This window comes from Mycolicibacter heraklionensis, from assembly GCF_001021505.1.
Lineage (GTDB): Bacteria > Actinomycetota > Actinomycetes > Mycobacteriales > Mycobacteriaceae > Mycobacterium > Mycobacterium heraklionense.
The window spans coordinates 229,764-282,801 of record NZ_LDPO01000003.1 but is presented as its reverse complement, the minus strand read 5'-3'; the positions used below and the strand labels follow the sequence as shown (position 1 = coordinate 282,801).

At 65.9% G+C, this 53,038-nt stretch carries 49 protein-coding genes and 3 pseudogenes (1 of these 52 running past the window's edge); 20 read left to right on the top strand and 32 right to left on the bottom strand.

Annotated features, from left to right (window positions below):
• Positions 1-136 precede the first annotated feature (136 nt).
• The 3 genes from ABW16_RS06750 to ABW16_RS06740 form a co-directional block, all read right to left on the bottom strand.
• A complete protein-coding gene (locus ABW16_RS06750; RefSeq protein ID WP_047318361.1) occupies positions 137-1,009 on the bottom strand; it encodes a formylglycine-generating enzyme family protein in 873 nt (290 codons plus the stop codon).
• 4 nt (positions 1,010-1,013) lie between these two features.
• The gene (locus ABW16_RS06745; RefSeq protein ID WP_047318360.1) at positions 1,014-3,362 is read right to left on the bottom strand and encodes an arylsulfatase; all 2,349 of its coding nucleotides are present in this window, start codon (positions 3,360-3,362) and stop codon (positions 1,014-1,016) included.
• A gap of 67 nt (positions 3,363-3,429) precedes the next feature.
• Complete coding sequence (locus tag ABW16_RS06740; protein ID WP_047318359.1) at positions 3,430-4,344, bottom strand: LysR family transcriptional regulator; 915 nt, start codon at positions 4,342-4,344, stop codon at positions 3,430-3,432.
• A 456-nt stretch (positions 4,345-4,800) separates the two neighbouring features.
• On the opposite strand from ABW16_RS06740, the gene ABW16_RS06735 reads away from it, so the two are divergent.
• Positions 4,801-5,811 carry a hypothetical protein gene (locus tag ABW16_RS06735; protein ID WP_047318358.1) on the top strand — a complete coding sequence of 337 codons (1,011 nt, stop codon included), beginning with the start codon at positions 4,801-4,803 and terminating at the stop codon, positions 5,809-5,811.
• Positions 5,812-5,959: 148 nt separating this feature from the next.
• A complete protein-coding gene (eccE, locus tag ABW16_RS06730; protein WP_047318357.1) occupies positions 5,960-7,165 on the top strand; it encodes a type VII secretion protein EccE in 1,206 nt (401 codons plus the stop codon).
• A gap of 60 nt (positions 7,166-7,225) precedes the next feature.
• Here eccE and rpsQ read toward each other — a convergent pair whose 3' ends face one another.
• Genes rpsQ through rpsJ form a run of 11 tightly spaced genes read right to left on the bottom strand, consistent with a single transcriptional unit; the run spans position 7,226 to position 12,775 of the window.
• A complete protein-coding gene (rpsQ, locus tag ABW16_RS06725) occupies positions 7,226-7,543 on the bottom strand; it encodes a 30S ribosomal protein S17 (protein ID WP_047318356.1) in 318 nt (105 codons plus the stop codon).
• On the bottom strand, positions 7,543-7,785 hold the full coding sequence (rpmC, locus tag ABW16_RS06720) for a 50S ribosomal protein L29 (protein ID WP_047318355.1): 243 nt from the start codon (positions 7,783-7,785) through the stop codon (positions 7,543-7,545). The genes rpsQ and rpmC overlap by 1 nt, the downstream gene beginning before the upstream one ends.
• Positions 7,785-8,201: a 50S ribosomal protein L16 gene (gene rplP / locus ABW16_RS06715; RefSeq protein ID WP_024440409.1), complete on the bottom strand. Its 417-nt coding sequence runs from the start codon at positions 8,199-8,201 to the stop codon at positions 7,785-7,787. Before rplP ends, rpmC begins: the two co-directional genes overlap by 1 nt.
• 2 nt (positions 8,202-8,203) lie before the next feature.
• Complete coding sequence (rpsC, locus tag ABW16_RS06710) at positions 8,204-9,052, bottom strand: 30S ribosomal protein S3 (RefSeq protein ID WP_047318354.1); 849 nt, start codon at positions 9,050-9,052, stop codon at positions 8,204-8,206.
• Complete coding sequence (gene rplV / locus ABW16_RS06705) at positions 9,052-9,669, bottom strand: 50S ribosomal protein L22 (RefSeq protein ID WP_047318353.1); 618 nt, start codon at positions 9,667-9,669, stop codon at positions 9,052-9,054. Before rplV ends, rpsC begins: the two co-directional genes overlap by 1 nt.
• Positions 9,666-9,947: a 30S ribosomal protein S19 gene (gene rpsS, locus ABW16_RS06700; RefSeq protein WP_006245110.1), complete on the bottom strand. Its 282-nt coding sequence runs from the start codon at positions 9,945-9,947 to the stop codon at positions 9,666-9,668. The genes rplV and rpsS overlap by 4 nt, the downstream gene beginning before the upstream one ends.
• A gap of 17 nt (positions 9,948-9,964) precedes the next feature.
• Positions 9,965-10,801, bottom strand: coding sequence for a 50S ribosomal protein L2 (rplB, locus tag ABW16_RS06695; protein ID WP_024440413.1), 837 nt, complete (start codon positions 10,799-10,801; stop codon positions 9,965-9,967).
• Positions 10,802-10,828: 27 nt separating this feature from the next.
• Positions 10,829-11,131, bottom strand: a complete 303-nt coding sequence (gene rplW, locus ABW16_RS06690; RefSeq protein WP_047318352.1) for a 50S ribosomal protein L23 — start codon at positions 11,129-11,131, stop codon at positions 10,829-10,831.
• Positions 11,131-11,787, bottom strand: coding sequence for a 50S ribosomal protein L4 (gene rplD / locus ABW16_RS06685; protein ID WP_047318351.1), 657 nt, complete (start codon positions 11,785-11,787; stop codon positions 11,131-11,133). The genes rplW and rplD overlap by 1 nt, the downstream gene beginning before the upstream one ends.
• Positions 11,787-12,440 carry a 50S ribosomal protein L3 gene (gene rplC, locus ABW16_RS06680; RefSeq protein ID WP_047318350.1) on the bottom strand — a complete coding sequence of 218 codons (654 nt, stop codon included), beginning with the start codon at positions 12,438-12,440 and terminating at the stop codon, positions 11,787-11,789. Before rplC ends, rplD begins: the two co-directional genes overlap by 1 nt.
• A gap of 29 nt (positions 12,441-12,469) precedes the next feature.
• A complete protein-coding gene (gene rpsJ / locus ABW16_RS06675; RefSeq protein WP_003883485.1) occupies positions 12,470-12,775 on the bottom strand; it encodes a 30S ribosomal protein S10 in 306 nt (101 codons plus the stop codon).
• 462 nt (positions 12,776-13,237) lie between these two features.
• Here rpsJ and ABW16_RS06670 point away from each other — a divergent pair.
• Positions 13,238-13,423: pseudogene (locus tag ABW16_RS06670) on the top strand (DUF4442 domain-containing protein); the annotation flags it as partial.
• Positions 13,424-13,501: 78 nt separating this feature from the next.
• Here ABW16_RS06670 and ABW16_RS06665 read toward each other — a convergent pair.
• The 3 genes from ABW16_RS06665 to ABW16_RS06655 all read right to left on the bottom strand — a co-directional run bounded on the left by ABW16_RS06665 (position 13,502) and on the right by ABW16_RS06655 (position 15,767).
• On the bottom strand, positions 13,502-13,981 hold the full coding sequence (locus tag ABW16_RS06665; protein ID WP_046301585.1) for a hotdog fold domain-containing protein: 480 nt from the start codon (positions 13,979-13,981) through the stop codon (positions 13,502-13,504).
• A gap of 305 nt (positions 13,982-14,286) precedes the next feature.
• On the bottom strand, positions 14,287-15,258 hold the full coding sequence (locus ABW16_RS06660) for a hypothetical protein (protein ID WP_046301584.1): 972 nt from the start codon (positions 15,256-15,258) through the stop codon (positions 14,287-14,289).
• Positions 15,258-15,767: a DUF6932 family protein gene (locus ABW16_RS06655; RefSeq protein ID WP_047318349.1), complete on the bottom strand. Its 510-nt coding sequence runs from the start codon at positions 15,765-15,767 to the stop codon at positions 15,258-15,260. Before ABW16_RS06655 ends, ABW16_RS06660 begins: the two co-directional genes overlap by 1 nt.
• A 219-nt stretch (positions 15,768-15,986) precedes the next feature.
• On the opposite strand from ABW16_RS06655, the gene ABW16_RS06650 reads away from it, so the two are divergent.
• Positions 15,987-16,178, top strand: a complete 192-nt coding sequence (locus ABW16_RS06650; RefSeq protein WP_131721476.1) for a hypothetical protein — start codon at positions 15,987-15,989, stop codon at positions 16,176-16,178.
• Between the two features lie 47 nt (positions 16,179-16,225).
• On the opposite strand, the gene ABW16_RS06645 is transcribed toward ABW16_RS06650, so the two are convergent.
• Positions 16,226-16,495: a helix-turn-helix domain-containing protein gene (locus ABW16_RS06645; protein WP_046302447.1), complete on the bottom strand. Its 270-nt coding sequence runs from the start codon at positions 16,493-16,495 to the stop codon at positions 16,226-16,228.
• A 134-nt stretch (positions 16,496-16,629) separates the two neighbouring features.
• Here ABW16_RS06645 and ABW16_RS25305 point away from each other — a divergent pair, with 134 nt between their 5' ends.
• The 4 genes and pseudogenes from ABW16_RS25305 (at position 16,630) to istB (ending at position 22,014) form a co-directional block, all read left to right on the top strand.
• Positions 16,630-18,162 (top strand): hypothetical protein, encoded by a 1,533-nt coding sequence (locus ABW16_RS25305; protein ID WP_131721475.1) that lies wholly within the window; start codon positions 16,630-16,632, stop codon positions 18,160-18,162.
• 1,186 nt (positions 18,163-19,348) lie between these two features.
• Positions 19,349-19,455: pseudogene (locus ABW16_RS25295) on the top strand (Rv2640c family ArsR-like transcriptional regulator); the annotation flags it as partial.
• A 203-nt stretch (positions 19,456-19,658) separates the two neighbouring features.
• Positions 19,659-21,200 (top strand): IS21 family transposase, encoded by a 1,542-nt coding sequence (gene istA, locus ABW16_RS06630; protein WP_047318348.1) that lies wholly within the window; start codon positions 19,659-19,661, stop codon positions 21,198-21,200.
• Between the two features lie 58 nt (positions 21,201-21,258).
• Positions 21,259-22,014, top strand: coding sequence for an IS21-like element helper ATPase IstB (gene istB / locus ABW16_RS06625; RefSeq protein ID WP_046301961.1), 756 nt, complete (start codon positions 21,259-21,261; stop codon positions 22,012-22,014).
• A 997-nt stretch (positions 22,015-23,011) separates the two neighbouring features.
• On the opposite strand, the gene ABW16_RS06620 is transcribed toward istB, so the two are convergent.
• Positions 23,012-23,671, bottom strand: a complete 660-nt coding sequence (locus ABW16_RS06620; RefSeq protein ID WP_046301966.1) for a TetR/AcrR family transcriptional regulator — start codon at positions 23,669-23,671, stop codon at positions 23,012-23,014.
• Between the two features lie 114 nt (positions 23,672-23,785).
• Here ABW16_RS06620 and ABW16_RS06615 point away from each other — a divergent pair, with 114 nt between their 5' ends.
• The 5 genes from ABW16_RS06615 (at position 23,786) to ABW16_RS06595 (ending at position 31,039) form a co-directional block, all read left to right on the top strand.
• On the top strand, positions 23,786-24,334 hold the full coding sequence (locus ABW16_RS06615; protein ID WP_046301967.1) for a PaaI family thioesterase: 549 nt from the start codon (positions 23,786-23,788) through the stop codon (positions 24,332-24,334).
• A 90-nt stretch (positions 24,335-24,424) separates the two neighbouring features.
• Entirely contained in the window at positions 24,425-24,859 is a 435-nt protein-coding gene (locus ABW16_RS06610; RefSeq protein WP_046301962.1) for a DUF6188 family protein, read from the top strand.
• Between the two features lie 51 nt (positions 24,860-24,910).
• Complete coding sequence (locus ABW16_RS06605; RefSeq protein WP_046301963.1) at positions 24,911-28,003, top strand: MMPL/RND family transporter; 3,093 nt, start codon at positions 24,911-24,913, stop codon at positions 28,001-28,003.
• Between the two features lie 341 nt (positions 28,004-28,344).
• A complete protein-coding gene (locus tag ABW16_RS06600; RefSeq protein ID WP_046301964.1) occupies positions 28,345-28,938 on the top strand; it encodes a recombinase family protein in 594 nt (197 codons plus the stop codon).
• A gap of 1,264 nt (positions 28,939-30,202) precedes the next feature.
• Positions 30,203-31,039, top strand: coding sequence for a hypothetical protein (locus ABW16_RS06595; RefSeq protein WP_047318347.1), 837 nt, complete (start codon positions 30,203-30,205; stop codon positions 31,037-31,039).
• Between the two features lie 277 nt (positions 31,040-31,316).
• Here ABW16_RS06595 and ABW16_RS06590 read toward each other — a convergent pair whose 3' ends face one another.
• The 3 genes from ABW16_RS06590 to ABW16_RS06580 all read right to left on the bottom strand — a co-directional run bounded on the left by ABW16_RS06590 (position 31,317) and on the right by ABW16_RS06580 (position 36,684).
• Complete coding sequence (locus ABW16_RS06590; RefSeq protein ID WP_046302236.1) at positions 31,317-34,082, bottom strand: DNA primase family protein; 2,766 nt, start codon at positions 34,080-34,082, stop codon at positions 31,317-31,319.
• Positions 34,082-34,393 (bottom strand): helix-turn-helix transcriptional regulator, encoded by a 312-nt coding sequence (locus ABW16_RS06585; RefSeq protein ID WP_046302235.1) that lies wholly within the window; start codon positions 34,391-34,393, stop codon positions 34,082-34,084. The genes ABW16_RS06590 and ABW16_RS06585 overlap by 1 nt, the downstream gene beginning before the upstream one ends.
• Before the next feature lie 875 nt (positions 34,394-35,268).
• A complete protein-coding gene (locus ABW16_RS06580) occupies positions 35,269-36,684 on the bottom strand; it encodes a recombinase family protein (protein ID WP_131721474.1) in 1,416 nt (471 codons plus the stop codon).
• Between the two features lie 23 nt (positions 36,685-36,707).
• Here ABW16_RS06580 and ABW16_RS06575 point away from each other — a divergent pair.
• Positions 36,708-37,007: pseudogene (locus ABW16_RS06575) on the top strand (hotdog fold domain-containing protein); the annotation flags it as partial.
• A 35-nt stretch (positions 37,008-37,042) separates the two neighbouring features.
• Here ABW16_RS06575 and ABW16_RS06570 read toward each other — a convergent pair.
• Complete coding sequence (locus ABW16_RS06570; protein WP_047318346.1) at positions 37,043-38,695, bottom strand: carboxylesterase/lipase family protein; 1,653 nt, start codon at positions 38,693-38,695, stop codon at positions 37,043-37,045.
• Between the two features lie 113 nt (positions 38,696-38,808).
• On the opposite strand from ABW16_RS06570, the gene ABW16_RS06565 reads away from it, so the two are divergent.
• Positions 38,809-40,062, top strand: a complete 1,254-nt coding sequence (locus tag ABW16_RS06565) for a cytochrome P450 (RefSeq protein ID WP_047318345.1) — start codon at positions 38,809-38,811, stop codon at positions 40,060-40,062.
• On the opposite strand, the gene mftG is transcribed toward ABW16_RS06565, so the two are convergent.
• The 7 genes from mftG to mftA all read right to left on the bottom strand — a co-directional run bounded on the left by mftG (position 40,044) and on the right by mftA (position 46,621).
• A complete protein-coding gene (gene mftG, locus ABW16_RS06560; RefSeq protein ID WP_047318344.1) occupies positions 40,044-41,492 on the bottom strand; it encodes a mycofactocin dehydrogenase MftG in 1,449 nt (482 codons plus the stop codon). The genes ABW16_RS06565 and mftG overlap by 19 nt on opposite strands.
• 6 nt (positions 41,493-41,498) lie before the next feature.
• A complete protein-coding gene (gene mftF, locus ABW16_RS06555) occupies positions 41,499-42,911 on the bottom strand; it encodes a mycofactocin biosynthesis glycosyltransferase MftF (RefSeq protein WP_047318343.1) in 1,413 nt (470 codons plus the stop codon).
• Positions 42,908-43,654 (bottom strand): mycofactocin biosynthesis peptidyl-dipeptidase MftE, encoded by a 747-nt coding sequence (mftE, locus tag ABW16_RS06550; protein WP_047318342.1) that lies wholly within the window; start codon positions 43,652-43,654, stop codon positions 42,908-42,910. Before mftE ends, mftF begins: the two co-directional genes overlap by 4 nt.
• Positions 43,655-43,849: 195 nt before the next feature.
• Complete coding sequence (mftD, locus tag ABW16_RS06545) at positions 43,850-45,040, bottom strand: pre-mycofactocin synthase MftD (protein WP_047318341.1); 1,191 nt, start codon at positions 45,038-45,040, stop codon at positions 43,850-43,852.
• Between the two features lie 2 nt (positions 45,041-45,042).
• Positions 45,043-46,224, bottom strand: coding sequence for a mycofactocin radical SAM maturase (mftC, locus tag ABW16_RS06540; RefSeq protein ID WP_047318340.1), 1,182 nt, complete (start codon positions 46,222-46,224; stop codon positions 45,043-45,045).
• Complete coding sequence (gene mftB, locus ABW16_RS06535) at positions 46,221-46,526, bottom strand: mycofactocin biosynthesis chaperone MftB (RefSeq protein WP_047318339.1); 306 nt, start codon at positions 46,524-46,526, stop codon at positions 46,221-46,223. Before mftB ends, mftC begins: the two co-directional genes overlap by 4 nt.
• Before the next feature lie 2 nt (positions 46,527-46,528).
• Positions 46,529-46,621, bottom strand: a complete 93-nt coding sequence (gene mftA / locus ABW16_RS24245) for a mycofactocin precursor MftA (protein WP_082104109.1) — start codon at positions 46,619-46,621, stop codon at positions 46,529-46,531.
• A gap of 105 nt (positions 46,622-46,726) precedes the next feature.
• Here mftA and mftR point away from each other — a divergent pair, with 105 nt between their 5' ends.
• Positions 46,727-47,323, top strand: coding sequence for a mycofactocin system transcriptional regulator (gene mftR / locus ABW16_RS06530; RefSeq protein ID WP_047318338.1), 597 nt, complete (start codon positions 46,727-46,729; stop codon positions 47,321-47,323).
• Positions 47,324-47,495: 172 nt separating this feature from the next.
• On the top strand, positions 47,496-48,383 hold the full coding sequence (locus ABW16_RS06525; RefSeq protein WP_047318337.1) for a PDDEXK family nuclease: 888 nt from the start codon (positions 47,496-47,498) through the stop codon (positions 48,381-48,383).
• A 75-nt stretch (positions 48,384-48,458) separates the two neighbouring features.
• Here ABW16_RS06525 and ABW16_RS06520 read toward each other — a convergent pair whose 3' ends face one another.
• Positions 48,459-49,511 carry a TIGR03857 family LLM class F420-dependent oxidoreductase gene (locus ABW16_RS06520; protein ID WP_109519501.1) on the bottom strand — a complete coding sequence of 351 codons (1,053 nt, stop codon included), beginning with the start codon at positions 49,509-49,511 and terminating at the stop codon, positions 48,459-48,461.
• An 86-nt stretch (positions 49,512-49,597) separates the two neighbouring features.
• Between ABW16_RS06520 and ABW16_RS06515 the strand changes: the two genes are divergently transcribed.
• The 3 genes from ABW16_RS06515 to ABW16_RS06505 are packed head-to-tail and all read left to right on the top strand — an operon-like array spanning position 49,598 to position 52,841.
• Positions 49,598-50,590, top strand: coding sequence for an aromatic ring-hydroxylating oxygenase subunit alpha (locus tag ABW16_RS06515; protein WP_047318335.1), 993 nt, complete (start codon positions 49,598-49,600; stop codon positions 50,588-50,590).
• On the top strand, positions 50,587-51,204 hold the full coding sequence (locus ABW16_RS06510; protein WP_047318334.1) for a cysteine hydrolase family protein: 618 nt from the start codon (positions 50,587-50,589) through the stop codon (positions 51,202-51,204). The genes ABW16_RS06515 and ABW16_RS06510 overlap by 4 nt, the downstream gene beginning before the upstream one ends.
• Positions 51,192-52,841: an acyl-CoA synthetase gene (locus ABW16_RS06505; RefSeq protein ID WP_047318333.1), complete on the top strand. Its 1,650-nt coding sequence runs from the start codon at positions 51,192-51,194 to the stop codon at positions 52,839-52,841. Before ABW16_RS06510 ends, ABW16_RS06505 begins: the two co-directional genes overlap by 13 nt.
• Positions 52,842-52,848: 7 nt before the next feature.
• Here ABW16_RS06505 and ABW16_RS06500 read toward each other — a convergent pair whose 3' ends face one another.
• Positions 52,849-53,038, bottom strand: partial view of an aldehyde dehydrogenase family protein gene (locus ABW16_RS06500; protein ID WP_047318392.1) — the 3' portion only. Its footprint extends 1,238 nt past the window's final position; the window shows 190 of its 1,428 coding nt (coding positions 1,239-1,428); its start codon lies off the right edge, out of view; the stop codon is at positions 52,849-52,851.

Sequence of the window (53,038 nt, the reverse complement as noted above, 5' to 3'; positions counted from 1 at the left end):
CAATCCACTACCCTGAACCACGACGTCCTCCTCGCTGTTTTGGGACACCAAGCCCGTCAACGACAGCAGGAGGACGTCTTCTACATCCAGACTTTCAACGACACGCGCCATAGCTCTCTTACTACGCACCTTCGCGCTATGTCTCCCTGTCCGCCGCGCAACGAAACCCGATATGACTGGTCGCCGTGTCCTGCGACTGCGGGGACCGAGCCGCAGGCCGATAACGGTGGCAATACTCCGGCGCGCACAGGTGCGACCCGCCCTTGAGGGTTTGACTGATGTCCGGGTCGGCGGGGCCGGCCGGCGCGCAGCAGGGTTTCGGCGGTGCGTCGAGCCGGTGATAGCCACTGAACTCGGTGGCGGTCCACTCCCACACGTTGCCAATCATGTCGACCAGCCCCCAGCCGTTCGGCGGGAATGTCCCCACCGGCGACGTCCCGGCCCAGCCCAGGGCGCCGTCGTTGCGGTACGGAAACGCGCCCTGCCAGGTGTTGGCCATCAACGCACCGCCCGGCCTCTCCTCCTCCCCCCACGCATAGGTGCTTGCGCTGCCGGCCCGGGCGGCGTACTCCCATTCGGCTTCGGTCGGCAACCGCCGCCCCGCCCACCGGGCAAAAGCAGCCGCATCGGGATAGGCCACCTGGACCACCGGATGATCCGGCTTGTCCTCGACAGTGCTGTGCGGTCCCAACGGGTGCCGCCAGCTCGTGCCGGGGATCCACCGCCACCACTGCCGCCAGTCACGCAGATCGACCGGCCCGTCCGTTGGGGTGAAGACCAGGGCACCCGGTTCGGCATCGCCGTAATGCGCAGGATCGAGTTCCTGCTCGGCGAGGGACACATAACCGGTCGCGGCGACGAATTCGGCGTACTGCGCATTGGTCACCGGATGACGCTCCAGCGCGAACGACTGCACCGCGACGCTGTGGATGGGCGCCTCTTCGGGATAGAAACTCGTCGAGCCCATCCGGAACACGCCGGCCGGGATCTCGACGAGGTCCGTCAGCATGAGATCAATCCCGCGAAAACGCGGCCGCGATACTTCTTTTCACGTCCAGGTACGGCTCGCCGCTGACGTCGACGGCGACGTCCGCGATGGTCCCGCCGGTGAAGGCGAACGGTGCACGGTAGGCCGACGACACCGCTTGGCCGGTATTGCGCCCGACGCTGACTCCACCGCCGGCCAACGCGAAGGCGCCCGGCTGGGCGACCATGTCGGGCAAGGTGGCGACCACCTCGTCGTCGATGTACAACGAGGCTTCGCCAACCGGCGTGTGACTGCCCTCGACGGTTCCGGTGCGCTCGAACCGGATACCGAAAATGTGCTGGCCCAACGGAATCGGTCCAGGCGATGACAGCCACTGCTCACGCTCGCCGAGGAAGTTGTAGACGTAGTGCAGCTTGCCGTCCTGAACGAACAGCGCATGACCGCCGTGCCGGGCGCCCTGCTTGAACAGCAGTCCCTCAGCAGCAGCGGAATCCACCGTGACTCGGGCCAATACCGAAAATGACCGGCCGCGAAGCTCGACACACGCTCCCAACGGCACCTCGGCGGTGTTCGGGTAATAGGTGTAGCCGGTCCGGTCGCCGGACAGGTACGGCCGCTGCCGGCTGGTCATCTCGAAGATGTTCAAGTCCGCCAACGGCAGACCGTTGTACTTGTCGGCCTCGGCGAACCACATCGCCTTGAGCTCTTCGAGTTTCTCGGGGTGTTCTGCGGCCAGGTCGTGGCACTGACTGCGATCCTCGGCGAGGTGGTACAGCTCCCACCGGTCGTCGTCGAAGTGACTCCAGCCCGACGGAGTCGCCGCATGCACGGTGTTGGCGAACCAGCCGCGGTGCCAGATCCCGCGAGTGCCCAGCATTGTGTAGAACTGGGTGTGCTTGCCGGTATCTCCCGCCGGATCCACCAGCGCGGCTTTGAAACTCACGCCTTCCAGCGGACGTTGGGCAACACCGCGCACGGTCTCCGGCGGAGTGATGCCGAGCAGGTCATAGACCGTCGGGGTCACGTCGCACACGTTGACATAGGCGTCGCGTACCTCGCCGCGCGCGGCGATTCCGTTGGGCCAGCTGACGATCGCAGGGTCGGCGATACCACCCTCATGAGAGGCGTAGCGCTTGTAGAGCTTGTAGGGCGTGTTGAACGCCATCGCCCACCCGACCGGGTAGTGGTTGTAGGTTTCCGGACTGCCCAGCTGATCGAAGAGTTTCATCGCCTCTTCGACGGAGTCGATGTAGCCGTTGAAGAACTTGTTCTCGTTCGGCGACCCGTTCGGACCGCCCTCGCCGCTGGCTCCGTTGTCGGAAATCACCACGACGATGGTGTTGTCGAGTTGTCCGGAATCTTCCAGGTAGTCCAGGACCCGGCCGATCTGAGCGTCGGTGTAACTCTGGAAACCCGCGAACACCTCGGCCATTCGGGCGAACAGACGCTTCTCGGAGTCATCGAGGCTGTCCCACGGTCGGACCGTGTCCAGCAGCGGCCAGGGCTGGCCGTCGGCACTGGTGACATCGGCATAGGGGTTGATCTCGGACAGCTCGGTGTCCGGCGGCACCAGCCCCAGCTCCTTCTGGTTCGCCAGCACGATTTCCCGGTACTCTTCGTAGCCCATGTCGAAGCGCCCGGCATAGCGGTCGGCCCACTCGGCGAACACATGGTGCGGGGCATGGCCGGCGCCCGGGCAGACATAGCCGAACCAAGGCTTTCCGGGCGCGACCGTCTGGGCATCCCGGATGAATTCGATTGTCTTGTCGGCGATGTCCTTCGACAGGTGGTAGCCGTCCTCCGGCGTCGCGGGCGGCGCGACCGGGTGGTTGTCATAAACCAGGTCCGGGTACCACTGGTTGGTCTCGCCGCCCATGAAACCGTAGAACCGTTCGAATCCCCGCTGCGTAGGCCAGTGCCGTCGGGCGCCGGCCATATTGGACTCTTCCAGCGGGGTCAGGTGCCACTTGCCGACGCAGAAGGTGTTCCAGCCCTGTTCGGCGAGAACCTCACTGAGCAAGGCGGTTTCGAAGGGAATGCGCCCGCTGCAGTTGGGGAAACCGTCGGTGAACTCTTCGATGGTGGCCATGCCGACACTGGTGGCGTTACGCCCGGTCAGCAGCGACGCCCTGGTCGGCGAGCACAGTGCGGTGGTGTGGAACTGGGACAGCCGGACGCCGCGCTCGGCAATCCGACTCATCGTGGGCATCTCCACCAGCCCGCCGAAGCAGTCCCAGGTGGCGATCCCGGTGTCGTCCCAGACCAGGTACAGCACGTTGGGCGCGCCCTCGGGAGCGGTCGGCGCGGCGAACGGCCCCCAATCCGGTTCGGAATCCCGGATGTCGAGACTGACCTTGCCCGCGAAATCCACCATCGCTCACTCCGTTGTCGGCCCCCAGGACGGATGAGACACTACCGGCCCGGCGGCAAAGCGGCAGTCTTCACACCACGGAGGGTTCCCGACGCTGCGATGTATGGCCCTGGCCTGCACCGGCCGCCAGCAGCTCGCCGAGAAAGGCCGCGGCCGCCGGCGACGGTGCCCGCTCACTCGGGGTGATCAGGGCCAGTTCACGGGGAATCACCGGATCGGTCGCCACACCCACAAGCTGATCCGATTTCGCCACCAGCGCCGGCGGCAGGAACGCGATACCTACGCCGGCGGCCACCAGATCCACGAGGTCGATCGGGGTGTTGGACTCGGCGCAGACGGTTCGAACGAAGCCGAGGTCGGCGCAGATCCCATCGATGTGCAGCCGCGTCCGCAGATCGGAACGCCGCTCGACGAACTCCCGATCCCGCAGGTCGGTCAGGTCCACCACATCGCGATCGGCGAGCGGATCGTCATGTCGCACCGCCAGCGCCAGCGGCTCGGATCCCAATGACAGCCCCTTGACCCGGCTCCCGTCGTAGGGCTGGCTGACGAACGCCAGGTCCAGGTCACCGTCGGCGGTCGCGTGCACCAGCGTGTCAATCGGATCGTGTCGCATTGCGATCTCGATGCGCGGAAAGCTCCGGTGATAGCGCGCCAGCAACGCCGGTAGGTCCACGGCCCCCAGCCCTTGGATCACGCCGATGCTCAGCCGCCCCGACAGCACCCCCTTGACTGCGTCGACCGCGGCACGCGCATGTTCCGCAGCAGCCAGGGCGTTCTGCGCATCCGGCAGCAGCGCCAGGCCGGCCGTGGTGAGGTCGACACGGCGGTTGTTGCGCACCAGCAGCGCGGTACCGAGTTCCTGCTCCAGGCTGCTGATCGACGCGGACAGGGTGGACTGCACCACGTGAACCTTGGCGGCCGCGCGCGTGAAGTGCAGCTCCTCAGCCACAGCGACAAAATGTTTCAACTGCCGCAGTTCCATAGCGCTCAGTGTGCCGCCCGGCTCCGATTGGTCAAATCGAAAGTTCCGTTCCGCCAAGGCTATTACTTTAACGCGCCTGAGACCAAGCCCTGACAAACACTTATCTTTGCCATAAGCGCAGTGCCGCAATGACTTACATCGCCGCGTTCACGTGCGTTGATCGATGACAACGATTCTCTACATTGAGATTAACTGTTGAAATATCGGCCCACAGGGGTGGTGACGACGCCTTAGACCCGTTAGCGTCTGACGAGGATGCCGAGGGGGTTGAGGCAGTGTCTCTGGCATCTGGACATCCGTTGTCGCCCAACGTCATCGACGCCTTCACAGCGTTCACACCGGAATTGTTGTGCGCGTTGCGCGAGGCGATCGACCGATGTTCAGCTCTTCCCGGCATGTTTCGAAGGGGAACACACAGGGCCGGGACCATCCCAGAACGGAAGGAACGCACCGAAAATGAATCGTCGGATCATATTGTCGGCCGGTGGCGCCACCGCCGGTCTACTTACGACCACATTCCTGCCCGTATCAGTCGCTTTCGCCGACAATGGTGTCGGCGCAGCCGGAGACATCGGCAGCACTGCCCTGCCGGTCGACCTGGCCAGCAACGTGACCGGCGCCGGCGGCACGGACGCACTCGGTAACGCCGGTGCCCTCAGCCCAGACCTGACCACAACCCCCACCCCGCTGACCGGCCTCGGCGCGCTGGCACCCACGGCGGGAACGCTCAGCCCGTCGCCGCTGGGCGATATCGGCGCTATCCCGCCGACCGCCGGCACTCCCGACGCCACAACGCCCGGAGACGTCACACCCGGCGACCTCACACCCACCGACGCGGCGCCCGGCGCCGGCGACAGCTTCACCATCGGCGACACCACCTTCAACCCCGTGCTGGACGACGGGTCGGCGGGTTTCACCCCGCTCAGTCCGGTGTTCAGCGCCCCGCCGTTGTTCCAGGTCGGCGAAGGCGAACAATCCTTCGACGTCAGCAGCGGCACCGGGGACGGCGCCACCGATCTGGGCAACGTGACCGCCAGCGAGAACGTCACGAATCTCGTTGGCGGCATCCACAACACCGAGTTCACGATCACCGACGTAGATCCGGCTTCCGGAGCGACGGCTTCTGACCTTCCCGCGGTGGGAACGGTGTACGACGTGATGAACTTCGGGAACGGGTTCGAGAACATCTACACCGACATCCCGGGGGCTGACGGCGCCGCCAACACCATCACTGACACGCTGTCGACACCGTTCGGCGACTTCAACATTCCGACCGATTTCGATGCGGCCGGACTGCTCGACCCGGGCGATGCGTTCAGTGGCCTGTCGATGTTGGGTGCAGACGCCACGGGCGGCGCGGCCGACGCTGTGAGCAGTGCGGCCGACGCCGCCGGAGGTGCCGGAGACGTGGCGAGCATGTTCGACCCGACGAGCCTATTCGACCCGACGAGCCTGTTCGGAATCTGACGTTCGTCCGGGCCGGGGCGAATGGACGGCTGAACATCCCAGGTCCATGCCGGAGGGCCTGGGATGTTTGGCTCGGTACCGAAGTGGGCACCCCGGTCACCGCACAAACCATGGAAGTTCTGGGGGGAACCATGAGGCGGACACATCGATGAGGGCGCAGCATACGTTGGGGCTGAATCTGTCCTGGCTGCGCGTGACCACGGTATTTCTGATCGATATCGGCATCCTGTGGCTGGCCCGCCACTGGCCGGCCCAGCTCGGGCCCCCCGAGCGCGCATGGTGGCCCGCAGTGGGCCTCGCCGCAGTGCTCACCACGGCCGCGTTGATCACCCACCGCCGAGTACCGCTGACGGCGATCCTGCTGGCCCGGCTGTCCGATCGATTCGCCACCCCGGCGGCGTTTCTCACCGAAGGCTGTACTCCCGGCTTCGACCACCGTCGCCGCTACAGTCGCGACGTCGTCGGGGTGCGTGAGTACCGGGGCCGGTTGGTGTCGGTGATCGCCATACCCGTTGCTACGGCCGAAACGGCCGGGCGACATCGTCGCGTCCCGGCGCCGGCACCGACGCTGCCAGCTGAACTCGTCGCCGCGGGCCTGCGGCAGTTCGACGTGCGCCTGGACGGGATCGACATCGTGTCAATACGAACGTGCGACTCCCCCGACGACTCCCCCGATGACGAACACCGCACCGACACGGCGGCGGTCCAGGCGGTCAAGGCGCCCGGCTCCTGCGGACCACAGGTCAACTGGCTGATCCTGCGGATGGATCCGATGCACAACACCGAGGCGGTGGCGGTTCGCGATTCCGTGGCCGCGACCCTGGCCGTAGCCACCGAACGACTGGCCCGCGACCTCTGCGAACGTCACCTCGACGCGCGCATCCTGTCGGCCGAGGAGTTCGATCAGGTCGACGCGGCTCTCTTGGCCGGCCTCCAGCCCACCCGTCTCCGCCGGCGTCGGCGCCGACTAAAGCAGAAGGAACGCAAGGGGCCCAAGCAATTCGCGGCCACCTTCTGGATGTCGCCGCGCGACATCAGCACGGAGAACCTGGAGCGGCTGTGGCTGCCGGAGACCGACACGACCGCAGTCACGGTGCGCCTGACGAGGCGCCAGCACCACACCGACGTCGCGGTGCTGGTGCGCTACCACAGCGCGAGCAGATTGCGAAGGACCACCTCGGCCGGACTGAACCGTCTCAACGGACGCCAATTGACGGCATTACGGACCAGCCTGCCGACGCCGACACGACGCACACTGGCGGTGCCGGCCCGAGTGCTCAACGGCCAGGATTCACTGCAGGTTCCGCTCGGTCCGACCGCGCAGCAACCGCAGCGGGTCAAAGTGCCGGCGTGACGCGGCCACGACCCCAGGCACGACGAAGCCCCGCGACGCAGGTCGCGGGGCCTTGTCGTATTACTTGGCCTTCTCCAGGATTTCGACCAGGCGCCAGCGCTTCGACGCCGACAGCGGACGGGTCTCCATCAGCGACACGCGGTCGCCGATGCCGGCCGTGTTGTTCTCGTCGTGCGCCTTGACCTTCTTGGTGGTCCGGATGATCTTGCCGTAGAGCGGGTGCTTCACCCGGTCCTCGAGCTCGACGACGATGGTCTTCTCCATCTTGTCGCTGACCACGTAGCCGATCTGGGTCTTGCGGCGGCCCCGCGGCGTCTCGGTGCGCGGAGTGTGCTTGGGGCCCTTCTCCGCGGCGCTAGCCTTTGCAGCCTGTGCCATTACGATGCCTCGCCTTCAGAACCAGCGGGACCGGACGCCAGGCCCAGTTCCCGTTCGCGCAACACGGTGTAGATGCGCGCGATCTGGTGGCGCACCGTGCGGAGCCGACGGTTGTTGGTGAGCTGCCCGGTCGCCATCTGGAAACGCAGGTTGAACAGCTCTTCTTTGGACTCGCGCAACTGCTCGACGAGCTCGTCGGCGTTCAGCTCGCGCAGTTCGCCAGCGGTAACTCCCACTGCCATCAGAACTGCTCCTCTCGGGTGACGATGCGCGCCTTGATCGGCAGCTTGTGGATCGCCCGGGTCAGTGCGGCGCGGGCAATGGCCTCGTTCGGGTAGCTCAGCTCGAACAGCACCCGACCCGGCTTGACGTTGGCGACCCACCACTCCGGCGAACCCTTACCGGAACCCATCCGGGTTTCGGCGGGCTTCTTGGTCAGCGGACGGTCCGGGAAGATGTTGATCCACACCTTGCCGCCACGCTTGATGTGCCGGTTGATGGCGATACGAGCCGACTCGATCTGCCGGTTGGTGACGTAGGCGTGCTCCAGTGCCTGGATGCCGTACTCACCGAACGTCACCGCGGTGCCGCCGCTGGCGATACCGCGCTGCTTGGGGTGGTGCTGCTTGCGGTGCTTGACCTTACGGGGAATCAACATGATCAGCTCTCCGTGCTCTGCGTTGCTTGTGACTCCGCGGTCGCTGCGCCCTCGGTGACCGCTTCCGCAGCAGCGGTGTTCTCGGTGCTCTCAGCGGCCCGCCCGGCGTCGGTGCTGGTCGCGGTGGTACCCGAGGCGCCGCTGCGGCGCGGGCGGGTGCCCGACGGGCGCTCCCGGCGCGGACGGTCGGCCGACGGTGCGGCGACGGCCAGCTCACGCTTGCCGCCGACCACGTCGCCCTTGTAGATCCAGACCTTCACGCCGATCCGGCCGAAGGTGGTCTTCGCCTCGTACAGCCCATAGTCGATGTCGGCGCGCAGCGTGTGCAGCGGCACCCGACCCTCGCGGTAGAACTCCGAGCGGCTCATCTCAGCACCGCCGAGACGGCCCGAGCACTGCACCCGGATGCCCTTGACGTTGGGCTGACGCATCGCCGACTGGATCGCCTTGCGCATCGCGCGGCGGAACGCCACCCGGTTGCTCAGCTGCTCGGCAACACCCTGCGCGACGAGCTGGGCGACGGCCTCCGGCTGCTTCACCTCAAGAATGTTCAGCTGCACCTGCTTACCGGTGAGCTTCTCCAGGTCGCCACGGATCCGGTCTGCCTCCGTACCACGGCGGCCGATGACGATGCCCGGACGAGCCGTGTGGATGTCGACCCGGACCCGGTCGCGGGTGCGCTCGATGGTCACGTCGGCGATGCCGGCGCGCTCCAGGCCGCTCGACAGCAGCCGGCGGATCGCCACGTCTTCCTTGACGTACTCCGCGTACTGCTTGTCGGCGTACCAGTGCGACTTCCAGTCGGTGGTGATCCCGAGCCGGAAGCCGTGCGGGTTGATCTTCTGGCCCATTACTCCGAGCCCTCCTTCGCGTCGGACGTCTCAGGCGCCTTCTTGGCTGCCGCCTTCTTGGCGGGCGCCTTCTTCGCCGCCGCTTTCTCAGTCGTCTTCTCGGCAGCCTTGGCTGCGGAAGCCTTCTTGGCCGGCGCCTTCTCGGCCGCCTTGGCCGCCGAAGCCTTCTTCGCCGGCGCGGCCGTCCCAGCGGCCGCCTTGCTGCCCTGCGCACGACGCGCCCGGGCAGCGCTGGCGGACTGCGCCGAACCGCCGCCCTTCACCGGCCGGCTCTCCACCACCACAGTGATGTGGCTGGTGCGCCGGCGGATCCGGTACGCACGCCCCTGAGCGCGCGGCTTGATCCGCTTGGCGGTTGGGCCCTCATCGGCGTACACCGTCGCCACCACCAGGGTGGCCGGGTCCAAGCCGTCGTTGTTCTGGGCGTTGGCCGCCGCGCTGGCGATGACCTTGGCCACCGGCAGGCTGGCCTGCTGCGGGGCCCAGCGCAGGATGTCCAGCGCTTCGGCAACGGACTTGCCGCGCACCAGGTTGATCACCCGGCGCGCCTTGCTGGCCGAGATACCCACATGGCGGGCCTTGGCAACAGCGGACGGATATTCAGTCGTAACGCTCACCGGCGCTTAGCCTTCCGGTCGTCTTTGATGTGTCCCTTGAAGGTGCGCGTCGGAGCGAATTCGCCGAGCTTGTGCCCGACCATCGACTCGGTGACGAATACCGGAACATGCTTGCGGCCGTCGTGAACGGCGAACGTGTGCCCGATGAAGTCCGGGATGATCGTCGACCGACGTGACCAGGTCTTGATGACCTGCTTGGTGTTCTTTTCGTTCTGGACGTCGACCTTCTTGAGCAGATGGTCGTCGACGAACGGACCCTTCTTGAGGCTGCGTGGCATCGCTTTCCCTCCGATTCCTAGCGCTTCTTGCCGGTGCGCCGGCGTCGGACGATGAGCTTGTCGCTGGGCTTGTTCGGCCGGCGGGTGCGACCCTCCGGCTTACCCCACGGGCTGACCGGGTGCCGGCCGCCGGAGGTCTTGCCCTCACCACCACCATGCGGGTGGTCCACCGGGTTCATGACGACACCACGGACGGTCGGGCGCTTGCCCTTCCACCGCATACGGCCGGCCTTACCCCAGTTGATGTTGGCCTGCTCGGCGTTGCCCACCTCGCCGACGGTGGCGCGGCAGCGCACGTCGACCCGGCGGATCTCGCCAGAAGGCATACGCAGCGAGGCGTAAGCGCCTTCCTTGCCCAGCAGCTGGATGCTGGAACCGGCGGAGCGGGCCAGCTTGGCGCCACCGCCCGGGCGCAGCTCCACCGCGTGCACCAGGGTGCCGGCGGGGATGTTGCGCAGCGGCAGGTTGTTGCCGGGCTTGATGTCGGCGTTGGCGCCCGATTCGACCACGTCGCCCTGCGACAGACCCTGCGGGGCGATGATGTAGCGCTTCTCGCCGTCCAGGTAGTGCAGCAGCGCGATCCGCGCGGTGCGGTTCGGGTCGTACTCGATGTGCGCGACCTTGGCGTTGACGCCGTCCTTGTCGTGGCGACGGAAGTCGATCACGCGGTAGGCGCGCTTGTGGCCGCCACCCTTGTGCCGGGTGGTGATCCGGCCGTGGGCGTTACGCCCGCCGTGGCCGTGCAGCGGCCGAACCAGCGACTTCTCCGGGTGAGAGCGGGTGAGCTCAGCGAAATCGGAGACGCTGGCACCGCGACGACCGGGGGTCGTCGGCTTGTACTTGCGGATTCCCATGTCAGTTAGATCTCTCTCTCACTCCGGTCAGGCCGGTGCGGCGAACAGGTCGATCGGCTTGCTGCCGGGCGCCAGGGTCACAATGGCGCGCTTGGTGTCCTTGCGCTTGCCGTAGCCGGTCCGGGACCGCTTGCGCTTACCCGGCCGGTTCGCGGTGTTCACCGACGCCACCTTGACCGCGAAGATCTTCTCGATCGCGATCTTGATCTGCGTCTTGTTCGTGTCGGGGTGCACCACGAACGTGTACACGTTGTTCTCGATCAGCCCGTAGGACTTCTCGGAGATGACCGGCGCGAGGATGATGTCGCGGGGGTCGGGGATGGTCGCCATCAGGCCGAAACCTCCTCGGTTTTGGCGGTGTGTGCCTCGATGTAGGAGTTCAGGGCCTCGACGCTGAACACCACGTCGTCGGCACGCAGCACATCGTGGGTGTTGAGCTGGTCCGGGGACAGGATGTGCACACCCGGCAGGTTGCGCACGCTCTTGGCGCCCGTCTCGTCGGCCCGGCCGATGACCACCAGCACCTGCTTGCGGTCGGTGATCGAGCCCAGGAACGTCTTGGCGTCCTTGGTCGACGGGGTCTGTCCGCTCACCAGCTCGGTGATCGCGTGGATCCGGCCGTTGCGCGCCCGGTCCGACAACGCTCCGCGCAGGGCGGCGGCGATCATCTTCTTCGGGGTGCGCTGGCTGTAGTCGCGCGGCTTGGGGCCGTGCACCACGCCACCACCGGTGAACTGCGGCGCCCGAGTCGAACCCTGACGGGCCCGGCCGGTTCCCTTCTGCCGGTAAGGCTTACGGCCACCGCCGCTGACCTCACCGCGCGTCTTGGTGGAGTGCGTACCCTGACGGGCCGCGGCCAACTGAGCGATCACCACCTGGTGCATCAGCGCAATGTTGGCGGGAGCGTCGAACAGCTCGGCGGGCAGCTCAACCGAGCCACTCTTCTTGCCGTCCGGAGTCTTGACGTCAATCTTGATGCCGGCCATTACTTCTCACCCTTTTTGATCGCGCTGCGGACCAGAACCAGCCCACCGTTGCGGCCCGGAATGGCGCCCTTGATCAACAGCACACCGTTCTCGGCGTCAACCTTGTGCACCACCAGGTTCTGGGTGGTGACCCGGTCGTTGCCCATCCGGCCCGACATCCGGGTGCCCTTGAACACCCGGCCGGGGGTCGAGCAGCCACCGATCGAACCCGGCCGGCGGTGCACGGCCTGGGCGCCGTGACCGGCGCCCTGACCGCGGAAGCCGTGCCGCTTCATGGTGCCGGCGTAGCCCTTGCCCTTGGAGGTTCCGGTGACGTCGACGTAGCTGCCGTCGGCGAAAATCTCGGCGGTCAGCTCCTGGCCGACCTCGTAGCCGGCGGCGGCGGCCTCGTCATCGAGACGCAGCTCGGCCAGATGCCGGCGCGGGTTGACCCCGGCGGCCGCGTACTGACCGCTCAGCGGCTTGTTGACCTTGCGAGGGCTGATCTCGCCGTAAGCGAGCTGGACGGCGCTGTAGCCGTCGCGCTCAGGGGTGCGGATGCGGGTGACCACATTCGGCCCGGCCTTGACGACCGTGACCGGCACGACCTTGTTGTTCTCGTCGAACACCTGTGTCATGCCCAGTTTGGTACCCAAAATACCTTTGCGTGCCATGGTTTCTTCCGAGCTCCTACTGGGATGCCTTATTGGATGTTGACGTCGACGCTGGCCGGCAGATCGATGCGCATCAAGGCGTCAACGGTCTTCGGCGTGGGATCGAGGATGTCGATCAGTCGCTTGTGGGTGCGCATCTCGAAGTGCTCCCGCGAGTCCTTGTACTTGTGCGGGGACCGGATGACGCAATACACGTTCTTCTCGGTCGGCAGCGGCACCGGGCCGACTACGGACGCACCGGTACGAGTGACCGTCTCAACGATCTTGCGCGCCGAGGCGTCAATCGCCTCGTGGTCGTAGGCCTTGAGCCTGATGCGGATCTTTTGTCCCGCCACGCTTCTGCTACCTCACTCCTGCAAAGGGGGTCCGTTTTTCGAACCCTTTGTGCCCCAGCTCGTCGCTACCTTTTCGGACCCGTGGGTCCGGTGTCGACACTGCGCTGGGCGCTGCCGCCGCTGTTTACCTGTCCTGGTCCACCGGTCCCCGCGGTCGGGCGTGTCGCCCGCACACGGCCTCGTGCACGGTGAAAAAACTCCGTGCGGCGAGAATGGGACCGGACGCGCCCGGGTGGGCGCTGGTCGTATGCCCGGCCAGGGACAACCCCGGCGCAGGCGAACCTGAATAGTATGCCCCAGATCGGGTCAGCGGCCAAATCCCCGCGGTTTAGCGAGGCTCGACGAAGGAGAGGCGACGCCGGAACCGCGGCATCAACCCAGCGACAGCGCTCCCGAGCCCTGCGGACCGCCACCCCGGAGCCGCTCCGCGGTCGACCTTACTTGCCGGTAAGGTAGGTCGACGTGACCGGATCCACCAGTACTTATCAGACATGGCGACGGCTGGCGGGCATCCCCGGCGGCACCCGGCTCTTCTCGGCCGCGGCGATGGCCCGAGTCCCCTACTTCGCCTCGGTGTTGCCGCATGTGGTCCGGATGGAGCCCGGACTGGCCGAGGTGCTGGTGCCCAAGTGGCCGTTCGTGAAGAACGTCTAGTTCTCATCACGGTCAGTTCGTTTTCCGCCGGTCGCCGCAGTTCCGGCAGCCCGGACCCGGACGGGCAGGCAACTACCGAACGGGCGTTACCCAGGTGGTGATGTCTGCGTGCACGACTTCAATACCGCCGCGATCGGTGATGCTGACCGGCACCACCAACTCGACCCCCTCGGCGATGCCCTCGAAATCCGGAGGGTCGAGTCGGGCGGTGGCCCGCAGCGAGGTGGTCGCCTTGGCCAGGTACTGGACGGTCATCGCCTTCGGAATCCAGCGGTGACTGGACGGCACGGTGGCCTCCATCAGCATCCCCATGGCAACCTCGGCGGCGTTACAAGACGCAATGGCGTGCATGGTCTTCAGATGGTTGTGCACCATCGTCCAGTTCGGGACGTCAATCTCAGCCAGACCTGGCTCCATGCTCCTGATATGCGGCAGCACGGTCGTGAAATACGGTGCGCGGGCCATGACCGCTGCGGAGAATAACCGGCTGCCGCCGGGGTAGGCAGACAGTCTCTGCCACATCCGGTAGGCAGTGCTGGGACGACCTGTCATGACGACACCCTACTGCGAAGTAAGTTCACCCGCGCGTGTGCGGTCAACACTGGCCACGAGCACAGACGAGACCCGATCCTGCAACGGAGCTGGACCGTCCACCCACCACATTCTGTATCGGCTTTTGCGCCATTCTTGTGACTTGTTGACCGCCAACTTGGCGACGGCCACAGGACAATCCAGCAGCCCACGTGTGCGCTCCGCCCATCGCTGACCTGCGCTGGGACACCAGTCGAGTGGAAATTTCACGGCTCCACACATAGCCGGGAGATGAGACGGGAGTGGTACCGGACCCACAAGGCCAGTCAGGCCGTCCCAACCGGGATGGCGGTCTGCTCGCCAAGAGACCGAATACCAGTCAGCACGCGGCTCACACGGGAACGTGTCTGGTCGCCAGGTAGATAGGATTCGACGACATCGAAGTCCGCCATGACGCGCAGCTCAGGATCGTTCATCAACCTAGTGACTTCCAGCGCGACTTTGCTCTCCATCACACCAGCAGTGAAGGCTGGCCCTTCGTCCGGCCTGAAATAGAGAGTGCCGAGAGACCAGCGAAAGCCGTCGATAGTGCCCACCCTGTGTTCCTGGCGGCGCTTCTCCTGGGCCACTTCCAGCTCAATCCGCAACCGGACCGCACCATCGTTTGTGAGTTCGAGGCCTGCTGCCCCGACCCGTCTCTGGCGGATCATCCCGCGAACCGCCCACCCACCCTGCTGAGAGGCATTGGCCACGCGTTTCAGCGCGGTCCGCGCCTTGATCGGCAGTTCGGCAATCTCCGCCGCGAGCGGTGTATCGAGGTCGGGATCGCTAGCGTGCGCGAGGATCGATGCCACCGTGCGCAACGCGTCCGAGTCGACGGTCGATGCCGCAGTCTCGTCGTCGACTGTTTGGCCGTCGGAAACCTCGGGTATCGCCACGCGCATCACCACCCGAACCGATCCCGGTGTCGTGCCCTCAATCAGCAGATTGTCGCGGTACCGTTTGCGGCCTGCGCGCGCCTTGGCGGTCTCCTTGACCGCGTCACTGATGCCACTCACGAACAGCGAGAACTGTCGTGCATTGGCGGCGTTCTTCTCGATGCCGGGACCAATCAGGTGAAGGTCCACTTCTGCCTGCTCCGGCCCGACCTCACGCTCATAGATATTGATCAAGTCGGCATCATTGCCGACGATCCCGGCACGGATCGACTCGCGCACCGCACGATCGGAGTTAGGGTCACCCGAGGAGTAGTGCAGCGCATCGAGCAGCGATGCCTCAAGCTCACGGTCGACAGCCATTACGCACTCACCTCCAAATAACCCTTACGGACACCTGGAACCACATTGTGCTGCTGATCGCGCACTGACGACCACCGAAAGTCCCAGACGCCCAGCACCTGGGGAACATCGGGCTCGATGAAGCAGTCGAGCAACCCGCCCATCGGATGCACCTTGTCGGCGTAGACGCTCGGCTGTGCGGGCAGAGTCTCCAGTAGCGTCCAATGAGGCAGAAACTCCGGCGTCATCACCTTTCCATGCTCACCCGGGGGTACGACAACCAGCACGTCCGCGTCCTCGGGCTGCTCCCACGGCTTGTGAGTCACGAACCCACCGTCGATCCAGTACCGGCACGTGCTGAACTGAGCCGAGACGAGGTCGATGTAGAGCGTGAGAGCGCGGAAGATTAACTCGCGCCGGGGACGGAACGGTGCATTCACTACAAAGGTCTCGTAGACCTCGTCGAGTGTGGCAACGTGCCGACCAACTGGCAACGTCGCATACTGCCCGCTCGTAGCTGGAATCGGCACGCGCTGCCAACCTCCTGGTTACCGCACTCCCGTGCTGTCGACCGCGTGATCCTCGCACGTCCCCGATGCTGGTAGGGCGCTTCCGACAACCTTGTGATCTATAGCGACCCGACTCGTTATGGCGTGTTCATCCACAGCGTCCGCGATCCGTTGTGAACGCACAGAAACAATTGGACTGCGCCCATCTGCATGACAACCGGGAGTGAGGTGCTGGCGAACGTGAGCGAATATCGGAGGCTCGCCGAGGAGCTTGGATACTGGCCCGCTACGACCGACCCGGAGCATCTGGCCAAGCTGCGCTCCGATAACGAACGCTTTAACCGGATGAACGCCCACGATCCCCAGGGGCTCAAGTGGTCGAAGATGGGTGCATCGGTCCCGCGCAGTGAACTAAGCGCGCCGGACACATGAAGCCCAGCAAGTCGTAGGCGCTACGGCTGGAGTTCCCGTCCACACGGTTAGAACTGCGGCACGGGCAGTTCGCTGACGAGCTCTCCGGCATCGATGTCCAGACCGGCGGCGATCTTCATGATCGTTTCTAGACGCAGGCTGCGCTGGCCCCGTTCCACTTTGCCCAGTTGCGTCCAGTGGATGCCACAACGAACAGCGGCAGCCTCCTGACTGAGGCCAAGTGCCGTGCGGCGGTCGCGGACCCGTTCGCCGAACACGCGGGTGGTCTCGTTGAGGGCTGGCTTGGGCTGGTCGTCGGACACGGTGTCCAACGACATACGGCCCGCGCGGAATCGGCCAGAGCGTAACGAGCCCATGCCTGTTGCGCACATGCGTAACCGGCCTGTAACCTCGGCCCGTAACTGGGTAGCACCTGAGAATTTCCTTGACGCCTCAAGAGGGAGACTGATTGATGACTCGCCGCAGTTCCGTGGAGCAGGGCCGACGCTCGGGCAACACCCACTCTTTCGGGAACAACGTCAGTCGCCGTCGCGCACTGGGCGGCGGCACCGCAGTGGGGGTGTTCTTGGCGTTCGGGATGACGCCACTCGCCGAGCCCGCCGCGAAGGCTGACGTCGATGACGTGATCATCGATACGGTGGCTTCGCTATTCGAGTCCTCGACCTGGACCGACCCCGACGCCCTCGACGCGGCATGGGATGCCCTGATCCTGCAGGACAACTGGGATGCCCTACTTCTGAACCTCGACGACCCCAGCTTCGGTGCAGTCCTGTTCAACGAATACTTCTATACCCCGCTGCACGCCTCCATCGACACCTGGATCAACAGCTCCGACGGGCAAGTATTCGCCAACCTCGTCAACTCGGTATCAGGCCAGTATCTGATCGGCGACGGCGCTAACGGAACCGCCGACAACCCTGACGGTGGGAACGCCGGGCTGTTGTTCGGCGACGGCGGCAACGGGTACGGCTACAGCGGCAGCGGCGGCAACGCCGGATGGTTCTTCGGTGACGGCGGCAACGCCGGGTCCGCCGAAGCAGGCGGCACCCATTCGCCGGTCACTACTTTTGCCGCCGAAAGCTCCGGTGCGATCAACGGCACCCCCGGCGTCGGTGGCAACGCCGCGTCCCTGTTCGGCAACGGCGGCAACGGCACCAACGGCGGCGACGGCCAGTTCGGCGGCAACGGCGGGGCCGGTGGCGCGGGCGGCAGTGGCGGCTTCTTGTTCGGCAACGGCGGCAATGGCGGCAACGGTGGCAATGGCGGCAACGGCACGGAACTGCACCCCGACGGCGGCAACGGCGGGGCCGGCGGTAACGGCGGCCAAGGTGGCTTCTTCTTCGGCGATGGTGGCAACGGCGGCAACGGCGGCAACGCTGGCAACGGTGGCGACTACAGGGGCCCCGGTGCCCTCCTTAACTACGCTCGCGGCGGTGACGGCGGTCTAGGCGGCAACGCCGCCTCCCTTTTCGGTAACGGCGGCAATGGTGGCGATGGCGGTGCCGGTGGTGACGGCACTGAGCTGGGTCCCCAGGGCCGCGCTGGTGGCGATGGCGGTTTCGGTGGTAGTGGCGGGCTCTTCTCCGGCAACGGTGGCAACGGTGGTGATGGCGGCGCGGGCGGTGACGCCGCGACACTGTATTTCCCCGGGGGCGATTTCCCTGGGGGCGCTGGCGGTGTTGGCGGTTCCGGCGGTAGTGGTGGGTTCTTCTCGGGCAACGGCGGCAACGGCGGCAACGGCGGCAAAGGTGGCTACGGTGGCGACTACAGCGGCCCCGGCGCCCTCCTTAACTACGCTCGCGGCGGTGACGGCGGTCTAGGCGGCAACGCCGCCTCCCTTTTCGGTGACGGCGGCAATGGTGGCGATGGCGGGGCCGGTGGCAGGGCCGGCATGGGTGCCATGGGCGGCACGAGCGGGTCCATCTCCGGTCTCCATGGCGACTGGGGAGTCTCGGGGCGGCCTGTCAGTCCGGGCCTCAGCTAGAGCGTGACCGCCGTCTCGATCCCTTAGTTCTGGACAGCCCGGGCAGGTAGGGCCGCTGTCTCGATTCTTCGTAGTTTCGAGAGACCGCCTGGCGGCGACGGTGGACGGGGCGGCAATGGCAAATCCAGGTGCCGATCGCCAGTGGCAACAGAAGATCAGCCCACGTTAGGACAACGAAGTGAAGAAAATCAGGAGTGGGGCAGCGGTTTTTGGATCAATGATTGGGCTCGGGCTGGCATGCGCACCGACCAGCCATGCTGACAAGGCACAGGCATTCGGCGACGCCAACCACGAGGTGATCTGCAACTTTGTCGGCCAAGAGCCGACCGCCCACGGCATCTGGGCCGCCATTTCAGTTCTCTTGACAGAACAAAGACCTATCTACTCTGACGGTGGCCTCAACTACCGACAGATGCAGTCGGCAGTCGGTTATGCGATCAATGGTCACTGCCCCAAGTTCAGCGCCGCCTACTCCGAGTACAGGTCTCAGTACAGGTAAACGGGGTCCGGTACGTGTGCCCCGAACAGTGAAGGATGATCATGGCGCATCGCCCCTCTTCGTTGCTCAAGTCCAGTCGGCTGAGCCACTCGGGGCCCCAAAGGGACCCGTCGTGAAGTTGCGGGAGGGCGGACGGCGGAGGCTCCAGAAGGCCACCATCGCAATGTTGCTGATCGGCCCCCTCGCAGCTGCAGCTCCGGCGACGTGCAGCACGGATGGGTGTGATGCCGGATGCTTCATGCTCGGCCCGGGAAGCTCCGAATACAACCGCTGCATGTCTGGTTGCCAACACAAGGGCTCGGCAGGCGGAACACCCAAGACAGGCCGTCCACCGACAATCACGGACCCTCAAGATATCCGCCCGGTCACCATGGAGGACGTCTACGCGCTCATCTGTAATGATCTTGGTGTCAATGGCGTATCAGTCCCGAGCGTCACCAAGATTCACTACAGGCTGATGGACGACCCCGACTATCAATACACCGCCCGTGAAGCGGGGCTCACAGTCAGCAGGGCCGTAGAAAACCTATGTCCGAAATACAGATCCGCACTGATCGAGGCGACGCGCCAGGCGTTATCTAGGTAGCAGCAGCATCCGTCTCGCCCCCACCGGCGGCGGGGTCGTCGTGGTCGGTGTATTCCTCGCGTGAGTGCAGAACCGTGTCGTTGTTGAGCAGTTGCACATCGCCGGGCCTAGTGATCTCGGATCGCCGTGGGATGAATGTCTTTCACCAAGTCCGCCCAGATGCACTGCAAGCGCTAGCACTGGGCTGGACCCCGGATGCTGCACATAACCGACTCCGAACCGAATGTCAGCGGTCACGTATTTCCCCAGGTTTGAGGGGTTGTCCGTCACGTAATTCCCCACCTGCCGTCACGTAATTCCCCACCCCGGGGTGTGTCGGGTGGGGTTGGGGTGCTGCTCAGGTTCGCTCCGTTCAGGTGCCCCGCTCCGGGGGCCTGGAAGGGGCCTGAGGTGGCAAGGAGAGCGTGGACCGTGACCGACTTCGTGGAGATGTTCCGACACTGGAACGCCGGCCGATCCCAGGTGCAGATTCATGAGGCACTGGGCATCGACCGCAAGACGATCCGCAAGTATTTGACCCCGGCGCTGGCCGAGGGGCTGATGCCAGCGCCTGATGGGTCGTTCGACGAGGAGCTGTGGCGGGCGCGGATCGCGCGGTGGTTCCCTGAGCTGGTCGACCCGACCGCACGGGCACTGACCTGGCCGCTGATCGCGGTGCACCATCAGTGGATCAAAGATCAGCTTGCGGCGCCAGTGACGGTGGCCACCATCGCCCAACGGCTACGCGACGACTATCACGTCGATGTGTCGGAGTCGACGGTGCGGCGTTACATCACAACAGCTTTCGCTGAACAACGCCTCGAAGGCAAGGCCACTGTACCGCGGGGCGCTGTCGAACCCGGCAGTGAAGCCCAGATCGACTACGGCAGGCTCGGCATGTGGTTCGACCCGGAGGCGGGGCGTCGGGTGGCGGTGTGGGCGTTCGCGATGATCCTGGCGTGCTCACGGGCCCTGTTCGTCCAGCCGGTGCTGCGGATGGATCAGCACTCGTGGAACGCCTCGCACGTGGCGGCATTCGAGTTCTTTGATGGTGTTCCAGCGCGGTTGGTCTGCGACAACCTGAAAACCGGGGTGCTGCGGGCGGATCTGTATGACCCACAGATCAACCCGGCCTACGCCGAGCTCGCCGCGTTCTACGGCACCCTGATCGACCCCGCGCGGGCACGAAAGCCTAAAGACAAGCCTCGCATTGAGCGGCCGATGCCCTACATTCGGGATTCGTTCTTCGCCGGGCGGGAGTTCACCAGCCTGGAGCAGATGCAGGCCGAGGCGCTGCGGTGGTCCACCGACGTCTATGGCGTCCACAAGCACCGCGGCCTGGACGGTCAGAGGCCAGCATCGGTGTTCACCGCGGTGGAACGCGATGCACTGATGCCGTTGCCGCAGCGTCGATTTGAGTCCGTGACCTACACGGTTGGCACCCTGGCACCGGACTGTCATGTCAAGTCGGGCAAAGCGTTCTACTCAGCACCGTGGCGGTTGATGGGCCAGAAACTGCTGGTGCGCACTGCAGGTGATGTGGTGCAGATCTTCCACAGCGATGCGGTTGTGGCGACCCATGTGCTGCATCTGTCGGGCCGATCGACCAACTACGAGCACTACCCGCCGAACAAGATCGCCCATACCCTGCGCAACGTGACGTGGTGTCGCACCCAAGCCGAGCAGATCGGACCTGGTGCCGTCGCGATCGTCGCCGAACTGTCGGCGGTCAACGCCATCCACCGACTGAGGGCCATCCAGGGGATCATCCGGCTACGCGACAAATACGGTGACGCCCGCCTGGACGCGGCGTGTGCTCGCGCACTGGCGATCGACGATCCGGGCTACCGCACCGTCAAGGGGATCCTGGCCGCCGGTACCGAATACGGCGAGGAATCGCCGCGGCCTACCACCCCGGCAGTGCCGGCGTTGCTGCGCGGCCCCGCCGCCTTTGACACCGAACGTACCGCCTGACGCTTACTAGCCGCTAATCCTGCTCTGCGCCAACTCGATTCAACAAAGGACTACCGTCATGACCATTCACGACCCCAGCCTTCGTGCCGCACTCAAGACTCTCAAACTGACCGGCATGCTCGACACCCTCGATGCCCGCCTGGCCCAAACCCGCGACGGGAAACTCGGCCACCTGGAATTCCTGCAGGTGCTCTGCGAAGACGAAATCGCCCGCCGCGAGACCGCCGCCCTGGCACGGCGAATACGGCGCGCCCGCTTCGAACAAGCCAACACCTTCGAGGACTTCGACTTCGCCGTCAGCCCCAAGTTGCCCGCCGCGATGCTGCGCGATCTGGCCGCACTGCGCTGGCTCGACGCCGGCGAATCGGTGATCCTCTACGGACCCGTCGGAGTCGGCAAAACCCATGTAGCACAAGCACTCGGACACCAAGTAGCTCGACGCGGCGGCGACATCCGCTTCGTCAAATGCTCCCGAATGCTCGCCGACCTCGCCGGCGGTCACGCTGACCGCACCATCGGCCAACGCATGCGCGAATACACCCGCCCCCTGGTCCTCATCGTCGACGACTTCGCCATGCGCGAGCACACCCCCACCCAAAGCGACGACCTCTACGACCTGGTCTCCGACCGCGCCATCGCCGCCAAGCCGCTGATCCTGACCAGCAACCGCGCCCCCAAGGATTGGTACCCGCTGTTCCCCAACCCCGTCGTCGCCGAATCACTGCTCGACCGGCTGATCAACACCAGCCACCAAGTCCTCATGGACGGCCCCTCCTACCGGCCCCGCAAGCGCCCCGGAGTCACCACCACCTGACACCGACCGCCAACCCCGCTACCCTCACCACCAGCAGCTCCCAACCTGGGGAATTACGTGACGACTACCCCTGGGGAATTACGTGACCGTCGACACGAAATCTCTGCCGCCATCATCGTGACGCAGCAAGGACCAAAGACGAGGCCACAGAACTCAGCAGGCTGCGCGTTGCCCAACTGGGCATCCTCGACGACGGCCGGATTCCGCCGAGACTATTTTGAGCCCCGTGGACTTCTCGATCATCAGCACCTCACTCGGCGCGCTGGGCATCGGCTCGCTGATCACTCAGTATCTGCTGTCCAGCCGGGAGCGTCGAGAAATACGCTGAGGTGTACTCAAACACCTCGCAGAGGTTGAGGAGGCGAGATGGGCGGGCGGCCCGGATGAGGTCAACTACCGCCTGTTCCGGAAATCTCTTCATGAATTAGAGACTGCGGCTCTTGTTGCACATCTCCCCCAGCGAGCAGTGCACCACTACATTGTATTCGCGCAGGCGGCCCGGTCAGCCACTCAGGAATTCGCCGATACACATGGCTACGACGAAGAAGTCGGCCCAGTATTGTTCAACCCCCTGGGCGAGGTGGTCACGACCTCGGCGCAGGTCGTAACCCGGCTAGCCTGATCTCCGCTGTTGGGCAGAGTCGGACTGTCTTGGCGACTCAAAAAGCTACGTGAACGAGCCACAACATGCGATACCGACGCGTTGGGCTACATCACCGGCGCACAAAGGTTATTCGGCGACCTGTAGGGTCTCGTGCTGCGTGTCGTGTGCCGGGCGAATGACCTGGTGATATGCCGAGGCTCTCCGTTAGTGTCAGCTGGTTTCTGCCTCAGATCCCTGTCATTTCCACACTGAGTCTGTTTTCCATGCTGCCCGTGGACGTCTGGCCTGGTGTTGAGTTCGGTGTTTCAGATCACCTTGCAATCTGGTTGATGGCGTTGCCGTTCGATGTGGGCAGATCCTTGCTTGCCTATTTTCGGTCGAACGGAATCACTTCTAGTCGATAGGTTTCAGGCGTAGGGATTGAGTCTGCGTTCGTTGGTGCGCGGCCAGGAAGTCGTCGACGATGCGGGCGCAGTCGTGTGCGGTGATGGATCGCAGGCCGGTCATTCGTGCGAACGCGAGTGGTCCGATGAGCTGGCACAGCGCAAGATCCGGGTCCAGGCCGTCGAACTCAGCAGCGGCCTCAATGTCTTGCAGGATGGCGTCGAAGGGCTGCCGGTATTGGTTGATGACCCGCGCTCGCAGCGCCTGCGGGGCATGTTCGGTGCTGGCGTGATCGATTGTGGTCGGGCCCAGGGCGAGCCAGGCCAACATGGTGATGTGGGCTGGGGCGTCGGCGAACAGCGCGGCCTGCCGGGTGAGCAGTTCGATGAGCCGTTCGCGCAGTGTCCCACTGGCCGGCGCGGGCGGGGTCACTTGAGGTAAGAGTCGCTCGAAGGTGGCCGCGAGCAACTGCGATGAGCTGCCGAAATGGCGGTAGAGGGTGGTGCGGGCCACCTTGGAAGCTTTGGTGACTGCCTCGATGGTGACGGCTTCGATGCCACCGCTGCTGAGCAGCGCGGTCGCGGCGTCGAGCAAGCGGTTGCGCGACCGGGTCCGGCGGGGGTCGATATCGTCGTCATCAGGGGCCGGCGGTACCTGCTCGCTGCTCACACCCACTCACCTCGCTGCATTCCAGATTCCCGACCAATTGTGCGCGCCCCCGCGCGTAGCGCGTACCGTACCAACAGTAGCGCAGCGAAACTATGTGTACCGAAGGTGTCGTTGATGGCTGATCACTTACCGCATCAAGACGTCGCGTCCGGCCGCACGGACGCGGCACGGCCCGAGTTGCTGCCCGCACATACCCCAACGTGTATGGGTTGCGGGCCGCAGAATCCGCACGGTCTGCAGCTGGTGGCTTACCGCAGCGGCGACACGGTGTACGCGGACGTGACCTTCGACGAACGCCACATCGGGGCGCCCGGTCTGGCGCACGGCGGGGCGATCGCCGCCGCCTGCGACGACGTACTGGGGTTCGCGCTGTGGATTGCCGGCGCGCCCGCTGTGACACGCAGCCTGACCGTCGAGTATCTCCAGCCGGTCGTGCTGCATCGATCCCACCGCATCACCGCGCGCATCGCCTCCCGGGAAGGCCGCGTGCTGGACATCGGCGCGACCGGCACCGACCCCGAGGGGCTCACCCGATTCACCGCAAGAGCGGTGTTTGTCGTGGTCGCCGTCGATCACTTCGCCGCCTATGGAGATGTAGCCGCGTTCGAACATCTTCTTCGGCTGCTCGGGGACACCGGGGCGCCGAGCGATCCGGGGTCCTGACCCGAAGCCCATAACGATATTGTTAGTAGCGCAGCGCTACTTGTCGTACCATTTCAGTGCAGACCGGTTGGGCGTCGACGGAGGTGCGTGATGTACGCCACGTGGATCGAAGGTTGCACCGTGCAGCGGATGTCGTTGCAGGGTGATCTGGTGTTGAGCTTCGATGACGCCAACGAGGTGGTCATCAGTTGCCTGCTGTGGCTTGCGCTGCCCGCTAGCGGTGAGTTTCCGGCCGAGGAAGTGCTCATCGATCCGCGTGAGGTCGCCGCCCACCAACGTCCGCTACTGGATCTGGCGGGTGCCGTGTGCACGAAGGCATGCCACGACGATTCCGGTCGGCTGCACCTGAGCTTCTCCAACGGCCTGCGTATCGAAGTCAGTGCCCATGAGCGCGCCACCGCCTGGGAGCTCTACGGCAAACACCACGGTTACATGGCGTGCCTGCCGCACGGCAGGGTCAAGGTGGTCCGTCATGACATCCCCGACGACGAGGACGACGATTCCGGTGCAACGACCCCCAACTAAGGATCGTCGTCGTCGACGGCCAGGCCCTTGTGGCCAGTGCCAGCAACTTGTATGGGCGCAGGCACGGTGAGTGTCGACAACCCCGGCGGTGCGGGCACAGTAACCATGCCCCGCCGGCCCCGCAACGGCGTGGCCGATCCGGGCGAATCCAGTGAGTACAGCAGCCGGCTAGCGGCACTGGCCGGGTTCACGGTGCGCCATAAAGCACTGGTCATCGGCGGCTGGATCGCCGTCGCCATGCTGCTGGCGCTGGTGTTCCCGCAGCTGGAAACCGTGGTCCGGCAGCAGTCGGTGAACCTGATTCCCCGCGACGCGACGTCGTTTCAGACCGTGGACCGGATGAGCGCGGCCTTCGGGGAACAGGGCTCCAAAACGATGCTGGTCGTGGCGATGGAAGACCCCGACGGCTTCACCGCGCCGGTGCGCAACCGCTATGAGCAGTTGGTGGTGCAGCTGCGCGCCGATAGCGACCATGTCTTGCTGGTTCAAGATCTGCTCGCCGACCCGGTCACTGCGGCGCATGCGACCAGCTCGGACGGCAAAGCCTGGTATCTGCCGGTGGGTGTGGCCGGCACCCTGGGTGACCCCAAGGCTGCCGAATCCGTCCAAGCCGTGCGCGACATCGCCGCCGGCGTATTCGCCGGTTCACCGACGATCGTGCACGTGACGGGCCCGGCGGCAACCTTCAACGACCAGATCGCCGCCGCCGAACACGACCTGCTGCTGATCTCGATCGCCACCGCCGCGCTGATCGCACTAATCCTGCTGATCGTCTACCGGTCGGTGTTCACCGCCTTGCTGCCCCTGCTGGTGATCGGGGTCAGCCTGGCCGTCGGCCGTGGTGTGCTGTCTGCCCTCGGCGAAAGCGGCATGCCCGTCTCGCAGTTCACCGTGGCGTTCATGACGGTGATCCTGCTCGGCGCGGGCACCGACTACACGGTGTTTTTGATCAGCCGGTACCACGAACAGCGCCGCGCACACGTACCCGCCGATCAGGCCGTCATTCATGCCACCGCCAGCATCGGGCGCGTCATCCTGGCCTCGGCGGCCACCGTTGCGCTGGCCTTTTTTGCCATGGTCTTCGCCCGCCTCAGCGTTTTCGCTGGGCTCGGTCCGGCCTGCGCGGTCGCCGTGCTGGTCGGATTCCTGGCCACTGTCACCTTGCTGCCGCCGGTGCTGGCGCTGGCCGCCCGCCGTGGAATCGGCGAGCCGAAATCCGATCGAACCCGCCGCTACTGGAACAGTGTGGCTGTCGCGGTGGTCCGCCGGCCGGTGCCGCTGTTGGCCGCGAGCCTAGTCATCCTCGTGGCCCTCGCGGCGGTCGCGACCACGATGAAGATCAGCTACGACGACCGCAAAGGCCAGCCCGCCACCACTGCCAGCAACCAGGGTTACCAACTGCTGGATCGCCACTTCCCCAAAGACGTCGTCATCACCGAATTTCTCGTCGTGGAAAACCCCGACGATATGCGCACCAGCAAAGGGCTGGCCGACCTCGACGAGATGGCCTCCCGAGTCGCCCAAGTACCCGGGGTCACCAAAGTCGTCGGCATAACCCGCCCTACCGGCACCCGCCTCGAACAAGCCCAACTGTCCTGGCAGAACAGGCAGATCGGCGACAAGATGGCCGACGCCGTGTCCGACGGCGACGCCCGAAAAGGCGACCTCGCCCAACTCACCGACGGCGCCGATCAACTCGCCGGTGGCCTGGCCCAGCTCGATGCCGCCCTGCACGCCATCTTGACCCCGCTGTCGGGCGTACTGGCCCGCGCCCAATCCGGTGACACCCTGCTGTGGTCATCTCGACCGTTGCTGCAAGAACTTTCGGCCACCGCACCCACCATCGACCAAGCCATCCAGTCCGGCCCCGGACTACGGACACGGGCGGGTCAAGCCGAAACCGCCCTCGCCGTGCTGGCCCCTCTCGTCGATGGCCTCAACAGTTCGGGATGGTGTGCCACCACGCCGCAATGCGCGCAAATCCGTGACCAGGTCCAGATCCTGGTGAGCTTGCGCGATAACGGATTCTTCACCGAAGTCGCCACCCTCGGCGACCGCTACAACCCCGACACCGACGCCACCATTGCCGGCACCCTCTCCGACATCCAAACCGCCGCCGCAGCGCTCGACAGGGCCTTCGGAGCCCCAGGGGCTCCTGCGGATGATCCGGCCGGCACCATCGGACGGCTTCAAGGCGGCATCAGCCAACTCGCCGCCGGGGCGCAGGCGCTGGCCGCCGGTGTGCACGCCCTAGCCGACAGCAACATCGAAATGCTGGCTCGGATGGGCCAGGTCGCCGCCCAACTGCAGAACTCGGCCCGCGCCAGCGCCGACTCCGACGCGGCGAGCGGTTTCTACCTGCCCAGCAGCGCCTTCGACAATCGTCAATTCACCGACGTCGCCAAACAGTTCATCTCACCCGATGGCAAAACCGCCCGCTTTGTCGTCGAATCCAACTACGACCCCTACAGCGCGCAAGCGATCACACTCGCCCACCAGATCGTCGAAACCGCCGACGCCGCCCGCCCGAACACCACCCTGGCCAACGCCACTATCGCCGTTGCCGGGTTTCCCGCCGTCAACTCCGACATCCAGCGGCTGCTGTCGGCTGACTTCACTCAAATGGCCATCAGCACCCTGGTCATCGTCGGACTCATCCTCGTCCTGCTTTTGCGCGCCCTGCTCGCCCCGCTGTACCTGCTGGGGACGGTCGTGCTGAACTACCTCGCCTCATTGGGCATCGGCGTCCTGGTCTTCCAATGGGGACTCGGCTACGAAATCGCGTGGCCCGTGCCGTTGCTGGCGTTCATCATCCTGGTAGCCGTCGGCGCCGACTACAACATGCTGCTCGTCTCACGGTTGCGGGAGGAATCCAGACACAACATTCGCGTCGGGGTACTGCGCACCGTCGCCCGCACCGGTTCGGTCATCACCTCGGCCGGAATCATCTTCGCCGCCAGCATGTTCGGACTGATGTTCGGGTCCATCGCGATCATGATCCAAGTCGGCCTCGTCATCGGCTGCGGGCTCCTGCTCGACACATTCCTCGTTCGCACCCTCACCGTCCCCGCCATCGCCACACTCCTCGGCGAAGCCAGCTGGTGGCCCCAACACAACCGACGATCAACAACCACACACCGATAACTCCACAACCAGCTGGGACAGGCGGACATCACGCCGGGCTTCAGCGAGCCGCCGCTCACGCCATCAGTGCAACCAACATTCGTCCCCCACACATGCATCTACATGACATGACACCACCGCTGAGAAAATGACATCAGCGGTGGGCCCAACACGACCTTCCAGCGCCCTTGGGAGATTCCTGATCCGACATGAACTCGCCCTAGTCGAACCGTCTCGATTCTTTAGTTCCGAGACGCCCCCACGGACCGATCCCTCCCACCGCGTATTCACAGGTGAAAATTCTCGAAAGTTGTCTCGTATCAGAACAGTGACTGACGGACTTTCGAGATACGATAATGGGCATGACCGTCGTAACCGCCCAGACCACCGGCCAGCTGTTGGGCTACGCCCGGGTGTCCACCGGGCACCAGTCCCTGGATGCCCAGGCTGACGCGCTCACCGCCGCCGGTGTCGATGCAGACCGCGTCTACAGCGACAAGCTAACCGGCACGTCGACCAAGGAGCAGCGCACCGGCCTGGCCGGACTGCTGAACTACGCCCGGCCCGGTGACACAATCGTGGTCGTCGGGATCGACCGGCTGGGCCGCAGCGCCGCCGAGGTCATGTTGACCATCAAGGACCTTCTGGACAGTGAGGTGGTCATCCGGTCGCTGCGCGAAGGGGTGGACAGCTCCACTCCCACAGGCAGGGCTGTCCTGGGCATCATGGCCAGCCTCGCCGAGCTGGAGCTGGAGCTGGGTCGAGAGCGTCGAGATGCGGCTAAGGCTGCGCGCAAGGCCCGCAACTTACCCATCGGACGGCCTCGGGCGCTGTCCCCCGACCAGATCGCGCTGGCCGAGCGGATGCGTGCCGCAGGCGAGCCGGTGCCCGAGATCGCCAAAACCCTCGGTGTCAGCCGCCCCACGATGTACCGACTGCTGGCCGAAAAGGGCTAACTTGCCCCTGCCAGGCACTGAGGACCCCGCAACGGTCTGCAGCTACCGGGCCACCTCAGGCGCGGGTGTCATCTAGGTCATCGACCGTTGCTGGGATTGCCGGTTCGCCAGTCGGGTCTAGCCGAACACGCGCCAGGTAGTTGCCACCAGGTCCGGGCGCGCCTGCAGTCGCAGGTCTCAGCGCAGCTAGATCGAGAAGGTTCGGTATCCCTTCCACCTCGCCCCAGGCCCATCCGCAAGCCGCGTCAGGGTGCAGTGCCATCGCCCGCCGGATATCTTCGATATGCCGTTGGTGTTCCGCAGTCACGGTGAAGGCATCGGCGACTATCCACACACGCAGGCCCGAGCTGAGTGTCATTCGGCCTACGTCCCCGATGACGTTGTTGATCGCCAATCCAGCATCAGGTTCCCCGAGGAGTACGTAGAACCGGAGATGCTCCGGCGGTGTCGGGGCCGGAAACCATAGAATCGGGCCGCCATCACTTGGGCGACGCTCATTGAACGGGGCCGTGAAAGTGATGGCGGGAGTTAGGATTGCCGCCGCAAGTCTCCAGCCCGGCCACCGGTCGGCAGGAACATCCCAACGGGCCAAAACTCGGTCGGAGCCCTCTGGCAGATGGCGGGCGGCGGCTTGGGTCGTCAATGCCATGCGCCACCTTCTCGGGTGAAGGCTCAGCTTCATATCCTTCATCATCGAACGCGTCCCGATGTAGATGTCGTCGCTGTTTTTCGCCCCAGTCACAACCCAGGTCAGCGAACGGCGGCCATCAGGACACCCGGCTGCCCAGCGGATCGTGCCAGGACCTTCTAGGTAGATGGGGTCAGGCGGTATCAGCACTCGGCCGAGTATGCCTGCAGGCGGCGACAGAATTGATCAGGTTGCGTCGTCAGACTGCGGGCCGCCGTCGGCGGGGTGGGGCAACTTCCCGGGTATCCCGAGTTCGACCCCAGGGAGCAGACTGCGTCCATAGTGCAGACCCAACGGCAGGCCTAGAACCACGCCAACCTGATCGGGAGGATCGCCGACTTGTTGCGCGGTCCATATCAGCCAACAAGAGCGGCGACATGGCATGGCCTCCTGGGCCAAGAACTTTACGCACCTGATGGACCAGCGGACGGCCGTGCGCACCTTCGGTAGCGCACAGTGAGTTGCTGGCAGGATAATCCGAATGCCGGTCTGTCAGCACGATTCTGCGATAACCCCGCGCCTTCCAGAACGTCACCGGCGGGCATCCCTCATCCGGCTCGTGGATCGGGTCAGCTGATGTCTGAGGTCGCCGCCGAACAGATCGAACAAAAATGGCGGGAGTACGCAGAAGCGGTCGAAGCGTTGGCGGCGCGGGTCGGGGACCCTGACGACTTTCCGGTGGAGTCAAGCAGTTCGTTGGCGGGGGACGACGCCAAGTCTCACCCGTTTGAGGTCAGCCTTGCGTTGCGTCACATCATCAATGCCTCCGTTGACCAGCTGCACGGTGTGAAGGTGGTGGTGAGGGACGCCAACTACCAGCACCTGGCGGTGAGTAACACTCTTGTCCGGGCAGCCTTGGAGAACACCGCGACTGGACTGTGGATCTTGGGCCCCAAAGCCCGACCTGAACGGATCGAGCGTGCACTGCGCTGGCATGCTAGGAACTATCACGACTTCGCGAATTATGTGACTTCTTCGGGCTCTTCGGCAGCGGACATGTTGAAACGCAATGCTGGCAATCTGGATCTGATCGGCGATGTCGCGGAACGTTTGGGGATCAACGCGAAACGCGCCAAGTCGGGGTTTAAGGTCACCGAGCCGATTAAGGGTGGCGCGCAGTACACCGACTTGCCGGTGTACAGCGATTGGCAGATCACGTCAGGGTTCGCGCATGGGCGACCGTGGGCACATCACGGGTTCTTACACCGCGAGCAGGTCGACAGCGGCGCGGACGGTCACCCCGTCTATCGGATGACCGCACGCAAGGACATCACGCTCTACTTCGCCGTGCAGGCATTGCACCTTTTGGGCGAGCTTCTTCGGTTGCGAGATCGACGTGCCGGTCTGGCGATGCCGCCACGGCCGGACGGACTGCCAGACCATGAACCGAAAGCGCGACAGCCACGCGGCTGATCCCCAGCGAGCCCTGGGCCACCCGGGACTTCGTTAGCTGCGTGCGGGGCTGGCCGCTGTTGCCGCGCACGGGCGCAGGGGCCGCCGTCCCCACGACGCCACGTCTTAACAGGCCCCAGAGATCAATGACGTTGTGGGAGCCAGGTATCGGACTAGCCGCCGGGTAGTTGGTATGCAAGGGGCGCAAGGATGAAATTGGCCGTCGCTCATACGAGGTCCAATGTAAAGGATCTCCAATTTCATCCTTGCATCCCTTGCACTTCCACCATCCCGCTGGTCAGGACCGTTTTGCCCGCTCCGCCCACCCCTCCTCTACAGCTTCTCCACCCTCGTCGACCCGGAAGCCGACCCCGAGCATCGCCATGGTCCGCTTCGGTAGCGGAGCGCCCGTAGGTTGGCCGGAGACCCTGCTCGGTCTCCGAGACAACCCCTCCCGGCTAGTGGAGACCTGGCCCTTGCGCACCCCAGCCTTGTCAACATCCTCGTGACCGAGGAACCGTGAGGTGAACGTCTGCGCGGTCCACTGCCGATGCTTCGCGTCCGCCGACCAGGAGGTGAAGTCGTCGAACAAATCCCCCGTCGGCACCCACTGCTGTGGGTCGAAGACCAGGCGTTCAGTGATGTAGCGGAGCATCACGTCCGACTGTTCACGCCACTGAGCCGTGGCCTCGGTGACGCTTCTCGGGTCTGCTGACATGGCCATGTCATTGGCATACCAGCGCCGTGCACCTTCGACCAGCCAGGCCAGCACGGCCTGCTGCTGCTCCGTCCCGCCCTCGACCCTTCCCCGCAGGCCCGGATCTCCCAACCGGTCGTCGGGCCCCAGCCTCTCCCCCGCCTTGCGGTAGGTGTACGGAAAATCCAACATCACCAGCCGCCGCCACGTTCCGTGGTCCGACTCGTCGACCTTCGGAAAGTAATTCGTCGTGATGACCGCACTGTGAGTCGGCTTCCAGGAGACCGAGTCCTTGCCGATATGGCGAGCGGTCATCTCGCCGGTGCCTTGGATGTCCTTGAGGCGTTTAACGTTGATGTGCTGGTCGGGGAACTCCTCCATGACGGCCAGCCTGGCCCCACAAAGCTTCATCATCTCGGTGGGATGATCACTCGGCCTGGCCAGCAAAATCCGCTCGGGCATGGACACCATGTAGTCGCCGCCGAGTGCACCCCGGACGCCGTCAACGATCGTGGTCTTCCCATTCGATCCGCCGCCCTTCAGGACGAGCAGCCTGTCGTCCGGCACCGGGTGGCCCGTTATGCCCTGACCTAGCCGTTCCTGTAGCCAGACTTCACACTCGGCGTCCGGCAGGGCCTCCAATGCCTTATCCCAGTCCTCGTGCACCGCGTAGGGCACATAGTCGACGTCGATGACCTTCGTCAGGTACAGCTCGCGGCCGTGCGGACTCAGCTCACCGGTGCGCAGGTCAACCACGCCGTTGCCTACGTTGAGCAGGTCCGGATGATCATCGAAGCGGATCGACTGTGACTCTTTCGCGCTGACCATCCTTGCCACCCCGGCGAGACCCTCGATGCGGCTCCTGGACAGCAGCCCGGAGATCTTCTGCAGCCGGTTGTGGTCGGCACCGGCGAGCGCGCCACCCCGATGCAGCTCTATCAGTGCACTACGGACCTCGTCAGCGACGATCGGGTCCTTAGTCCGCGTCCACCGCCGCCCGTCATAGTGCATCCATCCGAACTCGGCGGTCCACTGGTAGTCCTGCAAGCTCTCCCGATAGATGCGCTCACCTAGATAAGCGTCCTCCAGCCGATCAGTGGTGTCGATCTCCCCGCTGTCGGACCGCTGAACGTCGACGCTCTCGGCCCAGTACTCGGAGTCGGTCTGCCCTGCGTCTCTGTCCCGACCTCCGCACTCTCGCAGGGCTTCCTCGTCACTCTTGGCTTCTGCCCTGCGGATGGCCTCTTGCAACTCGGGCGCTCCCTCGTCGACCCGAAGCTCTCGGCCCAAGTCATCAACCGTGAACCTGCCCAGGACGACATCCCGGCCGCGCCCGTAGTCGCTCTCGGTGATCCGCCCGCACCGGTGAGCGCAGGCCAACCGGATGAAGCAGCTCAACATCCAGTGATGACGACCATTGACCGCCTCGGTCTTCCAGCCCTCGATCATCGACAGGACGTACGGGTGGGTGAGCATCCCGTAGCGCCAGTCTCCGGCCTTACCCGCGACGGTCGCGCCGTCACCGCTGCCGGGTCTACTCTTCGGGGCCTCAGCCGGGATACCAGCCTCATCCAGGGCGTTCTCCACCCACTCCAGCGTGAGCGGTTCAGGTATGCCCAGCGGGGACTCCACCAGCTCAACCAGGCCCGGCTGGTCTGGCCGCTTTCTGTTGTATGACCCCGGCCAACGCAGGACCCGACTCATGTCGCTGACGTTGTCGACCTTGACACCATGCCGTGCTGCGACGTGGTCCACCAGCCGCTGGAACCGCCGCAGCCCGTTCTGCGCCCGCTCTCTGGCCGCGTTATCCTTCCACGGCTCCTCGGGGTTGAGCTTGAATCGCCAGGCGGGGTCGCCCACGTCGAGCAACCAATACGGGTGCAGTCCACCGCTGCCGGAGTCCACCAGCGCGATGGGGTTGGCCCCCAACATCTCGCTGACCTCCTTGACGATCATTAAGGCCTGGTCGACATCAACGCAGGCACCGTCCTTGCCGACGTCAAGGTCCGCCCAGAGCGCGACGCACCGGGTCACGTCTTCCGCCCTCCCCCGTCCACCGCGCACATGCCTACCGATGGGGTTGACCCCGAACCAGACGTTTGCGTCATTGATGTGTTCGGCAGCAACCCGGGCAGCGTCACTACCGCTGGTCAGTTGGGCCATGAAGTTGCGGTCGGGGCGCTGCCAGCACACGCTGACGTGCTCGTCCTGCCGGATGCCAAGCAGCTCCAAAAGCGGGGCACCTGAACCACCGACGACACTAGCGGCCATCACATCGAGTACGTCATGCTCATCCTGGTCGTTAGGCTGGCGGTTCTCCTCGGTGACCCCGTCGCGCTCCTCGCCGGGGTTGCTGTTCTCCACCATCAGCCGATCACCTCAGCGCTGCGAACAGCCCCAGAATCGATGCCCTCGGCGCGCGGGGCATGCCGGACCTGGCCTTCGGGTACGGCCGACGCCTTACCGTGAGCTTCTGAGATGACTTTTTGGCATATGGCTTCCTGGGCGCGGATAAAGTCCTCGACGGCGGAGCGCCGGTAGCAGACCTTGCCCGCAATCATCAGGTGCGGCGGCCAGGAACGACCTTCCTTGCGCTTGCGGCGCTCCGTGCTGTCGGAGACGCCGAGCCATTCCAGTAAGACCTGTCGGCTGATGATGTTGCATTGGGTGTCGCTCATCGTGATCCTCCGTCGGCCTGCGGTGGCCGTAACCGGATGGAGGCTTTGACCCCATCTACGCCTTGTGACCGACTCGGAACGTGTTTGACAGGGTCTGAATGCGAACGCCCGATCGCTGCACGATGCGCTCAACTTGGTGACTCGAAGCCCAACGGCAGGTCGGGTCTCGTTACGAAAAACAAGCCAGGCGGTCGAACTTGCTCACGCCGGAACCCTCGCCCCCGAGGTCCTGTGCGGGTGCTACCCAAACAATTGAGCGCCGAATCCGCCACGCGCACGCGGGGCACCGTAGCCGGGCCTCCTGATCGATGGTGGTGAGAATCACCGGCACTCGACACCACCCTCAGCCTCCCTGCGACAGAAGTCCGACAATCCGTTGGCGGACTTGCGTAGTCATCGGGGGAGCCTTATCTAGGGCATCCTCGATGGCCTTGACAAGGCGTTCCTCCTGCATAAGCCGCCGAGCGTCTACCAGCTCTGGGTCATCGCCAGGCCGGGAGCGAGTCAGCGCAGCATAGCGCGCTCGATGTCGCTGAAAGTCCCTGGCAGACAAGGGTTTCTCCTGGAAAGATGAAGAGAGAGAACGCAATGACTTTTTGCGTGCCGGTCTCATCTCAGCGCCCGGTTACTCAACGTCCGGGCGGTCCGCCGCAGCCCCGCTGCACTTGTCAGCCTTGGCGTGACCCCTTCAAGCTTGCTGCCCAGTGTAAGCAGCTTCCGGCCGTCGCAGCAACCCCGATAATCTCGCTAAAACATCTACTGCCAGCGTATTTAACCTCTATAGGTCGACTATAGCAACGCTATAGGACGGCTGAATTCCGTTTGGTAGACCACCGGTATTCGATAGCCGGGGCGGCTGACCAGCGCAAACCTCTTCAGCGCCAGTTGATCTCAACGAAGTCAGGATCGAAGTTCCTCACGCCCTTGCGGACTGGGTTCACGACCACCTCGAACAGGGAGTTGACGATTTTTCCTCTGAGGTCGGGCGATGCGGCCAGCCAGCGCTCGACCAGCTTGTCGGTGTCCAACGCGGCCGGGTCATCTTCCCCGGCCAACAGCGCGAGCGCCGGAGGGCTCGCTACAGCATCGGCCAGGCGGCGGTCGATCGCGTCAATCTCGGCGGTGAGCACGGCAGACTCGCGTTCCACTGCGGCCATGTCGAGCACCCCTGTTCGGAGCAACGTGGCCAGCTGATCCTTAGTCGTAGCCTTGGCTTCCCGCTCAGCTCGCAAACCGTCGAAATCAACACCGTCTTGGCCTCGACGAAGGTCCGCACCTAAACCGTGGCGCTCCAGATAACCGAGCACCACTCTCTCGACATAACCATCCAGTGCCGCCTGATTGCGGCCCACATGCGCACCAGGGCGGCGACAAACGTATGCCGCTGGCCGGTCCCGACCGTGCGGGCGGGCGACGTACAACGGCCCCTTGCACAGGCCACACCGGGCAATACCGGACAACATGTGCCTGCGCTCGAACGCCACCGCGTTGCGCCGTTCCGGGTCACGCAAGAAGGCCCAAAGTCCTCGCCAGATACCTTCGTCGATGATCGGCTCCCATGCGCCCTGCCCGATGATCTCGCCACGGTGGACCCGCAGCGCAGCGAGTCGCGCGTTGGTCAGGACCCGACGGACATGAAGGTTCGTCCACTGCGCACCACGCACCGTCGTCACCCCTGACGCGTTCCACTCGCGGGCAACGGCATGCAGCGACTTGCCCGCAAGGACGTCCGTCGCCGCATGGCGCAGCATTGTGGCTTCCGGCTCCAGGGGTACACCGGTCTTGTCGTAGCCGAAGGGCCGCGATCCGGTCGAACACCACCGTCCGGCCAGAGCATGCTCCTTGTTGGCCAACTTGCGCCGTTCGGCATGGTGCTCCGACTCCTGCCGCGCCACCGACCCGAGAATGCGTCCGATCATCCGCCCGGCCGAGGTGGAGAGGTCCAAGTCGCCAGAACTGACTGTCTGAATCTGGATACCACCGCCCTCCGCCACATCGATGATGCGCTCCAGATCCTTCATCGAGCGGTACAACCGGTCGATGTGCCAAACGATCAACACCGAGAAATCGCCCGCCGCCATGGCGTCGAGCAGCTTCTCGAAATCAGGTCGCGCACGCCCCGAGTACGCACTGACGTCGTTGTCGCGGTAGGTGGCAACAAGTTCGTGCCCTCCGGAATCCGCAAGCTCACGGCACTCCTTGAGCTGTCGATCAGCGCCGACCTGCTCACCGGTCAGATCTCGGGAGATCCTCGTGTAAATGGCACACCGCATGGCTACCAGCGTATCCACTACGTGCCCAAAGATCGAAACTCTTTGTCTACAACCACTTGCACACTGTGCACGCGATCGCGTCCTGCAACGCGGCCGAGGTCGCGATGGGGATGTTGATGGAGGCCACCGTGCCGCGCAGCCACCGCTGGATCCCCAAGGCGATGAACGTGGCCTACCTGGCCAAGGCGACGACGTCGCTGCGGGCGACCGCCCGGCTGGACCCACCGGCCTTCAGCGCCATCACTGAAGGCACCGAGGTGGTGGTGCCGGTGAGCATCACCGACAAGGCGGGTGTCGAGGTGGTGCACGCCGACATCACCACCTGGGTGACGCCGGCCTGAACCTCACGCCTCCCCAATTCTCGCCGAGCCGCGGGTCAGCCGCGCACGGTCGCCCAGAAGTCGCACTGGTGCTCGGCGGCGTAGTCGCTGATCATCCGGCTGCCGTCGGTCCGCAGTGACATCCACCGCCGGTCCGGCCCGGTCCCGATCGCTGGCCAGTCAGGTTGGTCGACGGCGATCGGCGCACCGGTCACCACGAACCCGGTCCAGTACTCGACCATCTGATCGGACAACCGGCGCTGGGCGGGGTTCAGTGGCGGGGCGCCGCCGATGTCGAAGAGATAGCGCATCTCGAGTGAATGGGTGGCTCCGATCGGGAACGGCACCTGGTCGTACAACTCCGGGGCCGGGGCGTGCGGGTCGTCGAATTCGTAGCCGTAGACGGGCGCGCCGCCGGCCAGGCCGCGGGCCATCCGGTCGGCCAGGCAGGCGAAGATGTCGTCGGTCGCTGCGGCCGCATAGGCCAGCGAGATGTTGCCGTCGAACCGGGCCGGCGGATAGTGCTCGGCCACCGCGGCGGCGGAGTCGCGGCCGAACGTGTCGCCCAGTTCGTCGGGGTATTCCGCGGCGGTGATCTCCTGGCCGACGCGCAGATACCGCAGCGCGACGAACATGGTGAACTCGTCACGGTTGACGCCGAGCAACACCGGCTTGCCCGCCGGGCCGCCCTCACCCGGGGACTCCCGGAACACCCGCACCGGATCCTTGGGTAGCAGCTCGGTTCCTACCACCGGTCCACTGAGGTGATCCGTGCCGAACCGCGAGTACCACAGCGGTTTGGTCAGCCGATCGGGTGGCAATGCCCGCAGGCACGACGCGATCTCCTCGTCGGGATCCTGCTGGGCCGTACCCCGCTCGCCGCACCCCAGGGACCGGGTGTATTCGCGGCTGATCCGCTGCGCCTCGGGCACCTCGACCTGGGCCTGGCACGGCCCGCTCTGGATGATCGCGGCCCGGAACAGCCCAGCCGAGCCCGCGGCGGCCAGGTGGTCGCAGACCGACATCCCGCCGGCGGACTCCCCGGCGATCGTCACCTTGTCCGGGTCGCCGCCGAACTCGTCGATATTGTCGCGAACCCAACGCAGCGCCGCCTGCTGGTCGGCCAGCCCGTAATTGCCGGGCTCCCCCAGCGCGGGATCAGCCAGGAATCCAAGCGCACCGAGCCGGTAGTTGATGGTGACGACGACGACACGTCCGCGGACGGCAAGCCGTTGCGCGTGGTAGATGTCGCCGGCCCCCCGCATGAAACTGCCGCCGTGGATCCACACCATGACCGGCAGCGGCTCGGCGGCCGAGCCGGTCGGCGTCCACACGTTGAGCGTCAGGCAGTCTTCGCTGATCGGATCCATGTCGGCGGCATCCGGCTGAATGCACCACGGCCCGCGCCTGACCGCGTCACGCACACCCGGCCACGCCGGCATCGGCGCCGGCGACTGCCACCGCAGCGGCCCGACCGGCGGCGCGGCGTACGGGATCCCTTGGAACAGGCGGTGATCCGGGCCGACTGTTCCCCTCACCAGGCCGGAGCCGGTCCGCACCACGTCGGCGTTGAGCGCGACCGCGCGGGCACCCACGCTCGGGTGGGACGCCGCCCCGTCGGAGCGGGCGCACCCGACCGCCACCACCGCGGTCAGCGCCAGTACGACAGCGCCGACCCGCAGGCCCCGGCGGCACGATCCGATCGACATGACCGAAGAGCCTAATCGCGGAGGATCAACGCAAAGTGCCGCCACGACGGCCGGCTATCCGCGACACTGGTTTCAAACCTGACACGTGTCAAAAATGTGGGCGAGGAGCAGGCATGAGCACACCGATAATCGACCAGGCCGCCCGGGTGTTCGTCGACCCCAGCGCCTATGCCGACGAGCCTCGGTTGCACGCGGCGCTGACCCACCTCCGCGCACACGCACCGGTGTCCCTGGTCGACCATCGGCCCTACCGCCCGTTCTGGGCCATCACCCGGCACGCCGACATCATGGAGATCGAACGCGACAACCAGCTGTGGATCAACGCGCCGCGCCCAGTGCTGGCACCCGCCGACGCCGACGACCTGCAGCGCTCCCTACTGGAGTCCGGGATGGGGCTGCGCACGCTCATCCACATGGACGATCCGCAGCACCACAAGATGCGCACAATCGTCTCAGATTGGTTCCGCCCCAAGGCGATGCGGATGCTCAAGACCCGCATCGACGAGCTCGCCCTGCAATACGTCGAGAAGATGGTGCAGCTCGGCCCGGAGTGCGACTTCGTCCAGGAGGTCGCGGTCAACTACCCACTGTTCGTCATTTTGTCGCTGCTGGGCCTACCGGAATCGGATTTCGGCCGGATGCTGCGGCTGACCCAGGAACTGTTCGGCGGCGACGACGAGGAGTACCGCCGCGGCTTGACTCCCGAGGAGCAGCTGCCGGTGCTGCTCGACTTCTTCTCCTACTTCGGGGCGCTGACCGCGGCGCGGCGAGCACAACCCACCGAGGACCTGGCCTCCACGATCGCCAACGCGACCATCGACGGCGCACCGCTGTCGGATGTGGACACCGCTTCCTACTACGTCATCATCGCCACCGCCGGCCACGACACCACCAGCGCAGCGATCAGTGGCGGCCTGCGCGCGCTGATCGAACACCCCGATCAGCGGGAGCGGCTCCGCGGCGACCTGCGCCTGATGCCGACCGCCGTCGAAGAGATCATCCGCTGGGTGACGCCGGTCAAGGAGTTCATGCGCACCGCCACCGCCGACACCGAGGTGCGCGGGGTCCCGATCGCCGCGGGCGAATCGGTCTATCTGTCCTACGTTTCGGCCAACCGCGACGAGGACGTGTTCGACGACCCGTTCGCCTTCGACGTCGGGCGCGACCCGAACAAGCATCTGGCGTTCGGACATGGCGTGCACTTCTGTGTGGGATCCGCCTTGGCGCGCATGGAGATCAGCAGTTTCTTCAGCGCCTTGTTGCCGCGGCTGGAAGCCATCGAACTGGCCGGAGAGCCGCAGCTGGTGTCGACGACGTTCGTCGGCGGCCTCAAGCACCTGCCGATCCGCTACCGGCTGAGGCCCTGACCGCAGAGCAGTGTCGCGGTTCGGTGCGCCAGCATCGCGATCGTCGCGTGCGGGCCACGACTGGTGATCCGCGGCAGCGCCGAGCCGTCGATCACCCACAGCCCGTCGATGCCGCGCACCCGGCACTGCGCGTCGAGCACCGCAGCCTGGTCGTCGTCAGCGCCGATGGGCGCGCTACCGCAGAGGTGCTGCGAGGTCGACCAACGCGGCTCTGCACCAATGTCTTTCACGCCCACAATCTGCTCGACCAGGTCCACTCCGCGGCGCAACGCCACCAGGTCTTCCGGCTCGGTGTCGTAGCGGTGTTCGATCCGCGGCGGCACCTGCGGGTCCGCCGAGACCAGACTTATCCGGCCGCGGGCCCGCGGCGTCATCAGCGCCACCCCGATCTGCGGTGGATCGGGCGCCGTCGCTTCGCCGACCATCGTGGCGAAACCCGTGCTGTATGGCCGGATTTCCAAGTCGTCATGGTGCAGCACCGTCTCCAGCACGGGGCGCCCCGGCGTGCCCGGCCATTCCGCTGCCACCAGCCACTCCGGGTGGTCCGCACAGTGCGCACCGACCGGTAGCGCAGCCCGTACCGGGATACCGGCATCGCGCAGCATTGCCTCCTCACCGACACCGGACAGCATCAACAGATGCGATGATCCGATCGCACCGGCGCACAACATGATTCGATCCGCTGTCAGCGTGATCGGGCCTTCCCGCCCGATCGCGTCCACTGCCACGGCCCGATCGGCTTCGATGGCGACGCGGACCGCCCGGGTCTGGGTGAGCACCGTCAGGTTGTCCCGCGACAGCGCGGGCCGCAGGTATGCCGCGCCCGGGCCGGTACGCACGCCGTCGGCAGTGACGTTGAGCGGAACGGCGCCGGCGCCGGAAACCGTCGTCATCGACGCGTCGTTGAGATCGTCGATCCAGCCGAACCCCGCCCGCTGCACGGCTTCATTGAATCGCTTTGAGCCATCGCTCATTTCATGGACGCGCCGGACGGGTATCGGGCCGGAGTCGCCGTGCTGAGGGCCGTGGAAGTCAAGATCGGTCTCAACCGCGCGAAAAGACTCCAGCACTTGCGGCCACGACCAACCCGCCGGGTAGCCGGCGAAGTCGGCTGGGAGACCTCGGCAGAAATACCCCCCGTTGACCGCGCCGGAGCCGCCGAAAGTCGCGCCCCGGACGATCGTCAGCGCCTTGTCAGAGCCGCTGATGAGCTCGGCGCGGTAGCGGTGCACCAGCCGGCTGGCCGCGCCGATCGGCAACTGCGTCGCGTTGGCGGTCTGCGCTTCCACGATCGGATCTTCCAGCCCGGGACCAGTTTCCACCACCGTCACCGTGCATGCCGGATCCGCCGAGAGCAGGGCTGCCACAATGGATCCCGCGCTTCCAGCGCCCACCACCAGGACATCGCTGTGTATTACCGGAACGGTCAAGGCGGCCTAGCTGCGGATCTGCGGCTTGAGTGCAGCGAGGTTGCGTTCCCGCACCACGCCGCTCCACAGGCCGGCGCCGTATGCCAGATCGTCGACCCGCTTCAGCAGCAGGTAGGCCGGCAGCCCCAGTGGGCGGGAATCGTCCTCACTGCGCGCGTGCCGTAGCCAATCCACCACCCCGTCGGCGACCGCCGCCAGCAGCAGTGCCCGGCGGCATCGCTGTGAAACCAAGGCGGCCAGCAGTGCGACGGGCCAGTAGTGCCGGCACAGGGCCGAGGCGATCTGCAGCCCGGCGCTCGCCAGTCCACGCAACGTCACCATCAGTACGTCTGCCGGCGCGGTGTCTGGGCCCCGCATGGACTTGGCAATCCGGCACCCGGTCAGCGCGGCGATCGCCAACGAGACCAGATAGCCCAGCGCCGAGCCGAGCGCCATCAGCGCCCAACCGGCCAGCGCCCAGCCCGAGATCACCATGGGCGCGGTCTTGTCCGGGTGGCGGGCCGACAGCGGTGCCGCCGATCCACCGTAAAAGGCCTTGCGCGCCACCCAATCCCGTAGCTCCACCCGGTGGTCGTGGGCGACCTGCGCAATCGGCTCGTAGCGCAGCCTGCTGCCCGCGTCCACCAACCGCCAGCACAGGTCGACGTCTTCGCCGGAACGCAGCGCCTCGTCGAAGCCGCCGAGCTCCCGTAGCGTCGTGGAGCGGCAGATGATCGCCGCGCTGGGGACGTAGGCAACCTTGCTGTAGGGAACCACCGGCGCCTCGCAGCCGCCCAGGTCCAGCGACGAACGGATCGCCTCGTATCGCGCGATGAGGTGTCCGCTGTCGGCCATACTGACGATCCGAGGGGCTACCAGTGCCACGGCCGGGTCGCAGAAGTGCCCCAGCAGTGCCTCCAGCCAGCCCCGGCGCGGCACCACGTCGGAATCCAGGAAGGCCACGAAGTCCGTCGTGCAGGCCGCCAACCCGGTGTTGCGCGCGGCCGCCGGCCCCCGACTCTCCGGATGGCGCAGCACCTGTACCTCGCAGCAGTGCGCTGCGGTCAGATCCTCCTGGCGGATCGGGACCTGTGACCCGTCATCCACCACCACCACACGCAGACCGCGCAGCGCCGCTATCAACCGTTGCAGTCCGATGATATTGTCGCGCACCGGAATAACCACCGTCACGTCCCGATACGATGGCCCGCCGGCCGGGCGCGGGTGGGCCACGGTGGCGTCGAGCAGGGTGCGGGCCAGTTGTGCGCTGACGGCGTCGCGTACTTCCAGGCGGCCGTCCGACAACATTCCCTGGGCGGCCGGCGCCAGCCGCAGCAGCCGGGTCGGCGAACCGCCCAACAGGGTGGATCCGCGTCCCAGAACCCGCACCTTCCGGTCGACCTGCACGGCGAAGCCGTCCGGCAACCGGGCCGCGGTCATCGCAGCATCCCGTCCGGCCCGGGCGCCCAGGCGTCAAGGGCCGTCAGGCCGGCGTCGGCCATCTCGCCGAAGAGCCGCTGCCCTTCGCCGGCGGTGGCGGTGGTCGGGTCGCCGAGCACCCCGACGGCGCTCACGGCGGCGACACCGCCGGCGCGCATCGCGGGCAGCAACTGCGCCAACGGAGCGCTGTTACCCGGCCGCGCCCGGTCGAATCTCACACTGTCGGGCGAAAGATGAAGCAGCAGAGACGTTTCGGTGTGCCCCGCGTGGGCATCAGCACCCGGGGCGGCACACGGTAGCCAGGCGACGTCGCGGCCTTCGAACCGCAGCCGGCCTACCGCCTCGACCACCGCGGGCACATTGCCGCCGTGGCCGTTGACGAAGACCACGCGCTGCGCCCAGCAACAGGCGGAACGGCCGTACTCCAGCAACAGCTGGATCAGCACCTCGGTGCCGATCGAGATGGTTCCGGCAAAGCTCTGATGCTCGCCGCTGGCGCCGTAGGCAATGGCCGGCGCGACCGCCCAGCCGTGTCCCGTCCCGGCTCCCGCCAACCGCTGCGCCAGCTCCTGGGCGAGTGCTTGCGCGACCCGGGTATCGGTGTCCAGCGGTAGGTGCGGACCGTGCTGCTCGGTCGACCCGACCGGGACCAGAAGCCCCATCCCCCGCCCCGGCAGCCGGCTCTGTAGTTGGTTCTGCAGCTCGTTCGAGGTCGAACTACCGAGCTCGCCGCCAACCGCCATCGGACGATGGTAAGCGAATTCACCTGTCGTACACCAGTTGTTGACGAGGACGGCCGCGGTAAATTTTTCGCTCCGGGGCCCGAAACGGTCCCGTGTGATCACGTCCGTCTCGTCCGCCACGGGCGTATCAGGACCGGCCCGGATTTCCCAGGTGGGCACGCCGGTCGGACGAGCGGCGTGGCCGCCGCCATCCGGCTAGACGTCGGCGGTGGGCACCCCGAGCGCCCGGGCGAATCCACCCGGAATCAGAATGTCGTCCGCCGACAGATCGTGCACCGAGGCCCGGCCGAGGCCCATCAGGGCCGAGTCGATGCCGCCCCGAAGGATGTCCAGGACGTTCTCCACCCCGGACTGTCCGGCGGCGCCCAGACCCCACAGGTAGGCGCGTCCGATCATCACCGCGCGCGCCCCCAGCGCCACCGCCTTGACGACGTCGCTGCCGCGCCGGATACCACCGTCCAGCAACACCTCGATCTGGCCGCCCACCGCCTCGGCGATGGCCGGGAGAGCCCGGATCGCCGCAGGGGTGCCGTCCAGGTTGTTGCCGCCGTGATTGGAGACTGAGATCGCCGAAACACCGGCATCCACAGCCCGTTTCGCGTCGTCCACCCGCATCACGCCCTTGAGCATGAACGGCCCACCCCACAACTCGCGCAGCCAGGCGATGTCTTCCCAGGTGGGCGGCAGGGTGCCCATCCATTCCCCGTAGGCTTGGAAGAACGGCGGCCCGGGTTCGCCGCGACCGGCCTGGTTGGGCACCCGCAGGCTCGGCGGGCGCATGGTCTTGGCCCACCGCAGGAACCATCCCGGCCTGGTGAGAGCCTCCGGCATCATCTTGACCATGGTCTTGAGGTCCATCTTCTCCGGGATGGTGGGGCTGCCCCAGTCCCGCCCATGCGAGAAGCTCCAGTCGGTGGTCGCGATCATCCCGACCGCTCCGGCTGCCCGGGCGCGCTCCACCCGCTCGGCGATGGCGTCGCGTCCCCCCAGCCAGTAGATCTGAAAGAAGGTCTTGGGGTTGGCTGCGATCACCTCTTCCATCGGTTTGCTGGCAAACGACGAGAGACCCATCGCAGTACCGCGCGCGGCCGCCGCCCGTGCGACGGCTACCTCGCCATCCGGGTCGACTGCCTGCACACCGGTCGGCGATATCAGCACCGGCATCGAGATCTCTTGCCCCATAACGGTTGTGGACAGCTCACGGCTGGCCGGCGCACCCACCACGTGCGGGGCGAATCCCAGTTCGCTGAACGCCGCGACGTTGTCGCTGACCGTCAGGCCCTTTTCGCTGGCCGAGATCAGCGCGGAGTACGCCGACTTCGGGAGCCGCTTCTTGGCTCGTTCCTGGGCAATAGCGACGGTTTCGAACCAAACATCACGAGCCATGGTCAGATGGGGCTTTCATTGCAGAGGCGGGCCGGCGGACGCATGGACAGCGTCAACGGCACCACAGTGGTGATCGGCTTGCCGCGGGAATGGTCCGCGGCCGGACGGGGCTTGGTGCGATCGGCGGCCAACGCGGGAGCGCCGTAGCCCTGGACGCATTCCGGGTCGGGGCCATCGAGCGGCAGGCCGGTGAAGAACTTGGCGGCCATGCAGCCGCCGCGGCAGCTGTCGTAGTGGTTGCAGCTTCCGCAGGCCCCTGCGGACTGCGGCTCCCGCAGTTCCCGGAACAGCGGGGCGTTCTTCCAGACGTTGTCGAAACCACCGTCGGACAACACGTTTCCGGCGAGGAAACGGTCGTGGATGGCGAACGGGCAGGCGTAGACATCGCCGACCGGGTCGATGAGGCACACCACCCGACCGGCGCCGCACATGTTCAGTCCGGCCAGCGCACCGGGTGCGCCCAGACCGGACAGGTGGAAGAAGGAGTCACCGGTGAGCACCCGTTCCCCGTTGGCCACCAGCCAGTCATAGAGCTGGACCTGCTGGTCGGCGGTCGGGTGCAGGTCGTCCCACACGTCGGCGCCCCGCCCCGATGGCCGCAGCCGGGTGATGCGCAGCGTGGCCCCGTACCGGCTGGCCAGGGCGGCGAAGTCGTCGAGCTGATCGATGTTGTGGCGAGTCGCCACCACCGAGATCTTGGCGTCGGAGAATCCGGCCGCGGCCAGGTTCTCCAGTGCCCGGATCGCCATGTCGAACGAGCCGGGACCGCGGATCGGGTCGTTGACCTCGGCGGTGGCGCCATCCAGGGAGATCTGGACGTCGACGTAGTCGCTGGCCGCCAGCTTGGCCGCCACCTCGGCGGTGATCCGCAGGCCGTTGGTGGAGAACTTCACCCCGACGTGGTGCTCGGTGGCGTAGTCCACCAGCTCCCAAAAGTCCGACCGCACAGTGGGTTCCCCGCCACCGATGTTGACGTAGAACACCTGCATGCGTTCGAGCTCGTCGATGATGTCCTTGCATTGCTGCGTGGACAGCTCGCGGGGGTCGCGCTTACCCGACGAGGACAGGCAGTGCACGCACGCCAGGTTGCAGGCGTAGGTCAGCTCCCACGTCAGGCAGATCGGCGCGTCAAGCCCGTGCTCGAATTGTTCGATCAGCCGGGGCACCGGTGCCACGGATGTCATTGGCCCTCCCTGGGCATCAGCATCTTCGAATCCGCCAGCACGCGCAGCGCATGCAGGTACGGACCCTGGTCGGCGTCGTCGACTCCGGCTGCGCGGCAGGCGGATCGGACATCGTCGTGGTCTGGAAGAGACCGCACCACCTCGACGATGGTGCGGTTCTTCAGGAACGACAACTTACGGGTGCCGAAGTGGTACAGCAGCGCACCAAACGGCTCCGGACGGAGCGCCACCTGCGGGTGCAGCTCCCAGCCGCGGTCGGGGTCGAACGCAGTTGCCTCCGACGCCACGGCGACCTCCGGCATGGTCAGTAGACGCCGCACATGCCGTCGATGGACACCTCTTCGACCAGGGTCTCGGTGACGATCTCGGCGGTGTCGTTCTGCTGGTTCTGGTCCATGACGCAGGCCTCTCTCACAGTGGGGTTCGACAACGGACTGTCGTGTCGGTCACAATCTCGGACAGAATATGGCATCGGGTGCCGTAAAGGAAGTGGGGCTGTCAGATGGGCGGTACGCCGGAACCGCATCCCCGCGCCGGGCGGCGTCGCTCCACCACCCCGCAGCACATCACCGACGTGGCCATCGACCTGTTCGCCGCCCGCGGATTCGGTGAGGTCAGCGTCGACGATGTGGCGCAGGCCGCCGGCATCGGCCGTCGCACGGTGTTCCGGTACTACGCCTCCAAGAACGCCATCCCGTGGGGTGACTTCGACGCGCACCTGCAACAGCTGCGGGACCTGCTGGACGGTATCGAGCCGGAGGCACCGCTCGGTGATGCGCTGCGGGCGGCACTGTTGGCGTTCAACACCTTCGACGAGAGCGAGACGGCGCGCCACCGCCGGCGGATGCGGGTGATCCTGCAGACCGATGAGCTGCAGGCGTACTCGATGACGATGTACGCCGGCTGGCGCAACGTCATCGCGGAATACGTGGCACGCCGAGCGGGCCTGGACGCTGACGACCCGCGACCACAGACGGTGGCGTGGATGATGCTGGGGGTGGCGCTCAGCGCCTACGAACGCTGGCTGGGCGACGAGTCACTGGCCTTGCCACCGGTTCTCGGCGAGGCGTTCGACGCGATCCGCGGCGGCCTGGACTGACCCGTTTTCGCGCGAGCGTGCGTGTCCCCGGCCCGACACTCCGTGCCGGAGCCGGGTCCACGCACGCTCGCCATCCACAGGGCTGAGGTCGCCGTCGGTTGTCCCCGAGGTAGCCGCCGGTTATCCACAGCCGTGACTGGCGTGGTTGTCGTTCCCGCCGCACGCTGCGGCGATGACCGACGAACTGGACATGCTGCTGGCCGAGCAGGGCGGGGTGGCAACCGCCGGACAGTTTCAGCGCTACCTTGGCCGCGCCGCGTTCGAAACGAGCGTCGCCCGCGGCGACCTCGCCCAGGTGTGGTTCGGCGTGTATTCCCGGAGCGATCCCGATACGACGCTGCGGCTGGCGGGTCTGGATCTGAGAGCCGGTGAACAAGTCGCGGTCTGCCTTGGAACCGCCGCTGCAGCATACGGTTTCGACACCGAGGGGGATCCCGACCTACACGTGCTGAATCCGGTCGGTCGTCAACTGCGTAAATCCGATGGGCTGGTGGTGCACCGCCGCCAGGGAGCGCCCCTGGCGATCGTCGACGGCCGGCTTGCCACCGAAGCCGGCTGGACCGCGGTCGAAGTCGCCCGCAGCCTTCGCCGGCCCCGGGCATTGGCCACCCTTGACGCGGCCCTGCGCAGCGGCACTTGTGATCGTCGCCAGTTGCGCTGCGCTGCGGCCCGCCAGTCCGGTCGACGCGGGATCGTCATTGTGCGAGAACTGATCCCGCTGGCCGACGGTCGGTCGGACTCGGCGATGGAGAGCGAAGCGCGGCTGGGGATGCTCGACGGCGGGCTGCCGCCGCCGGAACTGCAATACGAGATCGTCGACCACAACTTCCAGACCTGGCGGGTGGACTTCGCCTGGCCTAGATTTCGGGTCGCGGTCGAATACGACAGTTACGACTTCCACAGCAGCCCCGAGGCCCTCCGCCGGGAGCGGCGCAAGCGCGCCGCGCTGCAGGATGTCGGATGGGCGGTGTTGTCCATTGTCGATGACGATGTACGACGCCGATCCTGGGATATGGTGCGCCGGATCGAACGGGAGTTATCCCGGTCGCGTGCGGCGTGAGTGTGCGTAAACCCGGGAACTTCGTGGGCGTGTCGGGCGGGGACACGCACCGTCGCGCAAAGGGGCGACCGGGGCTCAACCCGCGACGTCGCGGTAGGCGGTGACCACCGGCTCCAGCTCGTCGGGGGTGGCACCGTGCAGGATCACCGCGTCCGCGCCGTAGTCGAACTCGGCGCGAATGCGCTCGGCGCAGCCCCGCGCCGGTCCGGTAGCCGCGGGTTCCAGCCATTCGTCGGGGATCAAGGTCGCGATGTGCTCGATCTGCTCGGCGGTGGCCTTGTGGTCGATACCGCCCGGTATCGACGTCACCACCGGGTCCTCGCGGAAGCGCCGCAGCACCAGCGGATCCCAGTTGTTGGTGCGCACCAGCAGATCGCCATAACCCTGTAGGTAGGTGGCCAGCCGCGCGACGGTCTTCTTCATCCGCAGCTCCTCGGGCAGGTGATCGCCCACCGTGGCAAGACAGGACCACACTCGCACGCTCGCCGGGTCGCGGCCGGCGCGTTCCGCGGCGTCCTTCACCGTGCGCACACTGCGCTGCAAGGTCTCCGGGGTGAAGTAGGTGTGCAGGATGACGTCGTCGAACAGCGCCCCGCCCAACTCGAGTGTTTTCGGCCCGAATGCCACCAGCGCCAGCCGGATGTCTTCGCGGAAGTCCGGGTCCAAGAACAGCACCTGGTAGCGGCCGATCGGCCCGTCGTGGCCCAAGATCACCTCGCCGTGCCACAGGCGCCGCATCACCTGCGCGAAGTCGGCCATCTGCGCGGTGGTGACGTTGGGGATCCCGAACGCGGCATACAGGGCACCCACCCCGCGGCCGATGCCGAGGGTGAACCGCCCGCCGGACAGCCGGTGCATGGTGGTCGCCCACGACGCGGTGATCAAGGGGTGGCGGGTGTTGTGATTGGTTGCCGCGGTGGCGATCTGCATCCGGTTGGTGACTGCGCACGCCGCCCCGACCAGTGATGACGCCTCCTTGACGTTCCAGCGTTCGGAGATGAATGCGGTGCCGAAGCCGAGTTCCTCGCCGCGGCGGGCCTCATCCATCAACGCGGCCGGGCCTTCGCCACCGGCGCCGGCCAGCAGGTAGTAGCCCAGCTCGTCGAGGACCCGCTCGGATCGGCCCATGACCACGCTCCCATTCCTCCCTTGGATGTGCCTATCGATGGGTTTACGGTACGGTATTCAGTTGACCGCCCGCGAGAGGACACCCGATGAAGGTTCCGTTCACCTGGAAGGTCACCGGCTGGTTCATGATCGGCTGGTCACCGGAGTTCGTCGCCGGAGCGACCCGCGCCCTGCATTACTTCGGCGAGGACCTGGTCGCCTACCGGGACGCCGACGGTGAGCTGCATGTGATGGAGGCGCACTGCAAGCACATGGGTGCCCACCTGGGCCACGGCGGCACGGTGGTCGAAGACCGCGTCGAGTGCCCATTCCACGGCTGGCAGTGGGGGCCCGACGGCTGCAACAAGTACATCCCCTATCAGCCGGACCGGCCGAACAAGGCGTTGCGCCTTCGGGTCTACCCGGTCCGCGAGCAACACGGCTGCGTGTTCATCTGGCACCACCCCGACGGCGCCGAACCCCACTGGGAGATGCCCGACATCTTCGGCAAGTTTCCCCAGTTCACCGCCGGCCCGCAGGACTACTACCGGGCCTACCCGGAGTTCTCCCGACGCCTGGAGGGCGAACCGGTTCACCCGCAGATCGTGGCCGAGAACGCCGCTGACAGCGCACATTTCCAGTACGTGCACCACGCGACGGTGACGCCCAGGGTGCTCGATTGGAAAATGGTCGACCAGGAATGGCAGTTCGTAGCCGGCTGGCCCGACGAGCGCGCTGATGACCCGGAGCAGATGGCGTTGCGTTTCCACAGCCACCTGTTCGGGCTCGGCGGGGCGATCAGCATCTTCGAGGGCGTGCAGCAGCACCGGCTGATCTTCACCTGCACTCCGGTCGACGACGGCCGCTCGGATCTGTTCTATTCGATCTGGTGGCCGCGGATTCCCGGCGATGATTCCGACGCGCCGCCGGATGACGTACGGGCGCGTGTCGAGAAGCAGTTCCTGACCACTGTCGAAGACGACCTGGGCATCTGGCGCTATCAGCGCTACATCCAGAATCCGGCGCTGTCCAAAGTCGACGCGAAACCTTTTATGACCCTCCGGAAATGGGCGACGCAGTTCTACGACGTTCCGGCATGACCGAAACGCTGGCGGAGCTGGTGGTGCCGGAGCGCACCGCGCTCATCACCCAGGAGCTGCAGGGCGCGGTCGTCGGACCCGACGCCGGGCTGCGGATGCTTGCCGACGAGGCGCGCCGCGTTGCACTGCCGAACATCGGCCGACTGCTCCCGGTGGCGCGGGCGGCCGGTGTTGCGGTGGTGCACTGCCTGGTGCACCGTCGCCCGGACGGATTGGGCTCCAACCACAACGCCCGACTGTTCGCCGCCGGCCGCAGCGCGGTGCGCATCGATCCGGGCAGCCCCGGCGCGACCCTGTTGCCCGAGTTCGGGCCGGAGCCGTCTGACCTGGTGCTGCACCGATATCACGGCCTGGGACCGATGGGCGGAACCGATCTGGATGCGGTGCTGCGCAATCTGGGGGTCTCCACCATTGTCGCCGTGGGAGTCTCCCTGAACGTGGCCATCCCGAACCTGGTCATGGACGCGGTCAACGCCGCATACCGCGTGGTGGTGCCCCGCGACGCGGTGGCCGGTGTGCCGGCCGAGTACGGTGCTGCCATCATCGACAACACCCTGTCCCTGCTGGCGACGATCACCACCACAGAGGAGCTGATGCACACGTGGCACTCCTGACCCAGTTCACCGTGCCGGAGGTCACCGACGCGGTGGCCGCGGCGATTCCCGACCGCGACATGATCGTCCAGGGCGACCGGCGCTACACCTATGCGCAGATCCTCGAGCGGTCCAACCGGCTGGCGTCCTACCTGCACTCCCGCGGGCTGGGATGTCACACGCCGCGGTCGGACCTGTCTGCGCACGAGACCGGCCAGGATCTCCTGGGGATCTACGCCTACAACGGCAATGAGTTCGTCGAAACCCTGCTGGGCAGCTTCCGGGCCCGGGTGGCGCCGTTCAACGTCAACTACCGCTATGTGCGCAAGGAATTGGCATACCTGCTGGCTGATTCCGGCGCCACCGCACTGGTGTACCACGCCGCGTTCGCGCCCACCCTGGCCGAGGTACTCCCCGACCTCCCCCAGCTCAAAGTGCTCATCCAGATCGCCGACGACTCCGGCAACGCCCTGCTCGACGGGGCGGTCGACTACGAGACGGTGCTGGCGGACAGCTCACCGGAACCCCCTCCGGTGCAGCCCTCGCCCGACGACCTGTATGTGCTCTACACCGGCGGCACCACCGGGATGCCCAAGGGTGTGCTCTGGCGTCAGCACGACATCTTCATGGGCTCGTTCGGCGGCCGCAACCTCATGACCGCCGAAGAGGTCAGCTCCATCGACGACATCGTGGGGCCGGTCCGGGAGAACCCGGGCGTCAAGCTGATGATCCTGCCGCCGCTGATCCACGGCGCCGCGCAGTGGGCGGTGATGACCGCGATCAACACCGGCCAAACCCTCGTCTTCCCTTCGGTTGTGGACCATTTCGACGCCGACGACGTGGTACGCGCCATTGAGCGGGAGAAAGTGCTGTCGGTGACCGTGGTCGGCGACGCGATGGCCCGGCCGCTGCTCGACGCGATCCGCAAGGGCACGGCCGATGTGTCGTCGCTGCTGGTGGTGGCCAACGGCGGCGCCCTGCTGACGCCGTACGTCAAGCAGCAGATCGTCGAGACCCTGCCCGGCGCCATGGTGATCGACGGGGTCGGTTCGTCGGAGACCGGCGCCCAGATGCGTCACATGTCGACCTCGGGTGCGGTCTCCACCGGAACCTTCGCCGGTGGACCGGACACCTGTGTGGTGGCCGAGGACCTCGGGACCGTCTTGCAACCCGGGCACGACGGCCTGGGCTGGCTCGGTCAGCGCGGCTATGTCCCCCTGGGCTACAAGGGCGATGCCGCCAAGACCGCGGCGACGTTCCCGGTGATCGGTGAGACGCGCTTCGCGGTTCCCGGCGACCGAGCGCGGCACCTGGAAGACGGATCGATCGAGCTGCTCGGCCGGGATTCGGTGACGATCAACTCCGGCGGGGAGAAGATCTTCGCCGAAGAGGTCGAGACGGCCCTCGCGTCACATCCGGGCGTCATCGACGTGGTGGTCGCGGGCCGGCCCAGTGAACGCTGGGGCCAGGAGGTGGTGGCCGTGGTGGCCCTCGCCGAGGGTGCTGCCGTCACGGCCGCCGAGCTCATCGAGCATGCAGGCGGGTCACTGGCACGCTACAAGCTGCCCAAGGCAGTGGTGTTTCGGTCGACGATCGTGCGCAGTCCGGCCGGCAAGGCCGACTACCGGTGGGCGCGCGAGCAGGCCCAGCAGGGCTGACGCCGGGTCAGCGGCGCTTCAGTCGCCGACGAGTCCGGTTACGCGCCGAGCGCAGCATCGCATCGGCGTAGAACCGCATCGCCGGCTTGAACGGTGGTGCCGCGCTGCCGGTCATACTGAACGGCAGATCTGAGCCCACCACGGTCCGGTAGTGACTGAACGCGTCAAAGCCCGCCTTGCCGTGGTAGGCACCCATG

Excerpts from the sequence above, each read along its gene's own strand:
- ABW16_RS06750 (WP_047318361.1), bottom strand. The coding sequence starts at position 1,009 with ATGCTGACGGACCTCGTCGAGATCCCGGCCGGCGTGTTCCGGATGGGC.
- ABW16_RS06745 (WP_047318360.1), bottom strand. The coding sequence starts at position 3,362 with ATGGTGGATTTCGCGGGCAAGGTCAGTCTCGACATCCGGGATTCCGAA.
- ABW16_RS06740 (WP_047318359.1), bottom strand. The coding sequence starts at position 4,344 with ATGGAACTGCGGCAGTTGAAACATTTTGTCGCTGTGGCTGAGGAGCTG.
- ABW16_RS06735 (WP_047318358.1), top strand. The coding sequence starts at position 4,801 with ATGAATCGTCGGATCATATTGTCGGCCGGTGGCGCCACCGCCGGTCTA.
- eccE (WP_047318357.1), top strand. The coding sequence starts at position 5,960 with ATGAGGGCGCAGCATACGTTGGGGCTGAATCTGTCCTGGCTGCGCGTG.
- rpsQ (WP_047318356.1), bottom strand. The coding sequence starts at position 7,543 with ATGGCACAGGCTGCAAAGGCTAGCGCCGCGGAGAAGGGCCCCAAGCAC.
- rpmC (WP_047318355.1), bottom strand. The coding sequence starts at position 7,785 with ATGGCAGTGGGAGTTACCGCTGGCGAACTGCGCGAGCTGAACGCCGAC.
- rplP (WP_024440409.1), bottom strand. The coding sequence starts at position 8,201 with ATGTTGATTCCCCGTAAGGTCAAGCACCGCAAGCAGCACCACCCCAAG.
- rpsC (WP_047318354.1), bottom strand. The coding sequence starts at position 9,052 with ATGGGCCAGAAGATCAACCCGCACGGCTTCCGGCTCGGGATCACCACC.
- rpsS (WP_006245110.1), bottom strand. The coding sequence starts at position 9,947 with ATGCCACGCAGCCTCAAGAAGGGTCCGTTCGTCGACGACCATCTGCTC.
- rplB (WP_024440413.1), bottom strand. The coding sequence starts at position 10,801 with ATGGGAATCCGCAAGTACAAGCCGACGACCCCCGGTCGTCGCGGTGCC.
- rplW (WP_047318352.1), bottom strand. The coding sequence starts at position 11,131 with ATGGCGACCATCCCCGACCCCCGCGACATCATCCTCGCGCCGGTCATC.
- rplD (WP_047318351.1), bottom strand. The coding sequence starts at position 11,787 with ATGGCCGGCATCAAGATTGACGTCAAGACTCCGGACGGCAAGAAGAGT.
- rplC (WP_047318350.1), bottom strand. The coding sequence starts at position 12,440 with ATGGCACGCAAAGGTATTTTGGGTACCAAACTGGGCATGACACAGGTG.
- ABW16_RS06665 (WP_046301585.1), bottom strand. The coding sequence starts at position 13,981 with ATGACAGGTCGTCCCAGCACTGCCTACCGGATGTGGCAGAGACTGTCT.
- ABW16_RS06660 (WP_046301584.1), bottom strand. The coding sequence starts at position 15,258 with ATGGCTGTCGACCGTGAGCTTGAGGCATCGCTGCTCGATGCGCTGCAC.
- ABW16_RS06645 (WP_046302447.1), bottom strand. The coding sequence starts at position 16,495 with ATGTCGTTGGACACCGTGTCCGACGACCAGCCCAAGCCAGCCCTCAAC.
- ABW16_RS25305 (WP_131721475.1), top strand. The coding sequence starts at position 16,630 with ATGACTCGCCGCAGTTCCGTGGAGCAGGGCCGACGCTCGGGCAACACC.
- istB (WP_046301961.1), top strand. The coding sequence starts at position 21,259 with ATGACCATTCACGACCCCAGCCTTCGTGCCGCACTCAAGACTCTCAAA.
- ABW16_RS06615 (WP_046301967.1), top strand. The coding sequence starts at position 23,786 with ATGGCTGATCACTTACCGCATCAAGACGTCGCGTCCGGCCGCACGGAC.
- ABW16_RS06610 (WP_046301962.1), top strand. The coding sequence starts at position 24,425 with ATGTACGCCACGTGGATCGAAGGTTGCACCGTGCAGCGGATGTCGTTG.
- ABW16_RS06605 (WP_046301963.1), top strand. The coding sequence starts at position 24,911 with ATGGGCGCAGGCACGGTGAGTGTCGACAACCCCGGCGGTGCGGGCACA.
- ABW16_RS06600 (WP_046301964.1), top strand. The coding sequence starts at position 28,345 with ATGACCGTCGTAACCGCCCAGACCACCGGCCAGCTGTTGGGCTACGCC.
- ABW16_RS06595 (WP_047318347.1), top strand. The coding sequence starts at position 30,203 with ATGTCTGAGGTCGCCGCCGAACAGATCGAACAAAAATGGCGGGAGTAC.
- ABW16_RS06590 (WP_046302236.1), bottom strand. The coding sequence starts at position 34,082 with ATGGTGGAGAACAGCAACCCCGGCGAGGAGCGCGACGGGGTCACCGAG.
- ABW16_RS06585 (WP_046302235.1), bottom strand. The coding sequence starts at position 34,393 with ATGAGCGACACCCAATGCAACATCATCAGCCGACAGGTCTTACTGGAA.
- ABW16_RS06570 (WP_047318346.1), bottom strand. The coding sequence starts at position 38,695 with ATGTCGATCGGATCGTGCCGCCGGGGCCTGCGGGTCGGCGCTGTCGTA.
- ABW16_RS06565 (WP_047318345.1), top strand. The coding sequence starts at position 38,809 with ATGAGCACACCGATAATCGACCAGGCCGCCCGGGTGTTCGTCGACCCC.
- mftF (WP_047318343.1), bottom strand. The coding sequence starts at position 42,911 with ATGACCGCGGCCCGGTTGCCGGACGGCTTCGCCGTGCAGGTCGACCGG.
- mftE (WP_047318342.1), bottom strand. The coding sequence starts at position 43,654 with ATGGCGGTTGGCGGCGAGCTCGGTAGTTCGACCTCGAACGAGCTGCAG.
- mftD (WP_047318341.1), bottom strand. The coding sequence starts at position 45,040 with ATGGCTCGTGATGTTTGGTTCGAAACCGTCGCTATTGCCCAGGAACGA.
- mftC (WP_047318340.1), bottom strand. The coding sequence starts at position 46,224 with ATGACATCCGTGGCACCGGTGCCCCGGCTGATCGAACAATTCGAGCAC.
- mftB (WP_047318339.1), bottom strand. The coding sequence starts at position 46,526 with ATGCCGGAGGTCGCCGTGGCGTCGGAGGCAACTGCGTTCGACCCCGAC.
- mftA (WP_082104109.1), bottom strand. The coding sequence starts at position 46,621 with ATGGACCAGAACCAGCAGAACGACACCGCCGAGATCGTCACCGAGACC.
- mftR (WP_047318338.1), top strand. The coding sequence starts at position 46,727 with ATGGGCGGTACGCCGGAACCGCATCCCCGCGCCGGGCGGCGTCGCTCC.
- ABW16_RS06525 (WP_047318337.1), top strand. The coding sequence starts at position 47,496 with ATGACCGACGAACTGGACATGCTGCTGGCCGAGCAGGGCGGGGTGGCA.
- ABW16_RS06520 (WP_109519501.1), bottom strand. The coding sequence starts at position 49,511 with ATGGGCCGATCCGAGCGGGTCCTCGACGAGCTGGGCTACTACCTGCTG.
- ABW16_RS06515 (WP_047318335.1), top strand. The coding sequence starts at position 49,598 with ATGAAGGTTCCGTTCACCTGGAAGGTCACCGGCTGGTTCATGATCGGC.
- ABW16_RS06510 (WP_047318334.1), top strand. The coding sequence starts at position 50,587 with ATGACCGAAACGCTGGCGGAGCTGGTGGTGCCGGAGCGCACCGCGCTC.